The sequence below is a fragment of the Rhizobium glycinendophyticum genome (assembly GCF_006443685.1).
Taxonomy (GTDB): Bacteria; Pseudomonadota; Alphaproteobacteria; order Rhizobiales; family Rhizobiaceae; genus Allorhizobium; species Allorhizobium glycinendophyticum.
The window spans coordinates 2,360,508-2,418,178 of sequence record NZ_VFYP01000001.1; the positions used below are offsets into that span (position 1 = coordinate 2,360,508).

Here is a 57,671-nt window from a genome sequence, read left to right on the forward strand (position 1 = left end):
GCTTTTGCGGAATCGCCAAGGTGGCCCTACCCGGCATACTGCCCGAGGACGCCTATGAAATCGGCTGGCGGCTCGCGACGCGCTTCTGGGGCCAGGGCTATGTGACGGAGGCAGGGCGCGCACTTCTCGATTTCGCCTTTGCCGAGCAAGGCTTGGACGAAGTCTACGCTTTCGCCGTCAACGGCAACACGCGCTCGATTGCCGTGATGCAAAGGCTCGGGATGCAGCAGCTTGAGGGACGGGACTTCGACCACCCTTCAGTGCCGGACAGCCATCCGCATCTGAAAAGCCATGTGCTCTTTTGCGCAAACGCAAATCAAAACGGCAATTTCGGCTAATTGCAGACAAGGCTAATTCAGCAATTTACGCGCCCTTAAAGCGTCTTGCCTAAACTTTCCGGCATGACAAACGTTCTCTCGGCGCATTCTGCTACCACCAAATCCTCGTGGATTGATCGCTTTTGGCGCTTGGGTGAAGCCGGCCAGACGGCAGAGGAAGCGCCGCGCATCCGCGCGATACGCATGTCGATCGTCGGACAGAACACGCCCTGGATGATGGCCGCCAATATCGGCAACGCCGCTCTCGCGGCGCTGGCCTTCTGGGGTAGCCCTTCGTCACTCGCCGTGAACCTGATCTGCGCGATGCTGATCACCATCGCAATCACGACTGTCCTGAAATGGTCTAAGTCGCGGTCACGGGCACCGCGCGAGCAGGCAAGCGAACGCGGCACGCGCAAGGCGGTTTTGCATGCAGCGGTCCTCAGCGGTCTCTGGGCCTCCCTTGCAATCGTCGCCTATGCAGACGCAACGGAAACTCAGCGCATGGTTCTGATCGCGCTTACCGTCGGCATGGCCGGCGGCGGCGGTTTCGCACTGGCGACAGTCCCTCCGGCCTCTGTCGTCTTTTGCGGCATCGTCGGTCTCGGTGCCGGCGTTGCCCTCGGCAGCAACCCGTCCGTGGTCGGCTTCTATCTCTTCTCCCTCTACACCATCTTTGCCGCAATCATTGTCCGCTCCTCGCTTGCGGTCTGCGATAGTCTGACGGAGAAGGCCCGCGCCAAGATGGCTGCCGACGAACAACGAGACGTCATCGGTCTACTGCTCAATGATTTCGAACAGAATACCGCCGACTGGCTCTGGGGCGCTGACGAGCACCTCCGTCTCGAACGCGCATCAAGCCGGTTCTGCGAGAAACTTGCTGCCCCGGACAGCCTCATCGTCGGCAAGCCAATCATTGATGCCATCCCCTTCGCCATGCATTTCATGACGGACATCGAGCAGATTGAGGATCGCGAGAGCTTTCGCCGCAAGCTTGAAGCTCACCAGTCTTTCCGCGACGTCGATGTCTGCGTTGAGCAGGGCGGCGAGCTTGGCATATGGTCGTTGACCGCCAAGGCGATCTATGATGAAAGCGGCCGATTTGTCGGCTACCGCGGAGTGGGCCGGGACGTCACCGCCAACCGTCAGACGCGGCTGCGGATCGAGCACATGGCGCGCCATGATCCGCTGACCGACGTGGGCAACCGTGTTCTGCTCAACGAGGATCTCGCCCGCGCCGTCTCCCGACTGGAACGCTTCGGCGACGGTTTCTCGCTGCTCCTTCTCGATCTTGACCGGTTTAAGCAGGTCAACGACAACCATGGCCATGCGGGTGGCGATGAATTGCTGCGCGAGGTGGCGGGCCTGCTTCAGCAGCTCTGCAGCGAAGGCGACACGCTGGCCCGCCTGGGCGGGGACGAATTCGTCATCGTGCATATGTCCGGCGAAGATCCCAAAAGCGCAGGGCACCTTGCAAACCGCATCATCAAGCGCCTGGGGCAGCCCTTTCACCTCCGCTCGGGCACCGCCCATATCGGCGTCAGCATAGGCCTTGCCTGCGCGCCGGTCGACGGGACTGATCCGGACCAGTTGATCCGCAATGCCGACCTCGCTTTGTATCGAGCCAAGGCCGACGGTCGAAATCGCTTCCGCTATTTCGACTCGTCTCTCGATGCCACGGCGCGTCGCCGCAATCTGATCGAACAGGAACTGGCGCTCGCCGTCAGCTTGGGAACACTTGAGCTGTATTTCCAGCCGCTGATCGATGCGCAGAGCCACCAGGTGGTCTGCGCCGAGGCGCTATTGCGTTGGAACCACACGCGTCTTGGCCCGATAAGCCCCGGCGAGTTCATTCCGATTGCCGAAGAAACCGGCCTCATCACCAGCATCGGCGCCTGGGTGCTACGCGAAGCCTGTCGGGTATCGTCGAGTTGGCCCGATAACATCCGTGTGGCCGTCAACCTCTCATCGCGCCAATTTCTGAGCCCTGGCCTCGTACCCATGGTCGAGAACGCGATGAAGACAAACGCCATGCGCCCGGGTCGCCTGGAGCTCGAGGTGACGGAGAGCCTTCTCATGAACTCGACACCGGCCGTCGAGCAGACCTTGAAGACCCTGAGCAAGCTCGGAATCCGCATCGCCCTCGACGACTTCGGGACCGGCTTCTCGTCGCTGAGCTATCTCCGCCGGTTCCGCTTCGACAAATTGAAGATCGACCAGTCTTTCATCTCCGACATGGACACGAACGAGGACGGGCGCGCAATCGTCGAATGCGTGATCCGCCTGGCGAAGGACCTGCGCATGAGCGTGGCCGCGGAGGGTGTCGAAACCCAAAACCAGCTTACCGCGTTGCGGCAGCTGGGCTGCGGCGAAATACAGGGATATCTGGTCGCACGCCCGATGTCCGCCACCGCCTTCGCCACATTTTTAAACGCCGGCGACGACGGGAGCGAGCGGCGCTACGCTTAAACCTATTCGAGCGGTACGGCCACCAGACGCAGGTTGCCATCCTTGTCGGCGATCATCAGGTAACCGCTGCGACGGCCATCGCTCTTGATCTTCGTGAGTTTCTCGGCCACCTGCTGCGGCGTGCGCATGAACTCCTGCGCCACTTCAACGATGACGTCCCCGGCCTTCAATCCCTTCGCTTCTGCCTTTGAATTCGGCAGCACGCGCGTGATCAACACGCCCTCGACCCCTTCGGCGATACTGAAAGACTTGCGTTGCGCGTCGTCGAGCAGGGTCAATTCCACCCCGATCAGGCCTTCCGTTACGGGTGCCGCCTGCTGCGTCTCACCGGGCACCGTTTGTCCGCCGTCTTCATTCTCGCCTGCATCGGGAGCCTGCTCGGGCTGCTCATCCGCGCCCGGATCCTGGCCTTCCTCGTCCGGTTCGACCGTCTGGTCCGAACTCGACGATTCCTCGCTGGTCGCGTCATCGTCCTCAAGCAGGCCGAGCGTGACCTTTACCGTCTGCTCTTTGCCGTCGCGCAGGATCACGACGTCGAGCGGCTCACCGATCGGGCTCTCGGCCACCATACGCGTCAGATCGCGCGTCTCCGCCACCGGCCGGCCGTTGAAGCTGACGATGATATCGCCGACCATGATCGGCCCTTTGGCGACGGGACCGTCCTCGACGATACCGCTGATCAGCGCGCCGCGCGCACGACCGATCTTGAGACTTTCGGCCACCTCGTCTGACACCGGCTGAATGCGTACGCCAAGCCAGCCGCGCCGCGTCTCGCCGAACTCGATCAACTGGTTCACGATGTTTTCGGCAAGCTCGGTTGGCACGGAAAAGCCGATACCGATCGAGCCGCCACTCGGCGAGATGATAGCCGTGTTGATCCCGATCACTTCGCCGTCCATGTTGAACAGCGGTCCGCCGGAATTGCCCTTATTGATGGCCGCATCCGTCTGGATGAAGTTGTCGTACGGGCCGGCATTGATGTTGCGTCCGCTGGCCGAAACGATGCCGAGCGTCACCGATCCACCGAGCCCGAAGGGGTTGCCGATCGCCATGACCCAATCGCCGATCCGAAGCTTGCGCGAATCGCCAAACTTGACCGCCGTCAGCGGCTGCGGCGGCTCCACCTTCAGCACCGACAGGTCCGTCTTGGTATCGGTCCCGATCAGCTTGGCCTTCAGCTTCGACCCGTCGGAGAAAATCACCTCGATGTCGTCGGCATTCTCGATCACGTGGTTGTTGGTGACGATGAAGCCCTTGGGGTCGATCACGAAGCCGGATCCTAGGGAATTGACCTTGCTGTTATTGTCGCCGCTGTCGCCGTTCTTGTAGAAATCGTCGAACAATTCCTGGAACGGCGAGCCCTCCGGCACCTGGGGTGCCGGTCCCTCGCCCTCTTCCTTGACGCTCTGCGACGTTGAGATGTTGACCACAGCACCCAACAGACCCGATGCCAGATCCGCGACCGAATCGGGACCACGCGCCTCGACAACGGACGGCACGCTTGCAACACCCATCACCAGGGCACTTCCGACCATCAGGGCCGGCAGGATCTTTCGTGACGGGCGGGCGGAATAGGTCATCGGCTTCCTCACTGGGAGTATCAGGGCGACTTCAACATAGGGCGCAACCGGGAAACGGAAAATCACATTTCCCGGAAGCGTCATAGCCACAACATGCGACCAGATCTTGTCGATCCGACAGCTAGCACATGATTCCTCGCCGAAGGGCAACATTGCGCGATGGGTCGTCGAGAAAACTGCGTGAGATAGCGTGTTGCAAAACCAGAAAGGGCCGGCATTCAGGCCGACCCTTTCATATACCGTAACGTCAGGTTCCGGAGAACCTGCCGTAGCGTCAATTGGCCGGTGCCACAGGTGCGGGCACGGCAGGCGTCACAGCCGCACCGGGTGCCGCGACAGTGGCATTGTTGTTGCGACCGACACCGCTGTTGAAGAAGCGGAAGAAGTCCGAGTCCGGCGACAGCACCATGGTCGTGCCCTGGTTGCTCATCGAGGCGACATAGGCCCGCATCGAGCGATAGAACTCGAAAAAGGCCGGATCGCGCTGGAAGGCCTCGGCGAAGATCCGGTTGCGCTCGGCATCACCTTGACCGCGAAGGATTTCCGAATCGCGCTGGGCATCCGCCTGCAGCTCGACGACTTGGCGATCGGCGATCGCCCGACGGCGCTGGCTTTCTTCATTACCGCGGGCGCGGATGAGTTCCGCTTCCGCCAGACGTTCGGCCTTCATGCGCTGGAAGGTCTGCTGCGAGACTTCCTGGGTGAGGTCAGTCCGGCGGATCCGCACGTCCGTTACCTGCAGGCCAAGGCTACCCGCAGCGGCTTGAAGGTCGTTGCGGACATCCGCCATCATCGAGCCACGCTCTTCCGAAAGGGCCGCATCGAAATTGCGCAGACCATAAACGCGACGAAGTGCTGCATCGAGACGGGTGCGCAGACGCGATTCGGCCGCGTCCCGGTCACCCGACACCGTTTCCCGGAAGCGACGGGCATCGTTGATTCGGTAAACGGCAAAGGCGTCGACTTCGTAAAAGGCACCGCCGCGAACCTGAACGCGGATATTGTCGAGGTCGAAGCGCAGTGCACGATCTTCGATATACTGAACGCGATCGGCATCCATGAAGGCGAAGGGCAGTTTCAGGTAAAGACCCGGTTCTGTCTTCACATCTTGGATCTGGCCGAAGCGCAGGACAATGGCCTGTTCGCGCTCATTGACCACGAAAATCGAGGAATAGGCGAAGAACAGGATGACGGCAAAGGCCGCGACGAAATAGGGCAAACGGTTCGACATATCAGTTGCCTCCCGTTGCCGACTGGCCGCCAGGCTGGTTGCCCGCCTGCGTTCCCGGCTGTCGCGTGATTTCGTTGAGCGGCAGATAAGGCACAACGCCCTGCTTCTCGTCGATGATCACCTTGTTCGAATTGCGCAGGACATTCTCCATGGTTTCCAGATAGATGCGCTGGCGGGTCACGTCTGGCGCCTTGGCATATTCGTCATAGATCGAGATGAAGCGCTGGGCCTCACCTTCCGCTTCCTTGACGACCTGATCCTTGTAGGCGGCTGCCTCTTCGCGGATCTGGGCCGACTGACCACGGGCCTGACCAAGCCGCTGGTTGGCGTACTGGTTGGCTTCCTCGACGAAACGGTCTTCGTCCTGCTGGGCGCGCTGGACTTCTTCGAAGGCCTCGGCCACTTCACGCGGCGGTGCCGCATCTTCGATCGGTACGGCATTGATGGCGATGCCGGCACCATAGTTGTCCATGGTCCCCTGGATGATGTCGCGAACCTGGGTTGAGATGTCCTCGCGGTTGTCGCGGAAGACGTCCTGGGCCGGACGGCGACCGACCACTTCACGCATGGCGCTTTCGGCAACCTGCTGTAGCGTCTGCGACGGATCTTCAAGGTTGAACAGATAGGCCTGCGGATCAGACACGGTGAACAGCACCGAGAACTGCACGCTGACGATGTTCTGATCGCCAGAAAGCATCAGGCCGGCACCGGGATTGTTCGAGGTGGCACGGCTGCCGACATTCTGCTGCTGCTCGGTGACCTTGACGATCTCGACCTGCTCGATCGGCCAGAGATGGAAATGAAGGCCTGGCATGGAGACTTCTTCCTTTGGCTTGCCAAAGCGAAGCTCCACGCCGCGTTCATCCGGCTGAACCGTATAGATCGCCTGGATCGCCCAAAATGCGATAAGGACGAGACCGACGATGACGAAGGCGCCGCCGTTGAAGCCACCGGGCACGACATTGCGCAGCCGGTCCTGTCCACGACGGATAAGATCCTCCAGATCGGGGGGCTGGTTGCCGCCACCGCCGCCGCCACGCGGCCGGTTCGGCCCCTGCCCCCAGGGGCCCTGATTGTTACCACCGCCGCCGCCGCCGCCCCAAGGACCGCCGCCGCCGCCGTTCTGATTGCTCCAGGGCATTCATACCTCTTTGCTGTAAATCGCTCCCAAGTCCTTGCGGTCGCGACGGTTGAGGGCCGCATCACGGAAGGTTCCACAGGGTTATAGGTATCGCAGCCCCGCCTTTCAACGCGAAGCGGCCAACTTCTTCCGAAGACAGGGCAAATTTTCCGTTATCGGCCGGTCCTGCGACGGTATATCGCGTAACGCGTCGCGTAATTGTCCTTTTCCCCAGCCGGAATGGACATTTCTTCCACCAACTCGAACATTTCGGGATCGATATCTGGGAAATGCGTATCACCGTCGAGATCGGTCTCGACATGGGTCACGTGCAACTCGTCGGCAAGTGCCAAGGTCTGCCGATAGATCTCACCACCACCAACGACGCAGATCGCATCGACACCCGTTTCCCCGGCAAGTGCGCGCGCTCGTCTCAGCCCCTCCTCGACAGTCGCTGCAGTCTCGACGCCCGGCATATGAAGCGTGGCAGTCCGGCTAACGATGACATGCGGGCGTCCCGGCAGAGGCTTAGAGCCGACCGACTCGAACGTCTTGCGGCCCATGACCAGCGGCTTGCCCATGCTAAGCGCCTTGAACCGCTTGAGATCGGTGGACAGGCGCCACGGCATGTCGCCGTCGCGCCCGATGACCCCGTTGCGCGAGACCGCGACGATGATCAGGGTCTTGATGTCGCTCATGAAGCTTTCGCCGGCAGCTTAGACAGCAATCGGCGCCTTGATGCTGGCATCGGCCTCGTAGCCGACGAGGGTGAAGTCGTCATAGGTGAAGGAGAAGATGTCCCTGATATCGGGATTGAGCTTCATCACCGGCAGCGCCTTCGGCGTCCGAGACAGTTGCAGCTTCGCCTGGTCGAAATGGTTCGCGTAGAGATGCGCATCGCCGAACGTGTGGATGAACTCGCCCGGCTCCAGCCCCGTCACCTGCGCCACCATCAGGGTGAGCAGCGCATAGGAGGCGATGTTGAAGGGCACGCCGAGGAAGATGTCGGCCGAGCGCTGGTAAAGCTGGCAGGAAAGCCGCCCGTCGGCCACGTAAAACTGAAACAGGCAGTGGCACGGCGGCAGCGCCATCTCGTCGACCAGCGCCGGGTTCCAGGCCGAAACGATATGACGGCGCGAATTCGGATTGGTCTTGATGCCCTCGATCAGGCGAGCGATTTGGTCGATATGGCCGCCGTCGTAATCGGGCCAGGACCGCCATTGGGCGCCGTAGACGGGTCCCAGATTGCCATTCTCGTCCGCCCATTCGTCCCAGATCGTCACGCCGTTCTCGCGCAAGTAGCCGATATTGGTCTCGCCCTTCAGGAACCATAGAAGTTCGTGGATGATCGATCGCAGATGCAGCTTCTTCGTCGTGACGACCGGAAAGCCGTCGGCGAGATCGAAGCGCATCTGATATCCGAAGACGGAGCGTGTGCCGGTGCCGGTGCGGTCACCGCGATCGCTGCCGGTCTCCAGCACATGGCGAAGGAGGTCGTGATACTGGTGCATGGGCCCCTGGCGAGTCATGTTAGATGCCACAGTCTAGCGCCTCCGGAGGCGCGAACCAAGCGGTCTGGCCTCCTTTTCCCCGATTGAACGACGAGGACGAGACGGTGGTTGTATGCCATGCATGCCCTCGCACCAGCAGAGATACCGGCAGATTTTGGACTAGCCGAATCCACTTCGCCTCTCCGATGAAGAAAACATGCATTGAAACACAGGGAGACAAAGAGATGAGAACGCCCACCATGGCCGCAATTCTGGTCACCTGGCTGACGCTGTTCTACAGCGTCGCACCGGCAACGGCACAGGCGCCTCAAGACTTTGTGGGGGACTGGACGGTTGAGGGCGGCCCGCTTGGCGCCTGCAGCATCAATCTCTCGGGCCAGGCGATGGGCGGACAATTAAAGGCGACGACCTATACCTGCGTCGGCCCCATGTCCTTCGCCTGGGCCTGGGCGCCGACCGGCAATGGCCTGAACATCCTCGGCACCAACAACTTCCTGATCGCGACCCTCCGCCCCAACCGCGGCGTCCTCGTCGGACAGTTGAACGACGGCAGCCTCGTGACCTTGAAGCCCGCGAGCGGCCAGCGGATCGCAGCCCCAAGGATTGCCCAGCCGCCGGTGGCGGCACCTGGTCAGCGCGACGGCTGCCGACGCCGATACGACAACGACCGTTGTGCCGAGGCGACCGATATCGTGCCGCCCTTCACAGGCAACGGCCCCGTGCGGGTCCAGGCTCTGAACCAGTTGAACATTCGAGCCAAGGAAGACATGAAGAGCCCGATCATCGGCAAGTTCGAGGTCGGCCAGTGCTTCCTGGTCGAATCATGCCGGCAGACGCCGCAATGGGGCCTGCGCTGCCGTGTGCCGGTAGGGGACAGCGGCAAAAAAGGCTACGTCATCAAGTATTTCAGTGACCAGACGGGCGATTATATCGTCTTCCGCAATCAGTGCCGTTGACGGGTGTGGGCTGGGCGCGGAGCGCGATAGTTGCCCATGCCCTCTTTTCATCGCCTGCGGAAACACCTATATCACTCGTGCCGGGGCTTGCTCCGGCTATGGCAATAAACGGTCGGTGTAATAAACCTATTGGACCCGGGGGCGGTACCCGGCGCCTCCACCAAAAACCGGTCGGATCTGATCTCTTTTCAGACCGGCTTTTGATGGGGGCGAAATAGGATCGACAAGGGCGTAAAGATCGAACTTTTGCTCGGCATGATACCGCCGTTATCGGGTCACAAGTGTAGTTGCAAACGACAACAACGCTAAGGGTTATGCTCTCGCTGCCTAATGGCGGTGCGGGAAATCCGAACCAAGTCCTCTAGGTTAGCCCCTTGAGGCGGGGTCCGAAGGCACCTGGCAACAGAAGCCTTCACCTACCCCCCCTTCTCCCAAATTATTCTTCACTCACATGCACTGTCACGTCGCGCCTACCGGAACGCGCTGAAATGATGTATCCTCCGGCGAAGCGCTTTCGCGTGACGGGGCTTTTCGCCACCGAGGCGCCGTGGCATATAGCCGTCCAAACGGCATGAGAAGGAAAGACAGGATCTGATGGGGCACGACCACATTCGCTACGACATTCTGGCCCAGGACGCGCTGAGAAGTGTCATCCGCAAGGTTTTGACCGAAGTCGCTGCCACCGGCCGTCTTCCCGGCGACCATCATTTCTTCATCACCTTCCTGACCGGGGCACCGGGCGTGCGAATCTCGCAGCATCTGAAGGCGAAGTATGCCGAGCAGATGACCATCGTCATCCAGCACCAGTTCTGGGAGCTCAAGGTCACCGACAGCCTGTTTGAGATCGGCCTCTCCTTCTCCGACACGCCGGAAAAGCTGGTCATTCCTTTCAACGCCATCCGCGGCTTCTATGACCCTTCGGTCAATTTCGAACTCGAATTCGACGTGCCGCTGGCCGAAGAAGACGAAGCGGAAGCCGAAATCACGGCCTATCCGCTGGACGTGGTCAGCAAGACCGAAGAATCCGACACAACCGTTTCTGAAGAAAAGAAGGAAGGGTCGGTCGTCTCGCTCGACGCCTTCCGCAAGAAGCAGTAACGCACCCAACGAAGCCGGCCGAAAGGCCGGCTCTCCATCACGGGACGAGAAGAATGGCTGCAGACATCGTCAATCTCCGCCAGTTCCGCAAGACGAAGGCGCGGGCAGAACGCGAGGCGACAGCCGAACAGAACCGCCTGACCCATGGCCGTACCAAGGCTGAGAAGACCCTGACCCGCACCTTAAACGAGAAAGCCGCCAAGCAGTTGGATCAGGGGCGCATTGAAAAACCCACCGAGACCTAGGCTTCGCTCCGTTACCCGCCGCATGACCTCGCCGCACATCGAAGCCCGAAGGCTGCCGCGCCCATGATCCGCAAACGCTCGATTACCTTGCATGGCCACCGGACAAGCTTCTCGGTAGAGGATGATTTTCTAACCGAACTTCGCACCATCGCGGCCGAGCGGTCGATCAGCTTCGCCGCCCTGATTGCCGAAGTCGACGCGCATCGTCCTGCAGGTGCCAATCTCTCCTCTGCTTTGCGTCTCTATGTCCTCGCGCATCTCAAGCAGGCACTGAAGACCGGGGTCCCAGCCTCTGGGTGGGCGAAATAGGTACGCCACACGTACTTATTTAATATATTAGCTTTATTATCGCGGCATCAAGATACCTCGAAACACAGTTTGAACCTCTTGAACTTCGGCGATTTTTCAGTGTCCGCCGATAAGAACTGTTCCGGCCATTTTATCGACAGGACTTTTGACATGACGACAGCCATCACTTCCAGCACCAGTGCGACGCAAACCCTCTCGACCGGCGGATCCAGGGATGCGACTGCGGCAATCAAGGCCCAGATCGCCAGCGTGCAGAAGAGCATCTCCACGCAGGAAGAAGCTCTGTCTTCCGCCGAGACTTCGGACGACGAAGCGGAGATCAATCAGCAGCTGACCGAATTGCGGAATGAACTTGCCAAGCTCCAGGCCCAACTCGCCCGGGCGAAGGCCGCTTCGGGCGAAGACCAGACCCAGCGCCCCGAACCTCCGCCGGAAAGCCGGGCCAACCATCGCATGTCCGGTGAAAGCGACAAGATCGGCACCACCAATGTGCCGGAAGACCCCGAAGACGTTCCGTTCGGCGAGCGCTACGCATACGTCTGATGCCGACGTCCCTGTGCAGGGAGCGTTTCCAAAGTTGTTGTCAAATGCCACACCCGCAGATCCTGCGGGTGTTTTACTGCACGCCTGGCAGGCCATCGAACTTCATGCTTGGAAGCGGCTGACGTACCACGCGTTCCTCTGAAGGCACAGGCAAGAGTGGCGCTTCCGGGACACTCTCCGTCGTCGGCTCCGACGGTTCCGCCGCGCCAGCCTCCGCCGGGGCGGCCTCAAGCGTGTGCTGCTGCTCCTGCAGCAGTCGCTCTGCTTCAGCCCTCTGTCGAGCCTCCTCTTCGACACGGGCCCGGCGCTCGGCGTTCGCCCGGGCCAGCGCCGCCTCCCGCCGCAATCTCTGCTTCTCCAGCACGCTGGACTGCAACGCCTCGACCCGGCGACGTTCTTTCTCGAAAGCGCGCAGCGAGAGGAAATTGGTAAGCTCCGTCACATCCAGCTCCCGCTCCGGTGAAAGGGCATCCGCCTGCAAGAGAAGTCGGAAATTCGGCGCAGCCCCATCCACCGCAAGATCGCCGGGCGTAAGCGCTACGCCGATTTCGCCGTCCACCACCCCCTGCTCCAGATCGAGCCGTGCCGTGCCGTCAAGTTTCGCTGCACCGGTCTCCGCAACGGCATTCTGGACGCGCAAGGTATGATCGGAGAGCGCAAAGGGAAGTTTCAACCCCTGAACCACCGTCTCTCCGCCGGACAGAAGTTCCGTTGTCATCGCCCGAACCTTGTCCTGGTCAAGTGCGGTACCGATCGCGTCGGCCTGCTCGATGAGGCGGGGAAGGATGGCGAGATTCAAGTGCCTGACCTTGAGCTGCTGCAATGTCATCTCACCCGATCCGCTCGCACCTCCAATCAGTTCGGCCGCACTCTTGCCGCCACCCTCACCGACAAACGTGAGGTCGAAGGTACTGGACAGAACATCGGAAGCATCGAGACCATGCTCGATGCGCAGGGCGTTGAGACTGCGCTTGAGGTCGGCACCCTTGAGATCGAGGCGTGACTGCAGGAAGCCATTGCCGTCGCTGTTGGCCAGCGACAGCCGTCCCGCCATCTCCCCGCCGAGCCAGGAACCCTTCACCTCGTCAAGCGTCAACTCTCCCGCCTTGGCAGCAAGCTTTGACGAGACATCCGTCATAGCTTCTCCGATCCCCGGCCAGACCTGCTTTGCCTTGAGATCCAGATCGAGATCGGCCGTAACGACGCTTTTGGCGAGAGGCGCGGTAACGAGAACACCCGAAGCCGGATCGCGCACGGGGCCGAGCATGGTCTCGGCCAGCCATTCGAGGTCGAGGCTGTCCAGCGAGACGGACCCCTTCGCAGTCGGAACGGCCCCGCGCAGATCCAGCGTTCCCGCCACGGTCACCACCTGTCCCGCCACAGTAGACGTCAGCTTGCCGACAGTCATCTCCCCGTCCGCCACACCGAGTGACGCCTGCACGTCGAGTGGGACGCCCGCCTCAATGGCCGGCAGACTTGCGCCGAGCGACATGAAATAGGGGCCGGCATCCTCGCTTTTGACAGAGATATCCCAGTCACCATCAAGGAGGCGCGGACCGTCGACAGCTGTCAGATGTCCAGTCGCAGCCAGTGTCGAGCGGGTGCCGTCAAAACGGATTTCCGCTTCCGCCGTGCGGGCATCCTCGCCTTTCAACGTCAGGCTGAGCCTGCCGCCTTCGCCGACCGGCCAAGGCAGTGGCGCAAGACCCGCCTGCCCCATCAGCACCTGTGCCTCCTCATTTTCCAGGCTCACGTCGATGCTGCGCCCGGCACCGGATCCGAGCGCCGCGATATCCGGTGCCTCAAGCGCGAAGCCGGCCCGGCTGCCATTCGTCCGGCCGCCGCCCTTGATCCGCACACCGTCATCCTTGCTCAGGACGAGATCTGCCGTCATGTCCGTCTCGGCAAACCAGTCCGCACTCTGCGCGAGGCGGGCGAGCACGGGCCGCCCGGTGAAGCGCTCGTTCAGCAGTGCCAGAAACGCTGCCGGGTCTTTCGAGCGAAACGAAATCCGCCCCTCGCCATTGAAGACCCCGGCCTCCAAAGCCATCGACCCGGTAATCCCGATCGACGCACCTGCGACATCGCCGACATTCAGACGCTCGATCGAGAGCCTGTCACCCTGATAGCTGACAATGCTATCCACATCGCGCAGATCAATCCCCGAGGCCGCAAGCCTGTCGATCTTTAGCCGCGCCGCAACACGCTCGGCCAGCAGGTTGCGCTCCGCATCCTCACCGATGATAAGGGCCGCGATGGCGCGCGCCGCATCCAGATCGAGCCCTGCACCGGAAAGCTCCACCGACAGGTTGGGCGCAGCGCCAGACCGCGATTCGCGTTCCAGCCGGCCCTTCAGCGGCTCGTCGCCAACGGCGATCTCCAGCTTCTCGAAGCGCTGCAATTCCGGCGTGAGATCGACCCTCGCTGAAAAGCCCGTCGATCGCAGCTGACGGATTGCGGGGTCGACCTTGCCGGAAATCCAGGTTGCAAGCCCGGACGGTTGCGTGGAGGCGACGAGCAAGTTGCCAACGAATGAAGGACTACCGATCAAAGCCAACCGACCGCTCGCCTCAACCTGCGTGCGGCCCGGAAGCACCGCAACGGCGCGATCGATCGTCCAGCCAGTACCGGCCGGCTGCACATCGAGCTGAATGTCTCGAAAGACGGTGTCACCGGCGAGAATCGCCGGCAATTTCAGGGTGGCGCGGCCAGGCACCTTCGGAACGGGAATTTTTGCCGCCGTCTGCATGAGAAGCGCCAGCCGCTGCTGAAGGGAAACCGAGCCGTTGCGCGCCGTCTTTGCCGCCCGACTGCCATCGGCCGCGAGCCGATTGACGTCCACCTGCTGCCCTTCCGCCGTCAGCAAAAACTCCGGCTTGGCGCCAGTATCGAGCTTGGCCTCGCCGGAGATGACGTAGGGATCGGCCACATCTCCCAGTTCCAGCCGATAGGACGGGACCGTGACGCTTTCATTGGTCAGTTCGAAGGCACCGCGCAGTCTGGGCCCCGGGACGGTTGCCTCCCCATTGGCTGAAGAGGCCTCAGCCTCAGCCACCTTCCACGTCGACAGGAATTGCCCCTTGTAAATCGGCCGCCCCTCCGAGAGCGCAAGCTCTCCCTCCAGCGAGACGTCGAAAGGCCGCTCATCCGGTTCGATCCTTAGCCGGATCGGCAGCGCATTATTGGTACTTTCGGAGCTGGTGAGGGCAAAGCCACCGACCTCTCCATCGAGCGAAGCGCGTCCGGAGACGGACCAGGGGCCAGCAAGGGTACGGGCCGAAACGTCGGCGTCCAGGTCGGACAGGATGCGGTTGCGGCCCGATTGCTCATCGATGAATTCGATACGACCGCCGGTCACCGAAACCTTTTCAAGAATGACTGTTCGCGCCGGGATGGTTGGGCGGCTGCCACGCAACCAGTCCAGTGTGCCGTCGGCCAGAAGCCGTATCCGGGCCTTGGGCTGCTCGATGCGCATGTCGAATATGCGCGCTTCGCCAGACAGGAAGGGGGCAAGCTCGGCATCAAGCGAGAAGCGGGCGACGGTCACCAGCGGCGATCCGTCGACATCGGTGCCGACGGTCACGTCTTCCATCGTCACGGACGGAAACGGCAGGATGCGGGCGCTGACCGTCCCATGCACGACGACTTTCTTGCCCAGCAACTGGCTGGCGCGGTCCTCGAAATCCTGACGGAAATTGGTCCAGTCGACGAAGAACGGCGCGAGCAACGCGGAAAAAAGCGCCACCACCAGAAGACCGCCAAGCGTAACCAGTATGCGTCCGAGCACCAATGCCACTCCCTTGATTTCGGCCGCAGGGTAACCCAATTCGCCGTGGTAGCAAGCCGTAAGGTCTTGTAGTCAGACGCGGAAAATCTTGCCCGGGTTGAACAGGTCGTGCGGATCGAGACTCGCCTTGATCGACCGCATTACGGGAAGCGCAGAGGCCAGTTCCTGTGTCAGATAACTGATCTTGCCCTGCCCGATCCCATGTTCCCCGGTGCAGGTCCCGTTCATGGCCAGCGCCCTCCCGTTCAGCCGCTCCAGAAAGGCCTCGGCCTCCGAGACGCCCTTCGGATCCTTGTCGTCGAACAGCAGAAGGACATGGAAATTCCCGTCGCCGGCATGCCCGACGATCGGTGCCAGGAACCCGTGTTCACGGATATCCGCTTGGGTTTCGGCCACGCATTCCGCGAGCCGCGAGATCGGCACGCACACATCGGTCGAGAGCGCCGCAAGTTCCGGCGCCAACGCACGGCTTGCCCAATAGGCGTTGTGGCGCGCTTTCCAGAGTTGCGCACGCTCCTGCGCATCGACCGTGTACTGGAAGGGATCGGCGCCGAATTCGGCGGCGATTTCGGCAAACTGCTGCGATTGCAGCGCGACCGTTTCATCCGTCCCGTGAAACTCGACGAAGAGCGTCGGCCGCTCGGGATAAGAAAGCTTCGAATAGGCGTTGCAGGCGCGGATCTGCATCTCGTCCAGCAATTCGATGCGAGCAACCGGAACACCCATCTGGATGGTCATGATGACGGCATTGCAGGCCGCTTCCAACGTCGGAAAAGCGCATACGCCGCCACCGATCTTGGCCGGAATGCCCTGCAGCCGGAGCGTGATCGAGGTGATGAGCCCGAGCGTGCCTTCCGAACCGACAAATAGCCGTGTGAGATCATATCCGGCCGATGATTTCCGCGCCCGATGCGCCGTGCGGATTTCCTCGCCATCGGCCGTGACGACCGTCAGCGCCAGCACATTGTCCTTCATCGTCCCATAACGCACGGCGTTGGTGCCCGATGCACGTGTCGCGGTCATGCCACCGAGCGAGGCATTGGCGCCGGGATCGATGGGAAAGAACAGCCCCGTGTCGCGCAGATAGGTGTTCAGGTCCTCCCGCGTCACGCCCGGCTCGACCGTGCAGTCGAGGTCCTCGGCATTGACCTCAAGGATCCGGTTCATCCGGCTGAAGTCGACCGAGACGCCCCCGGACGGCGCATTGACCTGCCCTTCCAGCGAAGATCCCGTTCCGAAGGCAATGATCGGCACGCGATAGTCGGCACAAATCCGCACCACGTCCTGGACATCGGCTGTCTGCTCGACGAACACGACACCATCGGGTAGTTGCGAGGGCAGATAGGTCGTGGTGTGGCTGTGCTGCTCGCGAAAGGATTGCCCGGTCTGAAAGCGATCCCCGAAACGCTGCTTGAGGATCGGCAGGGCGCTGGCGATCCCCTCTTCGTTGCGCGGTCCGTCGATCACATCTTTGCGGGCCATTCCATCGTCTCCCGTATTTGCAAACCCGACGCCCCCTGCGAGGCATCGTCCCTGCTATGGGATAGGAGGATTTCATTGTCCAGCGGCAGAAACGCCACGCCGCTGGAAACGAGATGCCCCGGTTATTCAGCAGCCATCCGTGGTGCTTCCCCCGGATCATTAGCACCCTTCAGATTGGCGTCATCGAGCTCGCGCTTGAGCCGAGCCTCCTCATGGGCATGGGGCTTGGAGAAGCGGGCGAGCAGCAGATAGGCGACGGGCGTGATGTAGAGCGTCACCAATGTCGCAAAGCCTAGCCCGCCGACGATCACCCAGCCGAGCGCGATGCGTGCCTCAGCGCCCGCCCCTTGTGCCAGAAGCAGCGGGAAACCGCCAAGCACGGTCGCGATCATCGTCATCATCACGGGTCGCAGTCGGATTGCGCAGGCATTCTCGATCGCCTCGCGCACGCTCTGCCCGCGGTCACGCAGCTGGTTGGCAAATTCGACGATCAGGATGCCGTTTTTCGCCATGACTCCGACGAGCAGCACGAGACCGATCTGGCTGTAGACGTTGAGCGTCGAGCCGGTGATGACGAGCGCAAAGACGGCGCAAGCAAGCCCAAGCGGCACAGTTGCCATGATGATCAGGCCGGAGATGACACTCTCGAACTGTGCTGCGAGCACCAGAAAGATGATGGCGATCGCAAAGCCGAATGTGAGCGCCATACCATAGGAGTTCTCCTGAAGCGTCGCAGCTTCTGCCAGAGGCACCAAGCGCGACCCCGGCGGCAGGAGCGGTTCGGCGATCGCCTTCACAGCACTCACCGCATCGCCCAGAGCCACACCGTCATTGAGGCCGGCGGAGAACGACACGGAAGCCAGCTGCTGCTCCCTGTTCAGCTGCGGAGCAACCGCCCTCTCCTCAAGCGACGCGATCGTCGACATAGGAACGACGCGGCCATCAGAAGTCGTCAGGAAGATGCTTTCGAGATCGGTCGGATCATTGATGGGCTGTGTGCTCGACACCAGACGCACCGGGATGGAATTGCCGTCGATGAAGACGTCCGTGACCGAACGACCTTCGAGCAGCGCCTGCAGCGAGGTACCGATCGCATTGATGTCGACACCAAGATCCGATGCGCGCTCCCGGTCAATGGTCACCGAGATCTGCGCCTGGGTCGGTTCATTGTCGAGGCGCGGCGTCTGCAGCAAGGGCGAGTTGCGCATTTGGTCGACAATCTGGATTGCCGCTTCCGTCAGCTTCTCATGGCTGCTGCCGACAATCGCCATCTGCAAGCCGCTGCCGGCGCCGCGGATGCGCAAGCTGTTCGACTGGAAGACGTTGCCCCGCAATGCCGGCACTTTGGCCGCCGCCGCGTTGACGTCCTGGACGATCTGGTCCTGTGTGCGTGTGCGCTCGTCCCACGGCGCAAGCGTCATCACCATGAAGGCACTGTTCGACGAGCCCTGGCCGGAAATCGAGAAGATGCTGCGGATCTCGCCACTGTCGACGAGGGACTTGAGGTTTTCCTCCACCCGCTGAACCTGATCGCGGGTATAGGCGAGGCTTGATCCTTGCGGCGTCGAGAGGCGCATCATCACCATCGAGCGGTCCTCGCGCGGCGTCAGCTCGCTTCGGATCGTGGTGAAAGTGGCGTAGGCTGCGGCTGAAAACATCGTGGCGACCACGACCACGATCAGCGGATTACGCAGGCATGCTCCGAGGCTGCGGCGATAACCGGATGAGAACCGCGATCCGAAACGACCCAGGATCCCACGATTTTCGTCCTTCGCCTGCCCCAGCATGCGTGAGGCCATCATTGGACACAGCGTCAGTGCCGTAACGGAAGACAACAGAACCGCGAAAGCGAGCACGAAGCCAAATTCGCGGAACAGGCCGCCCAACTGTCCCGGCAGGAAGGAGAGTGGCACGAAGACGGCAGCGAGCGTCGCAGTGGTCGCAAGGACCGCGAAGAACACCTCCTGGGTGCCCAGCACGGCAGCCGCCCTCGGTCCCATGCCTTCGGCGCGTCGGCGCACGATGTTTTCCAGCACCACGATGGCGTCGTCCACCACAAGACCAGTCGCAAGAACGATGGCCAGCAGCGTGAGGATGTTGATTGAAAAGCCGACCAGATAGATGGCCGCCAGGGTCCCGATCAACGCCACCGGCATGGTGAGTGCCGGAATAAGCGTCGCCCGCCAGTCGCGCAGGAAGAGAAACAGCACCACGAGCACGATGGCAGCCGACAGTGACAGCGCAATTTCGACCTCGTGCAACGCGCCCTGAATGAACACCGCATCGTCACTGCTGATGACGATCCGGGTGCCTTCCGGCAGCACGTCCTTCAGACCGTCAACAGCGGCGTGTACGCCGCTCGAAATGCTCAGCGTATTCGACTGTGCCTGGCGGATGATGCCCAGACCGACGCCGGCAACGCCGTTGGACCTGAGCGCTGTCGTGCCATCATCGGGGCCTAGCGTCACGGTTGCCACATCGCGCAGCCGGACATTACTGCCGATGAGGACATTCTCGAAATCCTCCACCGACGTCAGGCTCGCGGTTGCACGGACGACAATGTCCTGGGTCAGCGATTCGAGCGAACCGGCGGGCACATCGAGTGAAGCGCTCTGCAGCGCCGTCGAAAGATTGGCAACCGTCAGACCCCGACTGGAAAGGGCTGCCTGGTTGACGTCGATACGGAAGACCTTTTCTTGGTCGCCATAGATCTCGACATCCGCGACGCCGTCGACAGCGGCCAGCCGATCGGAAATTTCGTTCTCAACCAGAAGCGTCAGGTCTTCCATCGACAGCGTCGAGGATGTGACGGCAAGCCGCATGATCGGCTGCGAATCGGAATCCGCCTTCACGATGCGCGGTTCATCGACATCATCAGGCAACTGATTGCGCACCCGGCCGAGCGCGTCACGCACGTCGTTGGCGGCAACGGCCAGATCGACGCTGTCGGAGAATTCGAGCGTCGTGCGGCTGGAACCGAACTGCGAACGAGACGAAAGCGATTTGAGACCGCTGACGCGCGCGACGGCGCCTTCGATGACCCGCGTGACCTCCTGGTCCATGGTCTGGGCAGACGCTCCGTCATAATCGGTGCTGACCGTAATGACCGGCTGGTCGACATCAGGCAGTTCGCGCACTTCGATACCGGCCAGTGCGGCAAGACCGGCGACGACGAGAAGTGTATTAAGGACGGCCGCCAGCACCGGCCGGCGCACGAAAAGGGCGGTAAAATTGCGGCCCGACTGTTCGGGAGGCGTCTCGGTCGCGCTCATCGTGTCGCCACCTCCGGCGCCTTGGCTTGATCCGCATTGGCAACCTCGACGGCCCCACCCTCACGCACGCGCTGGAGCCCCTCGATCGCCACCACGTCGCCTTCCTTGAGCGCCGCGTCGATCAACACCTGATCGGAATTGCGCTGGATAATGCGAACACGCGTCTTCACGGACTTGTTCTCGACGATCTGCCAGACGAAAGACCCCTGCCCGTCCCACTGCACAGCCAGAGGGTTCACAGCCGGATACCGATCTCCGGGAAAGGCCATGGTGACGGAGAAGGACATTCCCGCACGCAGCACGTCGTCCGGATTGTCGATCCGCGCCCGCACCCGGATGGTCCGGCTTGCCTGATCGACCCGGTTGTCAACGGCATCGATGGCGCCGCTGAAGCGCTGGCCGGGACGTGCAACCGACGATGCCTCGACCGGCATACCGGGCTTGACCGCGACCGCAAAACGCTCCGGCGCCCAGAAATCCACAAGCAGCTGCGCGCGGTTGTCGAGCGACACGATCGCGCTGCTATTGGTGACATTGTCGCCGACACTGACGGCGATGATGCCGATCACGCCGTCGATCGGCGCCACGATGTCGCGCCGTTTCAGGTTCAGCTCTGCGGTGCGCACCTGCAGTTCCGCCTGCTCTCTGGCGATCTGCGCGTCGAGCACGTCCAGCCGCGAAAAGCTCTTCAGATTGTTGTAGGATTCGGCACGCTCGGTCGCGCTGCGCAAGGCGACGGCCGCCTGATCCCGCAGGATCACCTGTTCGTCGCTGTCCAGCCTTGCGATCACATCGCCCTTCTTCACACGCTGACCGGAGGTTACCAGGATCTGCTCTATCGTGCCCGACGCCTGCGGCATGACGGTCACCGCATCAACCGCTTCACCGTCGCCGATGGCGTTGAGCCGATCATTGACCACGGCTGTTGATACGGGCTGGATTGCAACGAGGATTTTCTGGTCGCCGCGGCCACCGCCACCGCGACGCTGACCCTGCGCTTGCCCCTGCCCCTGACCCTGACCTTGGCCAGCGCCGCGTTCGCTGGCCGGCGCCCCGTCACCGGCGCCGTCCGCTCCGCCAGCAGAAATCATCGCGACCATGCCCTTCGGCACGCCCATCTGGACAAGGCTCTGACCTGCGCCGGGCGAAACATAGACCCAGGCGCAAAGTCCGAGAAACAGCAGCGCAACACTGATGGTGAGTTGCTTCCAAAGCGGCATGCAAGGCTCCAGATGAAAGACTTGAAAATAACGAGAACGGAGTATGGCGCTCAGATTGTGTCTGGCAATGGCCACACGGCAAGCTTACTGATTTGTAACCTCACGCAAATTCACGCCAGCGTGATCGCGTTTACGTTGGACCGTGGCGCAATCACGATCGCTCGTCGGGATATTGACCCCAAACATCCTCCAAAACCGGTGATGAACCGGCAATGTGGGAATAAAACCAGAACGCCGTCACTGGCCTTTCGAACCCGAATCACTACATTGAGCCGCATGAGTAACGGTTTTGACGACATTCCCTTCTTCGACGAGGAGCCAGCGCCGCGCAAGCCGGCTGCGGCGCCCGCAGCACCGACCACCGGCGGACTGGGCATTGCCGCCCGCGCCATGGCCGCCCGTGGTCAGGCGAGCGCTCCCGATTACCTGACGGGCCTCAACCCGGAACAGCGCGAGGCTGTTGAAACCGTGGATGGTCCGGTGCTCGTGCTCGCCGGTGCCGGTACCGGCAAGACACGCGTGCTGACCACCCGCATCGCCCACATCCTTGCGACCAACCGCGCCTATCCCAGCCAGATCCTCGCTGTGACCTTCACCAACAAGGCCGCCCGCGAGATGAAGGAGCGCATCGGCCATCTCGTCGGCGGCGCCGTCGAGGGCATGCCCTGGCTCGGCACCTTCCACTCGATCGGCGTCAAGCTACTTAGGCGACACGCCGAACTTGTCGGTCTTTCCTCCGATTTCACCATCCTCGACACCGACGATGTCGTGCGCCTGATCAAGCAGATCATCCAGGCGGAGGGCCTTGATGACAAGCGCTGGCCGGCCAAGCAGTTCGCCCAGATGATCGACGGCTGGAAGAACAAGGGCCTTGATCCCGCGCAGATTCCGGAGGGGGACGCTCGCGCCTTTGCCAATGGCAAGGGCCGTGAACTCTACGTCGCTTACCAGAACCGCCTGAAGACGCTGAATGCCTGCGACTTCGGCGATCTGCTGTTGCATCCGATCCGCATGTTCAGGGCCAATCCGGATGTGCTGAAAGAATACCACCAGCGCTTCAAATATGTCCTCGTCGACGAGTATCAGGACACCAATACAGCGCAATACATGTGGCTGCGCCTGCTGGCCCAGCGCCCACAGGGGATCCCTCAGAACGTCTGCTGCGTCGGCGACGATGACCAGTCGATCTATGGCTGGCGCGGCGCGGAAGTCGACAACATCCTGCGCTTCGAAAGGGATTTTCCCGGCGCAAAGGTGATCAAGCTGGAGCGCAATTACCGCTCCACCGAACACATCCTCGGTGCTGCCGGCCATCTCATCGCCCATAACGAAGGCCGCCTCGGCAAGACGCTGTTCACCGACCGCGTCGATCCCAATGACGGCAAGGTCGTGGTCCATGCCGCCTGGGATTCGGAAGAGGAAGCCCGCGCCATCGGCGAAGAGATCGAGCAACTCCAACGCCAGCAGCATCCGCTCAACAACATGGCGATCCTGGTGCGCGCCTCCTTCCAGATGCGCGAATTCGAAGACCGCTTCGTTACGCTTGGCCTCAACTACCGCGTCATCGGCGGTCCGCGCTTCTACGAGCGCATGGAAATCCGCGATGCCATGGCTTACTTCCGCCTGATCTGCCAGCCGGCCGACGACCTCGCCTTCGAGCGCATCGTCAACACGCCGAAGCGCGGCCTCGGCGACACCACGATCCGCGCCCTGCACGATTACGCCCGCGCCCGCGACGTGCCTATGCTGGCGGCAGCGGCCGACATCATCGAAACGGACGAGTTGAAGCCGAAGGCACGCAAGGCTCTCTTCGACGTAGTCATGATGTTCCGTCGCTGGAGCGAACTGCTGGAAAACACACCGCATACGGAGCTCGCCGAACAGGTTCTGGAAGAGTCCGGCTATACCGACATGTGGAAGAACGACAAATCGGCCGAAGCGCCGGGTCGTCTCGACAACCTGAAGGAACTGGTCCGCTCGATGGAGGCCTTCGAGAGCCTGCGCGGCTTCCTCGAGCACGTCTCGTTGGTCATGGATGTCGAGCAGAACGAGAATTTGGATGCCGTCTCGATCATGACGCTGCATTCGGCCAAGGGCCTGGAATTCGAAACCGTCTTCCTGCCCGGCTGGGAAGAAGGCCTGTTTCCCCACCAGCGCGCGCTCGACGAAGGTGGACGCTCCGGGCTCGAGGAAGAGCGACGCCTCGCCTATGTCGGGATCACCCGCGCCAAGCGCCGCTGCCACCTGTGGTTCGTCTCCAACCGCCGCATCCACGGCCTCTGGCAGTCGACCATGCCCTCGCGCTTTCTCGATGAACTGCCGCCGGCCCATGTCGAAGTGGCGGAGGCCGAGACCTCCTACGGCGGCTACGGCCGCAACCCCTACGGCCAGTCCCGCTTCGACAAACAGGAGCCTTTCCAGAACAATTATACGACGCCCGGCTGGAAGCGTGCCCAGGCCAACAAGACCGATGCCACCCGCGACAACTGGGGCAACCGCTCCGGGCATTCCGTCGAGCGCATCGGCTATGGCGAAAGCGGCCCCAGAGCGAAGACGATTGACGGTGAACTCGTCGCCAAGTCGACCACGTCGGAACCGTCCCGTTACTCGGTCGGCGACCGCGTCTTCCACATCAAGTTCGGCAACGGCAACATCGCATCCATCGAAGGCAACAAGCTGACGATCGATTTCGACCGCGCGGGCCAGAAGCGGGTGCTGGACGGTTTTGTCGAAAAGGTCTGATCTTCGAGAAGCTGTCTGACTCTCTCGAAGCCGCTGGGCTTCGCGGATTATTCTGCGGCGATACCGCACTCTTCCGCAGAAAATGCCATCTGCCAATGCCGGCGGCAGAGAGGCATGTATGTCTCGTTGCCGCCGATCATCACCTGCGCTCCGTCCTTTAGCGCCCTTCCATCAGCGCCCAGCCGCACGACCATGGTCGCCTTGCGGCCGCAATGGCAGATCGAGCGCGCCTCGGTCAGTTCATCGGCTATGGCGAGCAGTCCCTTTGAGCCGGGAAAAAGCTCTCCGCGGAAATCCGTACGCAGCCCATAGGCCATGACCGGCAGATCGAGCACATCGACGATCCGCGAAAGCTGCCAGACCTGCTCGGAGGTGAGGAACTGCGCCTCATCGACGAAGACGCAGGAGAGCGGCGCCTTTTCGTGATCTGCCTTGATCACGCCGAAAAGATCGTCGTCAGGCCCAAAAGCCTCCGCCTCCGCCTTTAACCCGATCCGCGAGCCGATCCAGCCCTTGCCGACTCTGTTGTCGATCGCGCTGATCAGCGTCGCGACCCGCATGCCGCGTTCCTGATAGTTATAGGCCGCCTGCAGGAGAAGCGTCGATTTGCCGGCATTCATGGTGGCATAGATGAAATGTAGCTTGGCCAAATCGTCGCTGCTTCAAATTTGAGTGTGGCGGGATCAAGGTTGTTGTAGGAAAGCCGAACCGGCAAGGCAAGCAGACGGAAGCGTTGCCAACAGACAAGAATCGCTGACGTCAATCGATCCCGGTCAAACGGAAGAAGGCGCGGATATCATAGCTCTGATGAGCGCCCGGGTTGTATCCATCACCGCACGGATGCGCGGCAGATGCCGCAACCGCTCATGCGTTACCAGCCAGACCTCGGCAGCCGGCGGCACCGGTGGGCGAAAACAAAGGACGAGCTGCGGATCGCGCGACCCGATGAATTCGGAGCACAGACCGACGCCGACACCGTTGCGCACGCTGCTGAACACGGCGGGCACGGAGTTGTGCCGCAGAAGCGTCTGCTCTGCCGGAAAATGCGCCCGCACCCAATCCAGGATCGCCCTACCCCGCACATGACTGTCGATCCCGATCAGAGCATGACCAGCGAGTTCCTCGACGCTACGAGGGCTACCGTGGCGCTGGCTGTAGCTTCGCGAGCAATACAGGCTCCAGTAATCCTCGAAGAGTTTGACCCCGACCAGATCGGGATGTGTCGGGGCCGGCGCTGCCCGAAGTGCGATATCGGCTTCACCCGTTGCAAGATCGCGAAGGATATTGCTGGTATCTACCTCCAGCCGAATCCCTGGATGCGCCTCCTTCAGCCGTTCGATCAAATGCGGCAAGACGACGGATGCGATAACCTCATTCGTCGTGAACCGGACGGTGCCGGTAACCGCGCGGCCAAGGCTGGAAACGGCGGCAGTAAACCCATCGACCGCCTTCGCGACAGCTTCTGCCGGAGCGAGCAACGCGCCGCCAGCCTCCGTCAGGGCGTAGCCCGTTCGCCGCTTGTCGAAAAGCTCCACTTGTATGGACGCTTCCAGCGCGGCAATCCTGCGGGACACCGTGCTCTGGCTGACCCCGAGAATCCGCGAGGCCGCCAGCGTCGATCCGGTCTCTGCGACCGCCAGCAGGTATCGCAGGTCATCGAAATTCATCGGTGCGGTCACGTTATGCAAATCCGGTGAGTGCAGCGGCAAAAACGGTGTTTGAACAAGAAACGCAGTGACCCTACACGGCTTTCCACCGCCCGTGAACAGTCTTCGCGGGCTGAAATTCTCAGGAAACCGAACCCAAGGAGCCCCCCAATGCGCGAGACGCTTGTCCCGGCCGGCACCCGTATTTTGAATGCCTACAACAACGAAACATTCGTCTTCACGCAGCCTTGCGAGGAAACGCCCACCACCCGCTTCGACGTCGTGCTCGGCAAGGGCGGGTCCGGCGGCGGCAATGCCGTGGAACACATCCATCCGCATTCAGACGAGATCTTCACCGTCCATAGCGGCCGCGTAATGGTGATGATCGACGGCAAGAAGCACTTTGCGGAAGAGGGCCAGTCCGTGACCGTCCCGAAGGGCGCGCGCCACTTCTTTCGCAATGATTGGGATGGGGAGACCCACCTGACAGTGGCCTTCCCGACGGCCCAGCAGCATCTACGGTTTTTTCTCAATCTGGCGCGCTGGACGGCCGAAGAACCGGCCTATTTCAAGGCGGATGGTTCGGTGAAACTCCTGGCGATCGCACTGGCGCTCAACGCCTTCCGCGATCACCTCTATATCTCGGGTCCGCCGATCGGCGTGCAGAAACTGCTCTTCGCAGCTCTTGCTCCCGTTGCTCGATTTCTCGGCTACCGCTTGGCGGTGAAGCCGCGCGCGGCACGGACGCCGGCGGCGAAGGACGAGATCCTGTTCGCACAGAACCTTTGACGTCAGCCTTGCGCCGCTTCCTCGCGGTGCAGCCACATCAGCTCGACCTGAACGGCCGCCTGAAAATCCATGATTTCGGCCCGCATCTCGTCTTCCGGGCATCCCAGCGCCAGGAGTTCGTTGCCAAGGCTGCGGCAGGTGGTCTTCCAGAATTCGTTTGCGGCATAGCCATTGAGGCGGTCGAGTTCCATAGCCGATCGGCGGACCAGGTCCCGGCGGTTCGCAAGCGGAAAGAAGGCGATGGTCGGGTTTGTCTGGCCGGTCATGGCTTGGCTACTCATGCGAAACATCCTCACGTTACAGGACGTGTGTAGAATCACATGGTTAATGTTCCGTTTCGGCACTAAGGGGATCCTCGAACCTGCCTTGAAACGGAACACCCCCTGCCTTGCAGCAGAGGGTGTTAGGAGATATTCGGGTGGGTATGCCCGGCCTCAGTCGGGTAGAGTATAGGCGATCACATAATCGCCGGGCTTGGTGCCGACAGACCCGTGACCACCCGCCACCATCACGACATACTGCTTGCCGTTGTCGAGCGCATAGGTCATCGGCGTCGCCTGGCCACCAGCCGGCAGGCGCGCCTGCCACAGCTGTTCGCCGGTCGTGAGATCATAGGCACGCAGATAGTCGTCGACGGCCGCACCTAGGAAGACCACGCCGCCCTTGGTGATCATCGGACCGCCGATACCGGGCACGCCGACTTTGAACGGCAGCGGCAACGGCGTCATATCGTAGACGGTGCCGTTGCGATGCTGGTAGGCGATCTGACCGGTGCGCAGATCGACGCCGGCGACCGTGCCCCATGGCGGCGCCTGGCAAGGGATGCCGAGCGGTGACAGGAACGGTCCCATCACGACGCCATAAGGTGCGCCTTCGTTGCGGTTCAGACCCTGCTCGGAGCCCTTCTCGCCTTCGCCCTTCGGCGGGATATCCGCACGGGGCACAAGCTTCGAGGTGAATGCCAGGTAGGTCGGCATGCCGAACATCACCTGCCGTTCCGGATCGACCGCAACCGAACCCCAGTTGAACGTACCGAAATTGCCGGGATAGACAAGCGTTCCATTGAGCGACGGCGGCGTGTACTGCCCCTCGTAGTTGAGCTTGTGGAACTCGATCCGGCACATCATCTGGTCGATGATCGACAGGCCCCACATGTTACGTTCCTCAAGCGTGGGCGGCCGGAAGGTCAGGTCCGATATCGGCTGCGTCGGCGAGGTGAAGTCTTCCGGAATAGCCCCGCCCGGCGCCGGGATCTCACGAACCGGAATGATCGGCTCGCCGGTCCGCCGGTCCAGAACGTAGATGTCGCCCTGCTTGGTGGGTCCAACCAGAGCCGGCACGACTGCACCCTCCTGATTGTTGATGTCTATCAGCACCGGCTGGGCCGGAACGTCCATGTCCCAGAGATCGTGATGCACGGTCTGGCGGACCCAGCGGTCCTGTCCGGTGTTCACATCGAGCGCGACAATCGACGAAGAATACTTTTCGACGCTTTCGCCACGCCCCATGCCGAGCTGGTCCGGCACCTGGTTGCCGAGCGGGATGTACACGAGGCCCAGCTGTTCATCCACCGAGAAGACGGACCAGCTGTTCGGCGAATTGGTCGTGTAGCTCTGACCTTCCCCGATCGGAGCCGTCTGGGTCGGATTGCCGCTGTCCCAGTTCCAGACCAGCGCACCGGTATTGACGTCGAAGGCGCGAATGACGCCCGACTGCGATTCCGTCGAATAGTTGTCGTTGACGGCCCCGCCGATGATGATCTTGCCTGCGGCGATAACGGGCGGCGAGGTGGAGTAGTAATAGCCTGCCGGGTTGTAGCGCATGCCCTGGCCAAGCTGTAGCGTACCACCATTGGCGAAGTTCTGGCACACGGCACCGGTTGCAGCATCAAGCGCGATAAGCCGGGCATCGGATGTCGGCAGGTAGACACGCGTGGCGCATGCAGTTCCGGCGCTGGCTGCCGGGTCCTGGTAGTAGGTTACGCCTCGGCAGGTCTGGTGCTGACGGTCGGCATTGAGACCGGCATTCGCATCGAACTTCCATTTTTCCTTGCCCGTTGCCGCATAAATGGCAATCGCCCAGTTGTGAGGCGTGCAGACATAGAGCGTGTCACCCACCTTGAGCGGCGTCACCTGGTAGGTGGTCTCTGTGACGTCTTGCGGCTGCTTCACGTCGCCGGTTTGATAGGTCCATGCGACCTCGAGATCTTTGACGTTGTCAGTGTTGATCTGAGTGAGCGGGGAGTAGCGTTGGCCGTAGGGCGTGCGGCCATACTGGTGCCAGTCACCATCCGGCACATCGCCACCGAGCGTGGGTGCGGCTGCGACCTGATCTGCCGGCAGACTGCCTGAACGGTCATAGGGGTCGGAGAAGAGGGAAATAGCCGCTGTGATGACGGCGATCAGCACCGGCACAGCCAGCGGCAGAACGGAAGCAGCGACCCGCCCGCGGCGGTGCTCCGGCCCAAGGCGACGGCGGATCCAGGGAAGCATCAGCCAGAGGCCGAGGACTACCACGAGGCCGCCACGTGTGCCGAGCTGCCACCAGTCGAGCCCCACCTCCCAGAGCGCCCAGATGAGACTGCCCACAATAAAGAGCCCATAGAGCCACAGCGCTTCCGCGCGTCTGAGAAACAAAAGCACGGCGGTCGCCAGAAAGACGATTCCGGCGATCAGATAATACAAGCTGCCACCCAGGGCGGCGAGCTGCGCTCCGCCGACCCCGAGCACGAGCCCTAAAAGGGCGAATATGCCGATGGTGATGGTCAATAACATGCCAAGTCCATTCATGTCTGGAAAGGTACGAGATGGCCCCACGCGTCGAATGGCGCGGGATAAGGGACCTGCGACATCAGTCGAACGGGAGAAACGGAGGATTGTTCCAAACCCGATGGAACAATGTTTTTGGGCCGACTCACGGGCAAAAACTCACCAACTTTCTCTTGATCCCGCACCCGCCCATTGCCATCTTGCGCCGCACAAACACGGGAGCGCGTTCCATGACAAAGGCCTTGTTGCTGATCGATATCCAGAATGGCTTTTGCCCGGGCGGCAATCTGCCGGTCGCCGAGGGCGATGCTGTGGTGCCGGTCGCCAATCGGCTGATGCTATCAGGACGATACGATTTCGTGGTCGCCTCGCAGGACTGGCACCCGGCCAACCACGGAAGCTTTGCCTCGCAGCATCCCGGCAAGAAACCCTTCGAGATGGGCGAGCTCTCCGGCCAGCCTCAGGTGATGTGGCCCGACCACTGCGTCCAGAACACGCGGGACGCAGAATTCCACCCAGATCTCGACAAGAGCCGCATAGATCATGTTCAACGCAAAGGCGAAAACCCTGCCGTCGATAGCTATTCGGCCTTCCGCGACAACGACAGGTCGGCGCTGACCGGTCTGTCCGATTATCTGAGGTCGAAGAATGTCACAGAGCTCGACCTGATGGGCCTTGCGACGGATTATTGCGTGCGCTTCTCGGCCCTTGATGCTGTCGACATGCTGCCGGGTGTCACGGTGCGGCTCATTGCTGATGGCTGTCGGGGGATCGACCCGGCAGGGGTCAAACAGGCACTCGACGCCATGGCCGATGCCGGCGTCGAAATTACAGACAGCAGCCGAATCGAAATCTGAAGACACAACTGCAAATGATTCGTGCGATTGCCTTTTTTGGCGGCACGCGTTAGAGGCGGGCCCAAGAACAAGACAGGGAGGACGCCCGGTCATGGATATCATCACCACGATCGCCGCTTTGCGGGAAAAGCTCGCAGCCCGTCGCAGAAGCGGCCAGTCGATCGGCTTCGTGCCGACAATGGGCTATCTCCACCAGGGGCATCTCAGCCTCGTCTCCCGGTCGAAGGCTGAGAATGACGCGACCGTCGTGTCGATCTTCGTCAATCCGCTGCAGTTCGGCAAGAACGAGGACCTCGAAAAGTATCCGCGCGACCTCGAGCGTGACGCAGCTCTGTTGCGCGATGCGGGCATCGACTTCCTCTTCGCGCCCTCGGTTATGGAGATGTATCCGGAGCCCATGCAGACAGTCGTCGATCTGCCGAAGCTCGGCTCGGAACTCGAAGGCGAGGCACGCCCCGGACACTTCGCAGGCGTAGCCACCGTCGTCACGAAGCTCTTCAACATCGTCCAGCCGGACGCCGCCTATTTCGGCGAGAAGGACTACCAGCAGGTCACGATCATCCAGAAGATGGTCGAGGATCTCGCCCAGCCTGTCAGGATCGTGCCGGTCTCGACCGTGCGTGAGGCAGATGGCCTCGCCTGTTCATCCCGCAATGTCTACCTGTCACCGGCAGAGCGCGCCGCTGCCGTCATCGTGCCGAAAACGCTCGCTGAGGCAGAACGCCTGCTTCTGGCGGGCATCAGAAACGTCGCGACGCTAGAAGCAAAGCTTTTGGATTTCCTGCGCACCGAACCCCTGGCCGAGCCGGAAGTCGTCGCCATCCGCGACCCTCAGACCCTTGCGCGCATCGAGACTGTCAACGGCAGTGCGCTCGTCCTCCTCTACGTTCGCTTCGGCAAGACGAAACTTCTCGACAACCGCATCATCGGCCAAGTGGCCGCCACCGGCATGGAGGCCGCCTGATATGAGCACACCACCCCGCCAGAAGCGCTTTACGCCGGCCGATATCGGTGCACTCAAGGGCGTGCGGCCAATCGTTTCGCTGACCGCCTATACCACCCCTGTTGCCCGGATCATGGACAACCATTGCGACCTGCTTTTGGTCGGCGACAGCCTCGGCATGGTGCTCTACGGCCTCGACACCACGGTCGGCGTCACCATGGAGATGATGATCGCCCATGGCCAAGCCGTGATGCGCGGCGCCAAGCGCGCCTGCGTCATCGTCGACCTGCCCTTCGGCTCCTATCAGGAGAGCAAGGAACAGGCTTTCCGCAATGCTGTGCGTCTGATGAAGGAAACCGGCTGTGACGGCGTCAAGCTGGAGGGCGGTGCGGAAATGGCGGAGACGGTCGAATTTCTCGTGTCCCGCGGCGTACCGGTCTTTGGCCATATCGGCCTGATGCCGCAACAGGTGAACACGTCGGGCGGCTACCGGTCCAAGGGCCACAGCGAAGCCGAGCAGGACAAGATCCGCCGCGATGCGAAAGCCATCGACGAGGCGGGCGCCTTCGCCATGGTGATCGAGGGAACGGTTGAGCCCCTCGCCCGCGAGATCACGACCACGGTCAAGTCCGCAACGATCGGGATTGGCGCATCACCGGCTTGCGACGGCCAGATCCTCGTCTCCGACGACATGCTCGGTCTGTTCAACGAGTTCAAGCCGCGCTTCGTCAAGCATTTCGCCGAACTCGCCAATGTCATCGACAAGGCGGTTTCGGACTACGCGGAAGAGGTGAAGGCTCGAACCTTCCCCGGACCAGAACACACCTTTCAGGTCCGGCCGAAGAAATAGGCCTTCACGCCTCAGGTCTGCGCTCCAGCTGGTCGATTCCATCGTTGACGTCATCGACATGCCGCATCAGCAAGGCCTGCGCGTCGCGAAGCCCGGCGTTGTAGAAATGAGGGCCGGCAAGTCGCAACACAGCGGCCAGCAGGCCTTCTGCCTCGAAACGGCCGATCTCCAGATCGAACTCCTCGCTGAGATACGCCTTCAGCTCCATGGTAATGTGATCTCGCGCCTCTTTGGGAAGTTTGTCGCTGGTCACTGTCTTGCTCCCCCTTGCCCGCCGTCAGTGCGCCTGATCGTCGTTATCGCCGTCAAGTATCAATGGAGATGGTCGTTCCATCAATCCTATTGGTTTGCACGTCGAGAGCCAACAGGCTAGCCAAGGCCCAAAGTCGAGAGAACTGAATGTCCCGTCGCGATCCCGCCCCCCGTTCCGAATTTGCCGAAGGCGCGTTCAAAGCCGTGCCGGTGATCATTTCCGCCGGCCCGTTCGCCATCCTCTTCGGCGCCGTCGCCGTCGCCAACGGCCAGACCGTGGCCGAAGCAACCCTCATGAGCGCGGTCGTCTATGCAGGCGCCAGCCAATTGGTCGGCATCGAACTCTTCGGCCAGCACGTGCCGCTGTGGATCGTCGTCCTGTCGATCCTGGCGGTCAATTTTCGCCATATCCTTTATTCGGCGGCGCTGACCCCGCTGATCGACCACTTCACCCTGCCCCAGAAACTCCTGAGCTTTTTCCTGCTCACCGATCCGCAGTTTGCGGAAACGCTGGCGCGCGGAGAAACCGGCCATACCGTTACTTACCGCTGGTATCTGGGCTTCGGCGCCGTGATCTATTTCCCCTGGGTCGTCATGTCTGCAATCGGTGGCCTGCTCGGCAAGATCATCGGCGATCCTGCCGTCTGGGGCATCGACGTGCTGCTGCCGATCTATTTCATGGGACTGGTGCTCGGTTTCCGCAGACGCAGCAACTTTCTGCTGATCGTCGTAGTCAGCGGCGTTGTTTCCGTCCTCGCCCAACATTTGGTCGGCGCGCCCTGGCACATCAGCATCGGTGCCATCGCCGGCGTGGCGCTCGCCGCCCTGCTGCCACCGAAAACGGAAGCCACGACCGGGGAGCAGGCGCCATGAACACGCTGTTCACGCCCTATATGGTGGTGCTGATCGTCGCTGCCGCCGTCGCCACCTATCTCACGCGGGTCGGTGGCTATGTGCTGGTCAAGCGCCTGAAGACCATGCCGCCGCGTCTGGAGGCCGCATTGAACGCGGTGCCAGCGGCGGTTTTGACCACTCTCGTAGCACCCGCCTTCTTCGCGGGCAGCATCGACATCAAGATCGCCATGGTGGCCGCCCTACTGGTTGGCCTGCGCTTCTCGGCCATCCCGATGCTGATAGCGGGATGGGTTGTCGTCATGGTGCTGCGCCAGATCCTCGTCTGACCTCAGCGCCGGAACGGCGCCGTCGCCTTCTCCAGCCAGCTGCGCTGCGCCGGATCGGAAATCAGCGGCATCAACTCATCGCGCGTCTTCTGGTGATAATCGTCCAGCCAGCGCAACTCTTCCCGCGTCAACAGATCCTCGACAATCAACCTGCGATCAATGGGAACGAAGGTGAGCGTCTCGAAACCGAGCATTGGCTGGTCGCCGCCGTCGATCGCCTCCGCTTCGCGTACATAGATCAGGTTCTCGATGCGGATGCCGAAACTGCCGGGACGATAATAGCCAGGCTCGTTCGACAGGATCATCCCCGGCAGGAGCTCCTGCGTCGACATGCGCGAAATCCGCTGCGGCCCTTCATGCACTGAGAGGTAAGAACCGACACCATGGCCGGTTCCATGGGCAAAATCCGCGCCGGCCTTCCACAGCGCGATGCGCGCCAGCGGATCGAGATCGCAGCCGCGCGTGCCTTTCGGGAAGCGCGCCATGCTGATCGCAATCATGCCCTTGAGCGCCAGCGTGAAGAAGCGCCGCTGCTCGTCCGGCACCGTGCCGACGGCGAGCGTCCGGGTGATATCGGTGGTCCCGTTCACATATTGCGCGCCCGAATCGATCAGGAACATCTCGCCCGAGTGGATCGGCCGATCGCTTTCCGTGGTCACCCGATAATGCATGATAGCGGCATGTTCGCCGGCACCGGAGATTGTCTCGAAGGAGATATCCTTGAGCGGGTTCTGCATGCGCTCGCCGACCCGCGCGCGTGTCGCTTCCAGCGCTTCGGCAGCAGCAATCTCGGTGAGGCTTCCAGGCGGTTGTTCGTCGAACCAGGAGAGAAACTCGACCATGGCAACGCCATCCTGCAGATGCGCGGCAGCGGAGCCGTTGAGCTCGACCATATTCTTCACCGCCCGCCCAAGTTTGGCGGGATCATTTCCCTCCACCACTTCGCCGCCGAAATGACGGATCAGATGGCCGAGCACATGCGGCGCGAGATCCGGATCGACGAGGATACGCGCGCCGCCGGCGGAGAGCCGCTCAAGCCGCTCGGCAAGCAGCTTCGGATCGACCTGCTCGCAGAGTTCCCCCAGATAGGTCTCCACCTCGAGATTGGTCTTGCGCGCATCGAGGAACAGTTCGGCTGTGCCATCCGCCTTGATGAAGGCTCGCGACAGCGGGTGCGGCGTATGCGGAACGTCATTGCCGCGAATGTTGAAGATCCAGGCGACGGAAGACGGATCGGTGATGAAGACGGCGGCGAGCCCCCGTTCGGTCAGATCAGCAGCGATGCGGGCGATCTTGTCTTTGGCCGGAACGCCGGCCTGGTTTTCCGCCTGGATGGCCACCTTGCCCAAAGGCTCGGCTGGACGGTCGGTCCACAGCCGATCGACCGGGTTGAACGGCAAGAGAACGAGCGCTCCGCCGATTTCCGCAAGTGCCTGTTCCAGCCGGCGCACCTCGGCTCCGGTATGCATCCAGGGATCGATACCCAGACGAAAACCTTTGGCCGCATGGTTTGCGATCCACTTGTGCGGCGGCTCGCCAACCAGATCGCCCGGCGTGAACACGGCAGGATCGACCTGTTGCGCAAGCTGCGTCACATAGCGGCCATCGACGAAGACAACGGCCTGGCTGACAGTCACCAGCAACTGGCCTGCAGAACCGGTAAACCCGGTCGCCCACGCAAGGCGTTCGGCAGAGGCTGGGACATATTCGCCCAGATACTCATCCGAGCGCGGCACGAGCAGGCCGTCGATCTTGTTGTCGGCGAACAGCCCGCGCAGGGCCTCGATGCGAGCCTTGCCGTGCTGCGGTGTGGATTTGACGTCGAAGGACTGGAACATGACATGCCTGCGCTGGTGGAGGGATTCTTGCCCGGCCTTATAGCAAGCCCGACCCGCACTGCCCATCGCCAGAATTCACCTTCCGGGGATGACGAAGAAGGCAGCTGCACCACCATTCACTCGTTATGCCTAAATTTAAGGCCGCCCTTATGTTGCTATGCAGCAATTGCACGGCTCCCGTGCCACAAGTCCCCTGCCTCGGGGCACCTGCAATGCCTATATTCACTGCATGACGACGCGCCGATCGCGTCGAACCAAAAGGAACCGAGAAATGGCCAAGTCCTTCCTGCGCACCGCCCTCGACAATCTCGTGGAAGCCCGCCAGCGCCGGGCCGATCTTTATGCCACGGGCGCCCTGCTCACCCTCGACGACGCATCGCTGAAGGCCATGGGCCTGACGCGCGATGAACTGCGCCGCCGTCCGTCGCAGCGTTCGATTATCTGAAATCATAAGATAATACCCGCTTGAGCGCTCCTCCCACGCTCGCGGACCAAGGCGCGGCATGATGCCGATGCCAAGAAGGCGGCTCATTATGGGCCGCCTTTTTTCCAACCCGGATAATGCTGGGTACCTGACTCTGCGACTCAGCCCTTCCCTTGCGTAAAGTGGATGGTCACCCAGCCATTGCGCCAAATGGTGCGCACATGCGACAAGCCCTGGCTGCTATAGGCGGCAATCACCTTCCAACGCTGGCTCGCCAGAATACCCGATAGGATCACCGAGCCATTGGGCGCCAGATGCGTCACCAGTTGCGGCGCCATCTTGATCAACGGACGCGCCAGAATATTGGCAATGATCAGATCGAAGGGGCCGTATTCTCGAAACGCCGTCGAATGAAAACCGGGTGCGGTACGGAAATCGATAGCGTCGACCACCTGGTTGCGCCGCGCATTGTCGCGCGCCACGCGCACCGCAATGGGATCGATGTCGGTGGCGAGCACAGGGATCGGCCTCAGCTTGCGCACCGCAATGGCAAGCACGCCGCTGCCCGTGCCGAGGTCGAGCGCGTTGCGCACCTTGCGAGACCGCACCACCGTTTCAATCACCTCGAGGCAGCCCGCCGTCGTTCCATGATGGCCGGTCCCGAAGGCTTGGCCGGCATCGATTTCGATGGCGATATCATGGGGCTGAACCTTGTCGCGGTCATGCGAGCCATGCACCAGGAAACGCCCCGCCCTGACCGGAGTGAGCCCTTCGAGCGACTTCGCAATCCAGTCGATATCGGGAATGACCTCCCTTTCGATCGCAAGTTCGGCAAACTCTTCGGCGATGGCGGTTTCGAAGCGTGCGCGAACCGCATCCTCGTCTTCCATCATCAGATAGATCGACGCTTCCCAGATATCAGCCTTCTCGTCGACCTCGGTGGTCGCGATGGCGAAATCCTCTTCGCCGAGTTCGAAGCCCAGCAGATCGAGAACGCGGTTGGCATTGACTTCGGTCGTGCTGACAAAAAGGCGGATCTCGCTCACGGCTGTACTTCCTCGGACGTCTGAAGGTCAGGCGTTGCGGTACAACGCAATGGCCGCCAAGGCAACCGCTTGGGCCGAAGCGCCCGTCAGCCCTTCATCAGGTTCTCGAGCTTCTTCACGGCCGTATCAGGATTTTCTCCGTAAGCGATTGTGCCCTTGAAACGACCTTCCGCGTCGAGCAGGAAGACGGAAGCCGTGTGGTCCATGGTGTAATCACCATCGGGCTTGCTCTCGTCGAGCGGCACCTTTTTGGCATAGACCCGGAACCCCTTGATGACTTCGGCAACCTTGGCCGGATCGCCGGCGATCCCGGTGACGCGATCGGTGACGTTGGAGATGTACTGACCGAGAATGGCCGGAGTGTCGCGCTCCGGATCGACCGTGACAAAATAGGCCTGCAGGCCCTTCGCCTCTGGATCGACCTTCTTCAGCCAACCGTCGAGTTCGAACAATGTGGTCGGGCAGACCTCAGGGCAATGGGTAAAGCCGAAGAACAGCGCCGTCGGCTTGCCGCGAAACGCCTGCTCGCTGATCGGCTGACCGTTCTGATCCACAAGCTGGAACGGCACGCCGAACGGTGCCTCCGCGATCTTGTCGCTCGACTGCGTGACACTGTAAGTCAACCAGCCGAGCGCACCGGCCATGATGATGACGGCAGTCCACAAGACGACACGAACGGCTTTCATGAAGGGCAATCCTCGGCATTAAAAGAGAGTTGTTGAGCGGATAGGCCTAAGAACGCCGAAAAGCAATTCAACTCGTCGCAAGAGACTGCACAGCGCCGATTTGTCACGGCGCAACATGCCTTGAGAAAATCAGAAGCAATAGGCGAGACCGGAGTCGACTAGAGCGAGAAAGATCTCGCCGCCGAAGCGCAACCAGCCGAGGAAAATGACGAACGCCATCAGCACCGCAGCAAGCCCAAGGGCAGCCAGGGGAAGATAACGGGGCCGGTGTTGCGAGTACATCATCCGTGAATGATAGCGCATTGCGAGCCGGAAGACACGCCCGATCGCCCCTTGCACGCGAACTTGACGGATATCAAGGAATGGAATCAGATTTTGCTGCCAGATTGATGGAGCGACCGGCGTCTTGGGAGGGACAGATGGACCAGCATATCATCAGAGACGGCTCTTTGCCGAAATTTCGGATCAATCGGCTGACGCTTCAGGATGTCGTCGCCTCCTTTGCCGACGGATGGCGCGATTTCCGCAGCTACCCTGTCTATGGTCTGTTCTTTGGAGCCATCTACGCGCTTGGCGGGCTCTTCATCGCGGTCATGCTGGCCTATTACCATCTGCCCTGGATGATTATCCCGGTTGCCATCGGCTTTCCGCTCGTCGGCCCCTTCGTTGCGGTCGGCATCTATGAAATCAGCCGGCGTCATCAGGCAGGTGAACCGATCGGATGGAAAGCTGTCCTCGCCGAGGTCTTCCGCCAGCGCGAGCGTCAACTGTCGTGGATGGCATTCGTGGTGCTTTTCATCTTCTGGATCTGGATCTATCAGGTTCGCCTGCTGATGGCACTTCTTCTCGGCTTCCGCATTCCAGCCACGCTGGATGCCTTTGCCAATCTCGTGCTCTACACCCCCGAAGGCCTGACCTTCCTCGCCATCGGAACCGTGGTGGGTGCCGTGCTGGCGACTATCCTCTTCACTGCAACTGTCATTTCGATGCCTCTTCTCCTGGATCACGATCCCGATTTCGTCACCGCCATGCTGACGAGCATGAGAACAGTCATGGAGAACCCCCTACCGATGCTCACCTTCGGTTTCGTCATTGCAGTGGCGGCCTTCCTCGCTCTCCTGCCTGTTTTCGCTGGCCTGCTCGTGGTCCTTCCAGTTGCAGGCCACGCGACCTGGCATCTTTATCGCCGCGCCATTTCGATCCCCGCATGACGGACGAACATATCAGCTCTCAAGCCTAGGTTAAATTAGCTTACGTTTAACTATAGTATGCGAGTCTCACTCCGCGTCGTGGTGGGAATACCACGCGGGACATGACTGTCCAACAGGTCCTGCCTGGCTTCGCATGATATTGACGCAGCGCGCATAGGCCGCTGGAGAGCCTGGGGAGACACAGCTTGTTGAACTACATTACGGGTAAGAACCTGTCGGTCAGGCAACGTCTGATGACCTTGGGAGCCGCGGCCGTGCTGGGCATCGGCTCGATGCTGGCGGTCGGCTGGTACCAGAACGCGCAGCTTAACCTTTCGCTGGAGCGCGCCATCGCGGTCAAGGACGAGGTGGAGAAGGTCAACGAGATGCGGCTGGCCAATGCCAACCTTGTTCTGGCGGCCATGGACACGATCATCGACCGGGAAGAAGGCAGCATTCAGCCGGAGCGCCTCGACATCATCAACGCCGCTGCCACGATCCTCACCGAAGGAAGCGCCACACTCAAGGACATCGCCGCTGAAGCGGGTGCGTCCAGCGAGGTGGGAAACTACAACCAGGATCTGCAGACCGTGGTCCAGGCGATCAAGGTTGACCTGAAGCGCATGGTGGAGACGGGCGCCGCGGAAGCAGACTATGCGGCGATCGATGACGCCATCGACGGCGCCGGAGAGCGCGTGGGCACGACGTTGAACAATATCTCGGCGCTTGGCGGCAATGTCGTCGCGGAACGCGTCGCAGAAGCAACGCAGCGCAGCGCAGAGGCTCTGCACGTTCAACTCATTCTCGGATCTATCGCCTTCGTCACCGTGCTTGCTCTTCAGTTCATTCACGGCAACTCCATCGCCAACGGCATCCGCGCCGTCGCCCGCAGCATGCAGCGCATTGTCGACGGCGATTACAACGCTATAATCGAAGGGACCGAGCGCGGCGATGAGATAGGTCGTATGGCCAAGTCGGCCGACGTCTTTCGGCTGGCGGCTATTGAAAAACAGGACCTCGAGGAAAGCACCCGCAGTCAGCGCCTGCAGGACGAGGCGGAACGCGAGCGCCGGATGTCGACGGCTGAAGCCGATACCCGCGCCCTGAAGCTCGCCGTGGAAGCGCTGGGCGAAGGTCTGAAAAATCTGTCTGAAGGAGACCTCTCGGCCGAGATCACCGTGACTTTCCCGGCCGATCTTGAACGGCTGCGGCACGATTTCAACGACGTCTCGACCAGACTTAAAACGGTGATGACGGAAATCGCCAACAACAGCAGCTCCATCCACGCCAACAGCCAGCAGATGCGCAGTGCCGCCGATGACCTCGCCCGCCGCACGGAGCAGCAGGCTGCATCGCTGGAGGAAACCTCCGCCGCGCTGTCCGAGATTACCCAGACCGTCAAGACCTCGACCGAACGCGCCGAGGAAGCAAGCCACATGGTCGACAACGCCAAGGACTATGCGGAGAAGTCCGGCGCCGTGGTCAACGACGCCATGGCGGCCATGAACCGGATCGAGGACGCCACCGGCGAAATCGGCAAGATCATCAATGTGATCGATGAAATCGCCTTCCAGACCAACCTTCTGGCGCTCAATGCCGGCGTCGAGGCCGCCCGTGCCGGTGATGCAGGCAAGGGTTTTGCAGTCGTTGCCCAGGAAGTCCGGGCTCTGGCCGGTCGCGCCGCAGAAGCGGCGCGCGACATCAAGACACTGGTCACCCGATCCAGCGAGGAAGTCCGCAGCGGCGTCGATCTTGTCACGGCAACGGGTGAGGCCCTTCACCGAATTGGAGAAGATGTTTTACGAATTAATGAGCACGTTAAGGCAATCGTTACCAGCGCGCGTGAACAATCAGTTGGACTGAGCGAGATCAATTCGGCCGTCGGGCAGATGGACCAGGTCACGCAGCAGAATGCGGCGATGGTGGAGCAGACCAACGCGGCATCCCATACCCTGGCCAGCGACGCAGAAAACCTGTCGCGCTTGGTCGGCCAGTTCAAGATGAACTTGGACCAGACTGCTCATGCACATGTTTCGGAGCCGGCCGCCGCCGCTGCTCCTGCAAGACCCTCTCCCGCGCGTGCCCTGATCCAAAAGGTAGCCGGGACTTTCAACCGAACGGCCTCGGCATCCGCGAGCGGTGCCGCTGCAAAAGAACACTGGGAAGAGTTCTAAGATGAGCAATGCTATCAAACAGTCGGGTGCGTATCTCGAAATCGTATCCTTCCATCTCGGCGATCAAGAATTCTGCATCGACATCATGGCGATCCGGGAAATCCGCGGCTGGGCGCCTGTGACCCCGATGCCGCACACGCCGCCTTACGTGCTTGGCCTGATCAACCTGCGCGGCGCCGTCATTCCTGTCATCGACATGGCGTGCCGTCTGGGCATGAAAATGACCGAACCGTCCGAACGCGCCGCGATCATCGTGACCGATATCGCCGGTAAGCTGGTCGGGCTTCTGGTCGAACAGGTCTCAGACATGATGACGATCCGTTCCGAAGACCTGCAGCCGGCACCGGAAATCATCCCGGAAGCCCAGCGCGCCTTCTGCCGCGGTATCGTTGCCCTCGAAAAGTCGATGGTCTGCTTCCTCAACCTCGACACCGTGATCGCCGACGAACTGGCTCAGGCTGCCTGAGCCGACTGCTCTTCCCGAGACATCCGCTCCGGTCCCAAGGGCGGATCTGAAAGCTCGCAGCGCGATTGGCCGACAGCCAGTCGCGCTTTCGGCTGTGATTGACGCTCACTATTTGGTTATTTTCACCGGCCGTTTTTTTGATGGAACGGACGGCGCATCGTCACGTTTCTCCATGGCTTCCGACCAAGGGAAGTTTTTACAACGAAAACAAGGAGAAACACCATGAATTCTGCTGTAAAGCTCGCTCTCGCCGGTGCTATGTCCATTGCCCCGGCGACCGGCGCTGCCTTGGCTCAGGCGACCACCCCCATGGTGGATTCGACCACGACCGGCTCGACGACTATGACCGAAGGCCTCACCATCGTGCAGATGAGCTCGCTCAATGACGAGAGCACGCGTGAGAAGTTCACCAAGATCGAGCGGCTTTCGAAGAGCGAGACGGCCATGGCAGAGGCGCAGGCCGAACTCCAGAACGATCCCACCCTGGTTGCCGCCCTCGACGCGAAAAATGTCCAGCTTACCAATGTGGTCCTCGTCGAAACGGCCGCCAACGGTGGCAAGGTCGTCTACATCAAGTAACAGACCGATTGCAGACCAAGCAAAGACGCCCTGGAACTTCTGGTTCCAGGGCGTTCTCCATGAGTGCAGACGGTTTGAGTGCAGACGATCAATCGCCACGTTGACCGACAAGAAGTACCTTAGTTCGGCTTGCCATTCGCCCAGGTGACGTTCTGGTTGAACAAGGGCACGGTAGAAATCGACATCTTGGCCGATCCCTCCACCACCTGGCGGGAATGCGCCAGATAGATCAGCGTGTCATTCGTCTTGTCATAGATGCGATTGACGACCAGAGACTTCCAGATAATCGAGCGCCCCTCGCGAAACACCTCCTCGCCCTCTTCCGACAGATCGATCTTGCCGATCTCGATCGGACCCGTCTGGCGGCATGCGATGGAATTGTTGGACGGGTCCTCGAACCAGTTGCCCTTGCTCAGTCGATCGATGATCGAGCGGTCAAAATAGGTCACGTGGCAGGTGACGCCCTTCACCTCAGGATCCGTGACGGCCTCGACGACGATGTCATTGCCGACCCAGTCGACACCGACCTTTCCGACGACTTCCGCAACAGCGGGGGCTGCGATGCCGGCGGCAAGGGCAGCGATGATGAACAGTCGACGAGACATGACCTCACTCCTTTGTGATCGATAGCCTCTAGATAAGTCGCCGCATCAGCCTTGCAAGGCAACAGCCGTTCGCTTTGGCTTGCGGGCAAACGAGCAGGCATCATAACCGCCGCGATGGATCCGGCCGGGATTGAGCGCGAGACGACTCGCGAGATCGATTAGACCCGTCGCCCCCGCTTCCGCCGCCATGGCCAGACAGGCCTCTGCGCAGATTCGCGCGTCTTCCGCAGCGTTATGGTGCTGGAACGAGAGCCCAAGATGCGCCGCCAGCACGTTTAGTCGGTGTGAACCGAGGTCCGGCCAGTGACGCTGGGCGAGCTTGACGCTGCACAGATAGGAGAATTCCGGATAGGCCATTCCATAGAGATCGAGACTGGCGCGGATCACCGAAAAGTCGAAGGCGGCGTTGTGGGCGACCAGCGTTGCGCCTTCGAAATCATCGAAGAACTCCGCCATCACGTCGGGAAATTCCGGCGCGAAGGCGACGTGTTCGGGCCTGATGCCGTGGATAGCCGTGTTGAACGGCGAAAATCTGTTGCCCGGCGGCCGGATGAGCCGCTCCTCGACCCGCACCACCAAGCCGTTCTCAATAAAGGCGAGGCCGATGGAGCAGGCACTTGCGCGCGCCTCCGTGGCAGTTTCGAAATCGATGGCGATCGCACGCTCGGCGAGAGGTGTCGTGGTGAACATGCAACGGGCATAGACCGACGAGAAGATTCGAGCAACCGCTCCGACCACAACCCTTGACAGGCAGGCGATCTGCCAGCAGCTTTGGCGCATGACGTTTGCACGATCGGCCCTTCTCGTGACCATGCTCACCGTCGTCCTGTTTCAGGGCGCTGGGCGTGTCTTTATGGCCTGATCGGCCGCAAGTCATTCCCCGGCAACCCTGCGAGACAGCCGGGGTTGCAGGACAAACCGGCTCTCTCCACCGATCGAGAAAGAGCCTATGCCTCAACTTCACAGTCTTCCCCCTGTTTCCTCCGCAGTAGCGTGGCCTCAGGGACTGGTCATCAGACCTGCCACGCCCGCAGACGCTCAGCAGATTGCGGATTTTCACAATCTACCCGGCTACCGCGCCGGCACCCTGCGTCTGCCTTATCAATCGGCTGAGGAGGTCCGCAGATTCCTTGAACAGCCGCGCGGTGACGGGATCTTTATGGTCGCGGTGATGGATGAAATGGTGGTCGGGGATATTGGCCTTGTCCGCGCCAATGGACGCCGTAGTCACACGGCCACCGTCGGGATGGGTGTCCACGACGCCTACCAGCGCCGCGGCATCGGCCGCGCCCTGCTCGGCGAAATCGTCGCGATATCCGACGAATGGCTCAACCTGCATCGGTTGGAGCTAACGGTCTTCTGCGACAACCACGCGGCCGTGACCCTTTACCAGTCCTTCGGATTTGAAACGGAAGGTGTACACCGGGCCTATGCCTTTCGCGCCGGCGCCTATGCCGATGTCTTCGGCATGGCGCGGTTGCGCAAGTGAAGCCATTGAGGGCGTCTGGCGTCATTGTGCCGGCGCCTTCACCATCTCCCGCCTTTTCAGCCCGGCCCCCTGTACTTTTGCGGAGGTTCCGGGTAGGAACGGCGCCAACATACCCGCACTCGGCGGGCGCGGCGCCTGTGCCCGCACCATCCATCACTTTCGAAAGACAAATGCATGACGAATTTTGACGCCATCGTCCCGGCGATTGCCGAGGCCTTGCGCAAGCGTGGCTATGAAACCCTGACCCCCGTTCAGGAAGCCATGATCGACCCCGAGCTGCTGGGCCGTGACGCACTCGTGTCCGCCCAGACCGGGTCTGGCAAGACGGTGGCCTTCGGTCTCGCCATGGCACCCACCCTTCTGGAGGGCGAAGCACGCTTCGGCCGCGCCGGAAAGCCGCTGGCCCTCGCAATTGCCCCCACCCGTGAACTGGCCATGCAGGTCCAGCGCGAACTGGAATGGCTTTACGCGGAAACCGGCGCCATCATCGGCTCCTGCGTCGGCGGCATGGACATCCGCAACGAGCGGCGCGCGCTAGAACGCGGTGCCCATATCATCGTCGGCACCCCGGGCCGGCTACGTGACCATATCACCCGCCGCGCACTGGATCTGTCTGAACTGAAGGTCGTCGTGCTCGACGAGGCCGACGAGATGCTCGATCTCGGTTTCCGCGAAGACCTGGAATTCATTCTTGAAGAATCGCCAGACGATCGCCGTACCATGATGTTCTCGGCCACCGTGTCGCGTTCCATCGCCGATCTCGCCAAGAGCTACCAGCGCGATGCCCGCCGCATCGAAACGGTGTCGGAAACGAAGCAGCACGTCGACATTGAATATCGTGCGCTGATGGTCGCCAATCCCGACCGCGAAAACGCCATCATCAATGTTCTGCGCTTCTATGAGGCGCGCAATGCCATCGTGTTCTGCTCGACCCGGGCAGCCGTCAATCACCTCACCGCCCGCCTGCACAATCGCGGCTTCTCGGTCGTGGCACTGTCAGGCGAACTGTCGCAGAACGAGCGCACCCACGCGCTGCAGGCCATGCGCGACGGCCGCGCCCGCGTTTGCATCGCAACCGACGTCGCCGCCCGAGGCATCGACTTGCCAGGCCTCGAACTCGTCATCCACGCAGACCTGCCGACCAATTCGGAAACCCTTCTACACCGCTCTGGCCGCACCGGCCGCGCCGGCAACAAGGGCGTCTCCGCCCTCATCGTGCCGAACAGCGCCCGCCGCAAGGCCGAGCGTCTGCTCGGTGGCGCCAATGTCCGTCCGACCTGGGCACTTCCGCCCTCGGCCGACGAAGTCATGGCCCGCGACGACGAAAGGCTGATGGCTGATCCGTCGCTGACACAGCCGATCGGCGAAGACGAAAGCGCCATGGTCGCGACCCTGCTCGAAACCCATGGAGCCGAACAGGTCGCCGCCGCTTTCCTGCGCCTGCAGCGTGGCAATCGATCGGCCCCGGAAGATCTCATTCCCGTCAACCCCGAAGCCGTGCGCAAGCAGCGCGAGCCGGACTATGCAAACCCGTCCAGCGCCGCCACCAAGCCGCGCAGCGAGTTCGGCCCAAGCGTCTGGTTCTCGGTGTCGGTCGGTCGTCGCCAGAACGCCGAGCCGCGCTGGCTGATCCCGATGCTCTGCCGCAACGGCAACATCACCAAGAACGAAATCGGCGCGATCAAGATGCAGCAGGAGGAGACCTTTATCGAGATCTCCGAAAGCGGCCTCGACACCTTCGTCGCAGCTCTTGGCCCCAATGCCGCGCTTGAGCGCGGCATCACCGTGCAGCGCTTGCCGGGCATGCCGAATTTCAACGCCGCTCCGAAAGAACGTCCCGCCCGCCCGCCACGCGAAGAAGGGGAACGTCATCCCAACGCCGAAAAGAAGCCCTTCGGCGAGAAGAAGGCCTATGGTGATAAGAAGCCATATGGCGACAAAAAGTCCTTTGGCGACAAGAAGCCCTACGGTGACAAGCCGGCCTACGGTGACAAGAAGCCCTATGCCCGCAAGGACGAGGCCCCGGCCCGCGCACCGCGCGACTCGATGGCCGCAACCGACGCTGAAGTCTGGGGCGATGCCCCCGCCAAGCCTGCCTTCAAGAAGCCGAAGGGTGCCTCCAACGCCTGGGAGAAGTCGGCCAAGCCCGATTGGGCTGGCAAGCCGAAGGGTGACAAGCCTGCTTACGCTGGTAAGCCCAAGGGCAAGTTCGATGACCGCGGTGGTACAGGCGGACAGAAGAAGAAGACTTTCAAGCCCAAGGGTTGACCGGTAAGCCGGCAGCATCGCCGGGCAAGAGAAGGCCGGCCCCGAGCCGGCCATCATCTGTCTCGCCGCTGATCTCGACAGTCGGCACAGTTTAGTCAGTCTCTGATGGAACAACATCTTTCCCTCCCGCATTGTCGGCGGGCAGGGCAAGGTGGAACAATGGCTTCGACACAGACACGGCAGACGACACGCACGGACGTCGACGCTTTTCTGAGGGGCATTGCCCGCGGCTTTGCCGGCGCGCTGCTCTTTTCGATTCCGATGTTGATGACGATGGAGATGTGGTTCCTCGGCTTTTACATGTCGCGGGAACGGCTGCTGCTCCTCTTGATCCTCAACATGCCGCTGCTTTTGGTACTCTCTCACCGCATCGGCTTCGAACATACCGCCACCTGGACGCAATCCGCCCGTGACGCGATCGTCGCCTATGGCATGGGCATTATCGCGAGCGCCGCGATCCTCGTCCTGCTCGGGGTCGTCACCATCGACATGCCGCCGGACCAGTGGATCGGCATGGTCGCGGTCCAGGCCGTGCCCGCGAGCATCGGCGCCATGCTCGGCCGCAGCCAGCTCAGCATGTCCGATGACGACGACGAGGATGGCGACAATGAAGACGAGCGGGAGGAAAAGCCCGGCACGAGTTACGCCACCGAACTGTTCATGATGGCCGTCGGCGCGCTGTTTCTCTCCCTGAATCTCGCCCCGACCGAAGAGATGATCCTGCTCGCCTACAAGATGACGCCCTGGCATGCTCTGGCGCTCGCGGTGATTTCCATCCTGCTGATGCACGGTTTCGTCTATGCGCTCGCCTTCCGCGGAAGCCATTCCCTTCAGCAGGACGAGCCGCGTTGGCACGCCTTCATCCGCTTTACCCTGCCCGGCTACGTGGTTGCCCTCGCCGTCAGCCTTTATGCCCTCTGGACTTTCGAGCGGCTCGACGGAATGGCTGCCATCGAGGCCCTGCTGGTCGTGATCGTGCTGGCTTTTCCCGCTGCCGTCGGCGCGGCCGCAGCCCGGCTGATATTGTGAGGTCCCCGTCATGAGTTCAAATCCCAACAATATCGAACAGCTGCGGCCCCACTGGATTGAATGGCTGACCGGCCTTGTCTCGCTCGCCGCCATCTGCGCCGTCATCGGCTGGCTCGCCGTGGATATCTGGACGACGGACGATCGCCAGCCAGAACTGGTCGCGCGCGTCGTCTCGGCGGAAAAGGTCGCGACTGGCTTCCAGGTCGTCTTCGAACTGCGCAACAGGGCAACACTCGCGGCGGCGGGCGTCGAAGTCCGCGCGCAACTGTCGCAACAGGCCCGTCTCGTTGAGGAAGCGGAAGTGACCTTTGACTATGTCGCTGCAGGCTCCACTGCACGCGGCGCAGTCATCTTCGAAAACGACCCCGCTCGCCTCGCGCTCAGCATCCGGGCCGTCGGTTTCACCGAGCCATAGAGGTAACAGACCGAAATTGGCAACAACGCAATCTTAAGTTACACCTTCATGGAAACTTAATTTTTGAAGGGTTACAAATACTACACGCTTGAAGTGCATCAAGGCGCACACAGCGACAGTAAGGTAGAATAAAGCTTCGCCCGCTGACAGACACTGCATGCGAATGTCGCCCTCGAACGTCGGCAGACTTCTTTCAGCATGAACTCAATCTGACGCGAACACTTTAAGAGAACTGGGCAGAATCCGATGCTGAAGCAACAGATTGAATCCTGGGTCATCCGCGACATCGGCTTGACGGAGTTCGACAATTGGGCGCCGGTCATCCGGTTCGGCACACGGCTCTCCATCCGCACCTCGATCATCGCCTGCCTCATGGTCGCAGGCCTGTTGATCGTCCTATGGTCGCTCGGCATCCTGCGCAATCCGCTGATCCATGATCTGATCATCGGCTGCGGCATTTCCATCATCGTCGCCTATAGCCTGACCATGCTCTCGTCCATGTATATGGGTTATGCGGTCATTCACCTCGCCCGCACGCGGCGCGAATTCCAGCACCAGAGCCGTCACGACATGCTCTCGGGCCTCCTCAACCGCCGCGCCTTCATTGCTGACATTTCGAAAGTGGAGCACGGACATCTGCTCATCCTCGATATCGACCGCTTCAAGCAGGTCAACGATCGCTACGGCCATCTGGCGGGTGATGATGTCATCGTCGCGGTCGCACACACGCTGCGCGAACACATCAAGGAGCCGCATCTTGCAGCCCGCGTCGGAGGCGAGGAATTTGCAGTGCTGTTTTGCGATCTCGACCACGGCGAGATGATGCAGACCGCCGAAAAGCTGCGCCGCGCCGTCGCCGCCCGTCCGATCGACAGCATACAGCAGACGATCTCGGTCACCGTCTCCGGCGGCATTGCCGATTTCTCGCCGACCCGCGACTTCTCGGCCGTCTACGCCGCCGCCGACCACGCCCTGTATCTCGCCAAGAGCGCCGGCCGAAACCGCCTCTATCACGAACGCGACGCCACCCGCAGCATGCCCTCCGACCAGCCGATCTACGGCGCCATTCTCGACCACGCCGACGCAACGTTTACTGCTGCGTGAGCGATCATCCCCCGATCAGCGCCAGCCACTCGTCTTCCGTCATCACGGCGACAGCCAGTTCCCGTGCTTTATCGAGTTTGGAACCGGCACCTGGACCAGCGACCACGTAATCCGTCTTTTTTGAAACCGAGCCAGCGACCTTGGCGCCAAGCCCCTCCGCGCGTGCCTTGGCTTCGTCGCGGGTAAAGCGTTCGAGCGAGCCGGTAAAGACGACGGTCTTGCCCGCAACTGGACTGTCGCTGGCGACCGGGGCCTCCGCATCGAGCGGCCGCACTTCGGCCAGCAGGCGCTGAACCACCTCCAGATTGCGCGGTTCTTTGAAGAACTCGACGATGGAGGCCGCCACCACTTCACCGATCCCCTCGATAGCATTCAACTCGTTCCAGGCATCCCCGAATTTCGGTGCGGCCGCTTCCATGCCTTCGGCAAAGACGCGGTACGAGCCATAGGAGCGGGACAGCAGTTTGGCAGTCGTCTCGCCGACATGGCGGATGCCGAGCGCGAAGATGAAACGATGGAGCGCAATCTCCCGTCGTGCATCAATTGCTTCGAACAGTTTTCGGACGCTGACACGGCCAAAGCCTTCGATATTCTCAAGCTTCGTCAGCGACCTTTCCTGCCGTTCCTTCAGCGTGAAGATGTCAGGGGCGGTCCGGATCATCAGCGCCGGGTCATCGCTTTCAAAGAAGAAGTCGACCTGCTTCGTGCCGAGACCTTCTATATCGAAGGCGTTGCGCGAGACGAAATGTTTGATGTGTTCGACCGCCTGCGCCCGGCACACGAAGCCACCTGTGCAGCGGGTGACGGAATCGAGTTTGCCCGTCTTCTCGTTCTTCTCGCGCACGGCATGGCTTCCACAGACCGGGCACTGCGTCGGGAAGATATACTTCGACGTTTTTTCCGGTCGCTTCTCCATGACCACGTCGAGAACCTGCGGAATAACGTCGCCGGCGCGCTGCACGATGACCGTGTCACCGATCCGGATGTCGTGTCCTTCCTCGCGAATACGTTGGCCGGCATTGCCGATGCCCTCGATGTAATCGGCATTGTGCAGCGTGGCATTAGTGACCACCACACCGCCGACGGTCACGGGCGTCAGCCGCGCGACAGGCGTCAGTGCCCCAGTACGGCCGACCTGAATGTCGATCGCTTCGACCGTGGTGAAAGCCTGTTCGGCGGGAAACTTGTGTGCCGTCGCCCAGCGCGGCGAGCGCGAGCGGAAACCGAGCCTGGCCTGAAGATCTAGCCGGTCAACCTTATAGACGACACCATCGATGTCGTAGTCGAGGTCGGCGCGCTTGAGACCAATATCGCGGTAATGGCCAATGATCTCCTCAACCGACGTTAGACGCCGCGTCAATGGATTGACCGGGAAGCCCCAGCGCTGAAACACCTCGACCATGCCTGACTGCGTCTCGGCCGGCATCGTGCTCATCTCGCCCCAGGCATAGGCAAAGAAGCGCAGCTTGCGGCTCGCCGTCACCTTCGCATCGAGCTGGCGCAGAGAACCGGAAGCCGTGTTGCGCGGGTTCACGTAGGGCTGTTTGCCCTCCGCCTCCATCTGCGCATTGAGCGCCAGGAAATCCGACTTCGCCATGTAGACTTCGCCGCGCACCTCCACCACATCGGGTGCATCCGCGGGCAGTTCCTCCGGAATTTCCTTGATCGTGCGGATATTGGCCGTGACGTTTTCACCGGTCGTGCCATCGCCGCGCGTGGCGGCCGTCACCAGCTTGCGGTTCTCGTAGCGCAGCGACATCGACAAGCCGTCGATCTTCGGCTCTGCGGTGAAAGCAATGGAGCCGTCGGGGATCTGCCCGAGGAAGCGATAGACTGACCCGACGAAATCCTGGACATCCTCGTCGGAAAAGGCGTTGTCGAGCGAGAGCATCGGCCGGGCGTGCACGACCTGGGCAAAGATGCCGGCGGGTGCAGCACCGACACGCTGCGACGGGCTGTCGGTTCTGACCAGTTGCGGAAACTGCGCCTCGATCGCGTCGTTGCGCCGCTTCAGCGCATCGTAGTCCGCGTCAGATATCTCCGGCTGATCCTTGCCATGATAGAGCGCATCGTGATGAGCGATTTCGGCCGACAGCCGTTGCAGCTCGGCCCTGGCCTGGTCTTCCGTCAGGTCCTCGACTGCTACTGCGCCCGCGGCCAAATCCGTGCCCAAATTCGTGCTCATGCCGTTCTCCGAATGCGTTTCCCGACGGTCTTAATCGAAATTCCCGGAATGAAAAGCCGTCTCAACCACTCTCTCCTCAATCCTTCAGGCTCTTCAAATCCACCCGTGCGGTGAGCGGCAGATGATCAGACGCCATCCGCGCCAGGGGCGTGTCATGCACGGTGATATCGGTGATCAGTCCCGTGCGATTGGCCAAGATACGGTCGAGAGACAGGACGGGCAACCGAGCGGGGAAGCTGGGGATCGGCGGCGGTAGCGGCCCGAACACCGGCTCCAGCCGGGTGAGTGCCGAACCCGGCCCCAGCCGCCATTCGTTGAAGTCCCCCATCAGCAGCGTCGGCCGCTCGCTGCGAGACTGCAGGATGTCGAGAATGAAATCCGCCTGCTGCCGTCTGGCCCAGCGCATCAGGCCGAGATGGGCCGCTATCACCCTCAGGCCCGATCGGCCTTCCCGCCCCTGCAATTCGATTTCCGCTACCAGCGCCCCACGTGGCTCAAGCCCCGGCAGCGACACCTGGTGCACGTCTTCGACTATCCCCTCGCGAAACAAGAGCACATTGCCACACCATCCATGCGACTTTGCCCCGCTCATCACCGGAACCGGCAGCAAGCCCGTCTCCAGCCGCAACCGGTTGAGATCGAGCAGGCCCGACCGCTCGCCAAAGCGCTGGTCAGCTTCTTGCAGCGCGATCACGTCTGGCCGCATTTCCTGGATCACATCGATGATCCGCCCCGGGTCGAAACGCCCGTCGGTGCCGACACATTTATGCACGTTGTAGGAAGCGACCGTCATGACCCCGTCGCCGGGTTGGCCCGTGGCAGCACCCTCCGGACGTTGGCGCCGGTTGCGCAAGGAGGTCATCATCGTACGCGCCAGGCTCGGTCTGCTCGTCTTCATGGAACCTCGTCAGTTGCGCGTCGTCAGACGCAAGGCTTGAAGTCTCACGCAGCCGCCCGAAAGCGGCGCTTCTTCAGAGATAGGGCGATCCCAGCCAGAATAAACGATCGATCAGCCGCAACCAGAATGGACGCGCCCTCAGCATGTCGCTGGTCAGTTCTTGAGCCGTCGTCAACGTCGCATCGATACGCGCACCGATCTGGGCGGCGAGATCAGGATCGTAGACCTCCAAGTCGATTTCGAAATTCAGCCGAAGCGACCGCGAATCGAGATTGGACGAGCCGACGAAGCACCACTGCTCGTCGACCACCATCAGCTTGGAGTGATCGAATGGCCCCTCTGCCATGTAGACCCGGCATCCCTCCCGAAGGACCTGGTCGAACTGCGCCATCATCGCACGCGCGACGATGGCCAGATTGTTCTTCGCCGGCACCACGATCTCGACCTGAACGCCCCGGCGGGCCGCAGTGTTGAGCGCGGCGATGAAGGTCGTATCCGGCAAGAAATAGGGCGAGACGATCCGGATAGTTCGCTCGGCGACGGAAAAAGCGCCCATCAGCAGCCGGTGATTGGTCTCCAGATGCGCGTCCGGCCCCGAGACCACAGCCCGCACTGCGGTCCCCTCGCCCGGCATCGCACCTTCAAGCCGAATGCTCCAGGCTGGCGACAGAAGAACCTCCTTCGTCTCGAAATGCCAATCCTCGGCCGCAACCGCAAGAATGTCCGCCACCACCGGCCCGGTGATCCGGAAATGCGTGTCCCGCGCCGCCTCGGGTCCGGTAAAGCCGGCCCGGATGTTCATGCCCCCGACAAAGGCGACGGCGCCGTCAACGACGAGGATCTTCCTGTGTGTGCGCAGGTTCGCATAAGGCAGCCGCAGCCCCATGATGACCTGCCCATTGAAGCTCGCGACAGGCACGCCATTGTCTTCCAGATAACCGATGATGCTCGGGACGCTGTATCGCGCCCCCACGGCATCCACCAGCACGCGCACACTCACCCCGCGGCGGTGCGCTGCGATCAGGCAATCGGCCACGCGCCGTCCCACAGCATCACGGTCGAAGATATACGTCTCCAGAATGATGCTGCACGCAGCGGCGTCGATCGCCGCGCACATGGCATCAAATGTCTGTTCGCCGGACGACAGAAGTACAATGCTGTTGCCGGACGACAGGGGATGCCGGGTAACCCGATCCCCAAGCAGCTTCATCTGGCCGAATCGCACACCGAAGGTCGCGATCACCTGTTCCCGGCTGATGGCGAACTGCGACAGGCTGCGCCAGATCTCGTCCAGCGCCAGCGCCCGTCGAGACATCAGCGATTTGCGTCGGATGCGGTTGATGCCGGCCACAGCATAGATGAGAGCGCCGACCAGCGGCGATAGAATGATCACCCCCACCCAGCCGAGCGCCGAGCGGACTTCGCGCTTGGTCATGGCCGCATGGATCGCCGCGACCGTGCCGAGCACGACGGAGAGCACGGCAAGGGTCTCGGCCCAATAGGTTTCGATCACGGCAAACATGAGGGTCCAGCGAAACGGGTTTTACTCAGGACTGCAACGAAACACGGGGAGATCGGTTCGATTACGTCTCGCCGGCAAGGAGCTTGGCGGCCGCCGCACGCGCTTCCTCGGTTACCGACGCGCCGGCGAGCATGCGGGCGATTTCCTCGCGCCTATGCTCCGGCTCCATCACGGCCACCCGCGTCGCGATCTTGTCGCCGGCATCGCCAGCCGGTCCTTTGGATATCAGGAAATGCGTCGAGGCGCGTGCTGCCACCTGCGGCGCATGTGTGACTGACAACACCTGCACCCGATCGGAAAGCCGCTTCAGTCGCTGACCGATGGCGTCTGCAACCGCGCCACCCACACCGGTATCGATTTCGTCGAAGACCAGCGTCGGCGCGGAGCCGCGGTCGGCAAGCGCCACCTTGAGTGCGAGCAAGAAGCGCGACAACTCGCCGCCGGACGCGACCTTCATGATCGGCCCCGGCCGCGTACCCGGATTCGTCTGTACATGGAATTCGACGGTGTCGATTCCCTCGGCAGATGCCCCCTCGGCATCCGTGGAAACCTCGACCATGAAACACGCCCTTTCGAGCTTCAGCGCCGGGAGTTCGGCCATGACAGCATCGCCGAGCGCGGACGCCGCATGACGGCGCTTGTCCGATAGCTGAAGAGCAAGATGATCGTAATGCGCCCGTGTTTCGCGAACGGCCGCCTCCAGTTGGCCGAGCCGCTCCTCGCCCGCATCGAGATCGGCGAGATCGGTCACCATCTTTTCGGCAAGCGCCGGAAGATCCGCGACAGCCACCGCGTATTTGCGGCCCGCCGCACGGAGAGCAAACAATCGCTCTTCCACCCGCTCCAACTCGCGCGGGTCGAACTCGGTGCGCCGCAGGGCCACCTCGACCTCCATCTGAGCGGCAGACAGCGTGTCCAGGGCCGATCCCAGGAGCTGTACGGTCTCTTCCAGCAGTCCGGGGGCCTCATGGCTCTTGCGCTCCAACCTGCGCATCAGCGAGGCGATATGGGGCACCGGCGAGGCGTTGCCGTTGAGGAAATCGGAAGCTTCGGAAATATCGCCGGCGATTCGCTCGGACTTCTGCATACGCGACCGGCGCTCGGCCAGATCGTCCTCTTCGCCGTCCTGCGGCGAGAGCGTTTCCAGTTCCTCGACGGAGGACCGGAGATAGTCGGCTTCCCGTGCTGCGGCCTCAACTTTGGCCTTGTGCGTCTTGAAGCCACGCTCGGCCTCGCGCCAACGGCGATAGCTCTCCCCCAGCGTCACGACTTCGTCCGTCAGGCCGGCAAAGGCATCGAGCAACATGCGGTGGGCATCGGTATCCGTCAGCGCCCGGTCGTCGTGCTGGCCATGGATTTCGACCAGCAACTGACCGACCTGTCGCATTAGCTGGACGCTGACCGGCTGGTCGTTGATATAGGCGCGGGTACGGCCATCAGCAGATTGAACTCGCCGGAAGATCAGGTCGCCGTCGTCATCGACGCCATTGCCCTTCAGAAGGGCTCTTGCCGCATGACCGCCGGAAACATCGAAGACGGCCGTCACCTGCCCTTTGTCCTCGCCGTGACGAACCAGTGAGCCATCACCCCGCCCACCAAGGGCGAGGGACAGGCTGTCAAGCAGGATGGATTTACCCGCCCCCGTTTCACCCGTCAGCACGGACAGACCGGCTTCGAAGACGAGATCCAGGCGTTCGATCAGGACGATATCGCGGATCGATAACTGGACCAGCATGGGCTCACGATCTCACTTGAGTAGAAACCGGCTCAGGTTCCCAGCAACTGACGTCCGGCGCGCGAGATCCATGAACCGGAATTCTCACGCGGCTCCAGGCCGCCCTGCTGCAGCAGCTTGTAGGAATCGGCATACCACTGGCTGTCGGGGTAGTTGTGTCCGAGCACAGCAGCCGCTGTCTGCGCTTCCTGAACGACGCCCATGGCATAATAGGCCTCGACGAGACGCGCCAGTGCCTCTTCGATTTGGTTGGTGTTCGGATATTGCTCGACGACATTGCGGAAACGCTGGATGGAGGCCAGGTACTCCTTGCGCTCGAGGTAGTAGCGGCCAACCTGCATTTCCTTACCGGCGAGCTGGTCGCGGGCGAATCGGATCTTCGCCTGCGCATCGTCGACATATTCCGAATCCGGGAAATCGTTGACCACACGCTGCATCGCCTCGATCGTCTTGACCGAATTCTTCTGGTCCTGCGTGACGCTGGAGATCTGCTTCCAGTAGGAAAGGCCGACGAGATACTGAGCATAGGCCGCATCTTCGGACTTCGGATAGAGGTTCATGTAGCGGTTGCCGGTCGTGATCGCCTCCGCATAACGGCCCAGGCGATACTTGGTGAAGGTACTCATCACCAGCGACTTGCGCGACCATTCGGAGAAGGGATGCTGTGCATCGACCGCGTCGAACTTGCGCGCCGCTTCGCTCATATTGCCGGCCTTGATGTTGGCGAGGCCCTGATTGTAGAGCACCTCCGGCGGATCGGTTTCGGCTGCGAGCTTGGTGATGTCGATATCCGGGTCCGACTGGCAACCGGCAACGATGCCCGCGACCGACATCAAGACGCAGAGACCAGCAACACGCGCGGCTTTCTTCACAACGACCGACCCTACATGACTCATTCGAAAGATCCCGATTGCAGCGCCGCCCGTGAGCCGTCGCTTTCAGATGGCGTTTCTAGCCGCAAAAGCGGCATGAGGGCAACGCAGTGATGATGATTTAACGCATTTTTGTGGCGCGGACGGGAGAAAGTCACCAAGGCACCAGACTTGGACGAAGATCCTGCGGCAGAAACGACGACGCCGGCTCTTGGGAAAAGCCGGCGCGGATAGGATCGGGACAGGTTCGGGCGCCCGTTCACGCTGTCCAGGGCGCAAATTCCGGCACATGAACCGGCACGAACTCACGGGCACGAACCTTGTGGTTGCGGCTCGGCGCTTCAACGACTTCATAGGCCGTCGGGTCGCTCAAAAGAGCCTTCAGCGCGTTGGCGTTCAGCTTGTGGCCGCCACGATAGGAACGATAGCAGCCGATGAACTGGGCACCGGCAAGCGCAAGATCTCCGACGGCATCAAGCGTCTTGTGACGGACGAACTCGTCCTTCTCGTAGCGCAGGCCTTCGACATTGATGACGCTGTCGTCATCCGAGATGACGACAGAGTTTTCAAGCGACGACCCGAGTGCGAAACCAGCAGCCCAAAGACGCTCCACATCGCGCATGAAGCCGAAGGTGCGGGCCCGGGACAACTCCGTCTTGAAGGTTTCGGCATTCAGTTCACCCGCCCACATCTGGCGACCGATCAGCTTGCTGTCGAAGTCGATTTCGACTTCAAACCGTGTGCCATCATAGGGACGAAACTCCGCCCAGGAGGCCCCAGCTTCGATACGGACCGGCTTGGTCACCCGAATGTAACGACGCTTCACGCCCAGATTGGTAATGCCCACCTGTTCAATCGCGTCAATGAAGACTTCCGAGCTGCCGTCCATGATCGGCATTTCAGCACCGTCGACCTCGATGACGAGGTTGTCCAGGCCAAGCGCATAGATCGCCGCCATCACATGTTCGATGGTCGCAATGGAATGCGCAGGATTGGTGCCGAGCACCGTGCAGAGATCGGTATTGCCGACATGCGCTGATACCGCACGATATTCGCTGGTCGTACCGTCGTCATGCTGCCGAACGAAGGTGATGCCACTGCCGGCTTCCGCCGGAAGGAAGGTGATCGTCACCTCTCGGCCCGAATGAACCCCGATCCCTGTCAGCGAAAGCGGCGCTGCGATCGTGGTCTGAAATCCGAGCAAGGCAATTGCCATTCCTGTCGTCCTGATCTGCGAGGCACAGGAACGGTCATACGTTCATGTGCTGTAGGTTATCCGAGAAGGACCGAGTCTGGTCCTGTTTCGATTTCATACATACGAGCCATCACCGTCTTTACCAAATCACTGTTTCTTTCGCATTGTAACGAAGTCAAGCAATTGAAAAAGATCAAGAATTTTAGCCGCATTGCGGTGGCCTGAAACGAGAAAACCCGGGCCTGAGGCCCGGGTTCGAAAGGCTGCGGCCAACCGTAACTCAGTTGGTCTGGCGGCGGAGGAATGCCGGGATTTCCAGCTGATCGTCTTCGCTCGTGGCGCGAGCCGGCGTTGCACGACCGAGGTCGTCCAACTGGCCACGACGCGGTGCGTAGAGGCTGGCTTCCGCCGAGAGCGGACGGCGCTGCTGCTGAGGTGCTGCCGGAGCTGAAGCCGTCATGTCACCCATGACAGGCTCTTCTTCCGACTGACGGCCGAGCGAATTGGTGATTCGCTTGAGCAGACCCATCGGGCCGCGATCTTCCTGAGCAGCAGGGACTGCCGGATGGGCGCGGTGATCGATCTCGGCGCGCAGCACCGGCGGGAAGTCTTCCACCTTCGGCATGCGGACTGGTTCGGCTGCCATGCGGGGTTCGGCCATGACCGGTGCCGGTGCAACGGGCGCCTGCATGACCGGTGCCGGCTGTTGCATGACAGGAGCCGGCTGGCTCATGACCGGCGCGGGAGCGATCGGCTGCATCATCTGCGGGGCCGGAGCGACTT

At 61.5% G+C, this 57,671-nt stretch carries 50 protein-coding genes and 1 other RNA gene (2 of these 51 cut by a window edge); 25 read left to right on the forward strand and 26 right to left on the reverse strand.

Features of this window, described 5'->3' with window-relative positions; genetic code table 11:
* Positions 1–338 carry the 3' portion of a GNAT family N-acetyltransferase gene (locus FJQ55_RS11565; protein WP_140828066.1) on the forward strand. The gene continues 226 nt to the left of window position 1, outside the view, so only the last 338 of its 564 coding nucleotides appear in the window; its start codon lies off the left edge, out of view; it ends in the stop codon at positions 336–338.
* A gap of 63 nt (positions 339–401) precedes the next feature.
* Positions 402–2,786 carry a putative bifunctional diguanylate cyclase/phosphodiesterase gene (locus FJQ55_RS11570; RefSeq protein WP_140828067.1) on the forward strand — a complete coding sequence of 795 codons (2,385 nt, stop codon included), beginning with the start codon at positions 402–404 and terminating at the stop codon, positions 2,784–2,786.
* A 2-nt stretch (positions 2,787–2,788) separates the two neighbouring features.
* On the opposite strand, the gene FJQ55_RS11575 is transcribed toward FJQ55_RS11570, so the two are convergent.
* The 5 genes from FJQ55_RS11575 to FJQ55_RS11595 all read right to left on the reverse strand — a co-directional run bounded on the left by FJQ55_RS11575 (position 2,789) and on the right by FJQ55_RS11595 (position 8,228).
* Complete coding sequence (locus tag FJQ55_RS11575) at positions 2,789–4,366, reverse strand: Do family serine endopeptidase (RefSeq protein ID WP_140828070.1); 1,578 nt, start codon at positions 4,364–4,366, stop codon at positions 2,789–2,791.
* Positions 4,367–4,640: 274 nt separating this feature from the next.
* Positions 4,641–5,597: a protease modulator HflC gene (gene hflC, locus FJQ55_RS11580; protein ID WP_140828072.1), complete on the reverse strand. Its 957-nt coding sequence runs from the start codon at positions 5,595–5,597 to the stop codon at positions 4,641–4,643.
* A 1-nt stretch (position 5,598) separates the two neighbouring features.
* On the reverse strand, positions 5,599–6,738 hold the full coding sequence (gene hflK / locus FJQ55_RS11585; protein ID WP_140828073.1) for an FtsH protease activity modulator HflK: 1,140 nt from the start codon (positions 6,736–6,738) through the stop codon (positions 5,599–5,601).
* 152 nt (positions 6,739–6,890) lie between these two features.
* Positions 6,891–7,415: a dihydrofolate reductase gene (locus tag FJQ55_RS11590; protein WP_140828075.1), complete on the reverse strand. Its 525-nt coding sequence runs from the start codon at positions 7,413–7,415 to the stop codon at positions 6,891–6,893.
* An 18-nt stretch (positions 7,416–7,433) separates the two neighbouring features.
* A complete protein-coding gene (locus FJQ55_RS11595; protein ID WP_140829252.1) occupies positions 7,434–8,228 on the reverse strand; it encodes a thymidylate synthase in 795 nt (264 codons plus the stop codon).
* A 224-nt stretch (positions 8,229–8,452) separates the two neighbouring features.
* On the opposite strand from FJQ55_RS11595, the gene FJQ55_RS11600 reads away from it, so the two are divergent.
* The 6 genes from FJQ55_RS11600 to FJQ55_RS11625 all read left to right on the forward strand — a co-directional run bounded on the left by FJQ55_RS11600 (position 8,453) and on the right by FJQ55_RS11625 (position 11,379).
* A complete protein-coding gene (locus tag FJQ55_RS11600; RefSeq protein WP_161596976.1) occupies positions 8,453–9,184 on the forward strand; it encodes an AprI/Inh family metalloprotease inhibitor in 732 nt (243 codons plus the stop codon).
* Between the two features lie 40 nt (positions 9,185–9,224).
* Positions 9,225–9,601: a transfer-messenger RNA gene (gene ssrA / locus FJQ55_RS11605) on the forward strand.
* 177 nt (positions 9,602–9,778) lie between these two features.
* Complete coding sequence (locus tag FJQ55_RS11610; protein WP_140828079.1) at positions 9,779–10,282, forward strand: SspB family protein; 504 nt, start codon at positions 9,779–9,781, stop codon at positions 10,280–10,282.
* A 53-nt stretch (positions 10,283–10,335) separates the two neighbouring features.
* Positions 10,336–10,527: a DUF4169 family protein gene (locus FJQ55_RS11615; protein WP_062278906.1), complete on the forward strand. Its 192-nt coding sequence runs from the start codon at positions 10,336–10,338 to the stop codon at positions 10,525–10,527.
* A gap of 63 nt (positions 10,528–10,590) precedes the next feature.
* Entirely contained in the window at positions 10,591–10,836 is a 246-nt protein-coding gene (locus FJQ55_RS11620; RefSeq protein ID WP_140828081.1) for a ribbon-helix-helix domain-containing protein, read from the forward strand.
* 150 nt (positions 10,837–10,986) lie between these two features.
* Complete coding sequence (locus FJQ55_RS11625) at positions 10,987–11,379, forward strand: FlxA-like family protein (protein WP_140828083.1); 393 nt, start codon at positions 10,987–10,989, stop codon at positions 11,377–11,379.
* Positions 11,380–11,452: 73 nt separating this feature from the next.
* Here the strand turns inward: FJQ55_RS11625 and FJQ55_RS11630 are convergent, their stop codons facing one another.
* The 4 genes from FJQ55_RS11630 to FJQ55_RS11645 all read right to left on the reverse strand — a co-directional run bounded on the left by FJQ55_RS11630 (position 11,453) and on the right by FJQ55_RS11645 (position 21,140).
* Positions 11,453–15,166: an AsmA family protein gene (locus tag FJQ55_RS11630; RefSeq protein WP_140828085.1), complete on the reverse strand. Its 3,714-nt coding sequence runs from the start codon at positions 15,164–15,166 to the stop codon at positions 11,453–11,455.
* A gap of 72 nt (positions 15,167–15,238) precedes the next feature.
* Positions 15,239–16,648: an FAD-binding oxidoreductase gene (locus FJQ55_RS11635; protein ID WP_140828087.1), complete on the reverse strand. Its 1,410-nt coding sequence runs from the start codon at positions 16,646–16,648 to the stop codon at positions 15,239–15,241.
* Positions 16,649–16,770: 122 nt separating this feature from the next.
* The gene (locus tag FJQ55_RS11640; RefSeq protein ID WP_140828089.1) at positions 16,771–19,920 is read right to left on the reverse strand and encodes an efflux RND transporter permease subunit; all 3,150 of its coding nucleotides are present in this window, start codon (positions 19,918–19,920) and stop codon (positions 16,771–16,773) included.
* Positions 19,917–21,140, reverse strand: a complete 1,224-nt coding sequence (locus FJQ55_RS11645) for an efflux RND transporter periplasmic adaptor subunit (RefSeq protein ID WP_140828090.1) — start codon at positions 21,138–21,140, stop codon at positions 19,917–19,919. The genes FJQ55_RS11640 and FJQ55_RS11645 overlap by 4 nt, the downstream gene beginning before the upstream one ends.
* A 276-nt stretch (positions 21,141–21,416) precedes the next feature.
* On the opposite strand from FJQ55_RS11645, the gene FJQ55_RS11650 reads away from it, so the two are divergent.
* Positions 21,417–23,882 carry an ATP-dependent helicase gene (locus tag FJQ55_RS11650; protein ID WP_140828091.1) on the forward strand — a complete coding sequence of 822 codons (2,466 nt, stop codon included), beginning with the start codon at positions 21,417–21,419 and terminating at the stop codon, positions 23,880–23,882.
* 47 nt (positions 23,883–23,929) lie between these two features.
* On the opposite strand, the gene FJQ55_RS11655 is transcribed toward FJQ55_RS11650, so the two are convergent.
* Both FJQ55_RS11655 and FJQ55_RS11660 read right to left on the reverse strand, forming a co-directional pair.
* Positions 23,930–24,532 (reverse strand): thymidine kinase, encoded by a 603-nt coding sequence (locus tag FJQ55_RS11655; RefSeq protein WP_140828092.1) that lies wholly within the window; start codon positions 24,530–24,532, stop codon positions 23,930–23,932.
* Positions 24,533–24,655: 123 nt separating this feature from the next.
* A complete protein-coding gene (locus FJQ55_RS11660; protein ID WP_161596977.1) occupies positions 24,656–25,561 on the reverse strand; it encodes a LysR family transcriptional regulator in 906 nt (301 codons plus the stop codon).
* Positions 25,562–25,699: 138 nt separating this feature from the next.
* Between FJQ55_RS11660 and FJQ55_RS11665 the strand changes: the two genes are divergently transcribed.
* Positions 25,700–26,317: a cupin domain-containing protein gene (locus tag FJQ55_RS11665; protein ID WP_140828096.1), complete on the forward strand. Its 618-nt coding sequence runs from the start codon at positions 25,700–25,702 to the stop codon at positions 26,315–26,317.
* Between the two features lie 2 nt (positions 26,318–26,319).
* Here the strand turns inward: FJQ55_RS11665 and FJQ55_RS11670 are convergent, their stop codons facing one another.
* Both FJQ55_RS11670 and FJQ55_RS11675 read right to left on the reverse strand, forming a co-directional pair.
* A complete protein-coding gene (locus tag FJQ55_RS11670) occupies positions 26,320–26,598 on the reverse strand; it encodes a DUF6074 family protein (RefSeq protein ID WP_140828098.1) in 279 nt (92 codons plus the stop codon).
* A gap of 153 nt (positions 26,599–26,751) precedes the next feature.
* The gene (locus FJQ55_RS11675) at positions 26,752–29,091 is read right to left on the reverse strand and encodes a glucose/quinate/shikimate family membrane-bound PQQ-dependent dehydrogenase (protein WP_140828100.1); all 2,340 of its coding nucleotides are present in this window, start codon (positions 29,089–29,091) and stop codon (positions 26,752–26,754) included.
* Between the two features lie 224 nt (positions 29,092–29,315).
* On the opposite strand from FJQ55_RS11675, the gene pncA reads away from it, so the two are divergent.
* From pncA to panB, 3 genes are all read left to right on the forward strand, one after another.
* Positions 29,316–29,942 (forward strand): bifunctional nicotinamidase/pyrazinamidase, encoded by a 627-nt coding sequence (gene pncA / locus FJQ55_RS11680; RefSeq protein WP_140828103.1) that lies wholly within the window; start codon positions 29,316–29,318, stop codon positions 29,940–29,942.
* A 91-nt stretch (positions 29,943–30,033) separates the two neighbouring features.
* A complete protein-coding gene (gene panC, locus FJQ55_RS11685; RefSeq protein WP_140828105.1) occupies positions 30,034–30,906 on the forward strand; it encodes a pantoate--beta-alanine ligase in 873 nt (290 codons plus the stop codon).
* Position 30,907: 1 nt separating this feature from the next.
* A complete protein-coding gene (gene panB, locus FJQ55_RS11690) occupies positions 30,908–31,735 on the forward strand; it encodes a 3-methyl-2-oxobutanoate hydroxymethyltransferase (RefSeq protein WP_140828107.1) in 828 nt (275 codons plus the stop codon).
* Between the two features lie 4 nt (positions 31,736–31,739).
* Here the strand turns inward: panB and FJQ55_RS11695 are convergent, their stop codons facing one another.
* Positions 31,740–31,988, reverse strand: coding sequence for a DUF2164 domain-containing protein (locus FJQ55_RS11695; protein ID WP_246085084.1), 249 nt, complete (start codon positions 31,986–31,988; stop codon positions 31,740–31,742).
* Between the two features lie 146 nt (positions 31,989–32,134).
* Here FJQ55_RS11695 and FJQ55_RS11700 point away from each other — a divergent pair, with 146 nt between their 5' ends.
* Together FJQ55_RS11700 and FJQ55_RS11705 are read left to right on the forward strand one after the other, a co-directional pair.
* The gene (locus FJQ55_RS11700; protein WP_140828109.1) at positions 32,135–32,860 is read left to right on the forward strand and encodes an AzlC family ABC transporter permease; all 726 of its coding nucleotides are present in this window, start codon (positions 32,135–32,137) and stop codon (positions 32,858–32,860) included.
* A complete protein-coding gene (locus FJQ55_RS11705; protein WP_140828111.1) occupies positions 32,857–33,168 on the forward strand; it encodes an AzlD family protein in 312 nt (103 codons plus the stop codon). The genes FJQ55_RS11700 and FJQ55_RS11705 overlap by 4 nt, the downstream gene beginning before the upstream one ends.
* 2 nt (positions 33,169–33,170) lie before the next feature.
* Here the strand turns inward: FJQ55_RS11705 and FJQ55_RS11710 are convergent, their stop codons facing one another.
* Positions 33,171–35,006: an aminopeptidase P family protein gene (locus tag FJQ55_RS11710; protein WP_140828113.1), complete on the reverse strand. Its 1,836-nt coding sequence runs from the start codon at positions 35,004–35,006 to the stop codon at positions 33,171–33,173.
* A gap of 271 nt (positions 35,007–35,277) precedes the next feature.
* Here FJQ55_RS11710 and FJQ55_RS23430 point away from each other — a divergent pair, with 271 nt between their 5' ends.
* Positions 35,278–35,451 (forward strand): hypothetical protein, encoded by a 174-nt coding sequence (locus FJQ55_RS23430; protein WP_167507702.1) that lies wholly within the window; start codon positions 35,278–35,280, stop codon positions 35,449–35,451.
* Positions 35,452–35,591: 140 nt separating this feature from the next.
* Here FJQ55_RS23430 and FJQ55_RS11715 read toward each other — a convergent pair whose 3' ends face one another.
* Positions 35,592–36,476 (reverse strand): 50S ribosomal protein L11 methyltransferase, encoded by an 885-nt coding sequence (locus tag FJQ55_RS11715; protein ID WP_140828114.1) that lies wholly within the window; start codon positions 36,474–36,476, stop codon positions 35,592–35,594.
* Between the two features lie 86 nt (positions 36,477–36,562).
* On the reverse strand, positions 36,563–37,162 hold the full coding sequence (locus FJQ55_RS11720; protein WP_140828115.1) for an SCO family protein: 600 nt from the start codon (positions 37,160–37,162) through the stop codon (positions 36,563–36,565).
* Positions 37,163–37,581: 419 nt separating this feature from the next.
* Between FJQ55_RS11720 and FJQ55_RS11725 the strand changes: the two genes are divergently transcribed.
* The 4 genes from FJQ55_RS11725 to FJQ55_RS11740 all read left to right on the forward strand — a co-directional run bounded on the left by FJQ55_RS11725 (position 37,582) and on the right by FJQ55_RS11740 (position 41,571).
* Positions 37,582–38,373, forward strand: coding sequence for a DUF2189 domain-containing protein (locus FJQ55_RS11725; protein ID WP_140828116.1), 792 nt, complete (start codon positions 37,582–37,584; stop codon positions 38,371–38,373).
* Positions 38,374–38,558: 185 nt separating this feature from the next.
* On the forward strand, positions 38,559–40,526 hold the full coding sequence (locus FJQ55_RS11730) for a methyl-accepting chemotaxis protein (RefSeq protein WP_246085085.1): 1,968 nt from the start codon (positions 38,559–38,561) through the stop codon (positions 40,524–40,526).
* 1 nt (position 40,527) lies between these two features.
* Complete coding sequence (locus FJQ55_RS11735; RefSeq protein WP_062278961.1) at positions 40,528–40,992, forward strand: chemotaxis protein CheW; 465 nt, start codon at positions 40,528–40,530, stop codon at positions 40,990–40,992.
* A gap of 222 nt (positions 40,993–41,214) precedes the next feature.
* Positions 41,215–41,571 carry a hypothetical protein gene (locus FJQ55_RS11740; protein WP_140828117.1) on the forward strand — a complete coding sequence of 119 codons (357 nt, stop codon included), beginning with the start codon at positions 41,215–41,217 and terminating at the stop codon, positions 41,569–41,571.
* Positions 41,572–41,690: 119 nt separating this feature from the next.
* On the opposite strand, the gene FJQ55_RS11745 is transcribed toward FJQ55_RS11740, so the two are convergent.
* Both FJQ55_RS11745 and FJQ55_RS11750 read right to left on the reverse strand, forming a co-directional pair.
* Positions 41,691–42,176 carry a CreA family protein gene (locus FJQ55_RS11745; protein WP_140828119.1) on the reverse strand — a complete coding sequence of 162 codons (486 nt, stop codon included), beginning with the start codon at positions 42,174–42,176 and terminating at the stop codon, positions 41,691–41,693.
* Between the two features lie 45 nt (positions 42,177–42,221).
* Positions 42,222–42,866, reverse strand: coding sequence for a 3'-5' exonuclease (locus FJQ55_RS11750; protein ID WP_140829256.1), 645 nt, complete (start codon positions 42,864–42,866; stop codon positions 42,222–42,224).
* 259 nt (positions 42,867–43,125) lie between these two features.
* On the opposite strand from FJQ55_RS11750, the gene FJQ55_RS11755 reads away from it, so the two are divergent.
* The 5 genes from FJQ55_RS11755 (at position 43,126) to FJQ55_RS11775 (ending at position 48,481) form a co-directional block, all read left to right on the forward strand.
* Positions 43,126–43,665: a GNAT family N-acetyltransferase gene (locus tag FJQ55_RS11755; RefSeq protein ID WP_140828120.1), complete on the forward strand. Its 540-nt coding sequence runs from the start codon at positions 43,126–43,128 to the stop codon at positions 43,663–43,665.
* 174 nt (positions 43,666–43,839) lie between these two features.
* Entirely contained in the window at positions 43,840–45,933 is a 2,094-nt protein-coding gene (locus FJQ55_RS11760) for a DEAD/DEAH box helicase (protein ID WP_140828121.1), read from the forward strand.
* 159 nt (positions 45,934–46,092) lie between these two features.
* Complete coding sequence (locus FJQ55_RS11765) at positions 46,093–46,962, forward strand: TIGR02587 family membrane protein (protein WP_140828122.1); 870 nt, start codon at positions 46,093–46,095, stop codon at positions 46,960–46,962.
* Positions 46,963–46,972: 10 nt separating this feature from the next.
* On the forward strand, positions 46,973–47,377 hold the full coding sequence (locus FJQ55_RS11770) for a TIGR02588 family protein (RefSeq protein ID WP_140828123.1): 405 nt from the start codon (positions 46,973–46,975) through the stop codon (positions 47,375–47,377).
* A 246-nt stretch (positions 47,378–47,623) separates the two neighbouring features.
* On the forward strand, positions 47,624–48,481 hold the full coding sequence (locus FJQ55_RS11775) for a GGDEF domain-containing protein (RefSeq protein ID WP_140828125.1): 858 nt from the start codon (positions 47,624–47,626) through the stop codon (positions 48,479–48,481).
* Positions 48,482–48,485: 4 nt separating this feature from the next.
* Here FJQ55_RS11775 and ligA read toward each other — a convergent pair whose 3' ends face one another.
* The 7 genes from ligA to ftsZ all read right to left on the reverse strand — a co-directional run.
* Positions 48,486–50,666 (reverse strand): NAD-dependent DNA ligase LigA, encoded by a 2,181-nt coding sequence (ligA, locus tag FJQ55_RS11780; RefSeq protein ID WP_425467516.1) that lies wholly within the window; start codon positions 50,664–50,666, stop codon positions 48,486–48,488.
* Between the two features lie 76 nt (positions 50,667–50,742).
* On the reverse strand, positions 50,743–51,564 hold the full coding sequence (locus FJQ55_RS11785; protein WP_140828127.1) for an endonuclease/exonuclease/phosphatase family protein: 822 nt from the start codon (positions 51,562–51,564) through the stop codon (positions 50,743–50,745).
* Positions 51,565–51,637: 73 nt separating this feature from the next.
* Entirely contained in the window at positions 51,638–53,086 is a 1,449-nt protein-coding gene (gene cls / locus FJQ55_RS11790) for a cardiolipin synthase (RefSeq protein ID WP_140828130.1), read from the reverse strand.
* A 61-nt stretch (positions 53,087–53,147) separates the two neighbouring features.
* A complete protein-coding gene (gene recN, locus FJQ55_RS11795) occupies positions 53,148–54,821 on the reverse strand; it encodes a DNA repair protein RecN (RefSeq protein ID WP_140828132.1) in 1,674 nt (557 codons plus the stop codon).
* A 32-nt stretch (positions 54,822–54,853) separates the two neighbouring features.
* The gene (locus FJQ55_RS11800; protein WP_062278987.1) at positions 54,854–55,717 is read right to left on the reverse strand and encodes an outer membrane protein assembly factor BamD; all 864 of its coding nucleotides are present in this window, start codon (positions 55,715–55,717) and stop codon (positions 54,854–54,856) included.
* Positions 55,718–55,952: 235 nt separating this feature from the next.
* Entirely contained in the window at positions 55,953–56,909 is a 957-nt protein-coding gene (gene lpxC / locus FJQ55_RS11805) for a UDP-3-O-acyl-N-acetylglucosamine deacetylase (RefSeq protein ID WP_140828135.1), read from the reverse strand.
* Between the two features lie 259 nt (positions 56,910–57,168).
* A protein-coding gene (gene ftsZ / locus FJQ55_RS11810) for a cell division protein FtsZ (protein ID WP_140828138.1) crosses the window boundary here: on the reverse strand, positions 57,169–57,671 show its 3' portion. It continues 1,249 nt past the right edge of the window; 503 of the gene's 1,752 nt are visible here — the last part of the coding sequence; the start codon falls outside the window, past its right edge; it ends in the stop codon at positions 57,169–57,171.

Bases quoted from the DNA above. Each gene is read 5' to 3' on its own strand.
- FJQ55_RS11670 (WP_140828098.1), bottom strand. From the start codon at position 26,598: ATGAGTAGCCAAGCCATGACCGGCCAGACAAACCCGACCATCGCCTTC.
- FJQ55_RS11710 (WP_140828113.1), bottom strand. From the start codon at position 35,006: ATGTTCCAGTCCTTCGACGTCAAATCCACACCGCAGCACGGCAAGGCT.
- FJQ55_RS11705 (WP_140828111.1), top strand. From the start codon at position 32,857: ATGAACACGCTGTTCACGCCCTATATGGTGGTGCTGATCGTCGCTGCC.
- FJQ55_RS11665 (WP_140828096.1), top strand. From the start codon at position 25,700: ATGCGCGAGACGCTTGTCCCGGCCGGCACCCGTATTTTGAATGCCTAC.
- FJQ55_RS11650 (WP_140828091.1), top strand. From the start codon at position 21,417: ATGAGTAACGGTTTTGACGACATTCCCTTCTTCGACGAGGAGCCAGCG.
- FJQ55_RS11635 (WP_140828087.1), bottom strand. From the start codon at position 16,648: ATGGCCCGCAAAGATGTGATCGACGGACCGCGCAACGAAGAGGGGATC.
- cls (WP_140828130.1), bottom strand. From the start codon at position 53,086: ATGTTTGCCGTGATCGAAACCTATTGGGCCGAGACCCTTGCCGTGCTC.
- FJQ55_RS11625 (WP_140828083.1), top strand. From the start codon at position 10,987: ATGACGACAGCCATCACTTCCAGCACCAGTGCGACGCAAACCCTCTCG.
- FJQ55_RS11700 (WP_140828109.1), top strand. From the start codon at position 32,135: ATGTCCCGTCGCGATCCCGCCCCCCGTTCCGAATTTGCCGAAGGCGCG.
- hflK (WP_140828073.1), bottom strand. From the start codon at position 6,738: ATGCCCTGGAGCAATCAGAACGGCGGCGGCGGCGGTCCTTGGGGCGGC.
- FJQ55_RS11720 (WP_140828115.1), bottom strand. From the start codon at position 37,162: ATGAAAGCCGTTCGTGTCGTCTTGTGGACTGCCGTCATCATCATGGCC.
- FJQ55_RS11570 (WP_140828067.1), top strand. From the start codon at position 402: ATGACAAACGTTCTCTCGGCGCATTCTGCTACCACCAAATCCTCGTGG.
- pncA (WP_140828103.1), top strand. From the start codon at position 29,316: ATGACAAAGGCCTTGTTGCTGATCGATATCCAGAATGGCTTTTGCCCG.
- ligA (WP_425467516.1), bottom strand. From the start codon at position 50,666: ATGAGCACGAATTTGGGCACGGATTTGGCCGCGGGCGCAGTAGCAGTC.
- recN (WP_140828132.1), bottom strand. From the start codon at position 54,821: ATGCTGGTCCAGTTATCGATCCGCGATATCGTCCTGATCGAACGCCTG.
- FJQ55_RS11775 (WP_140828125.1), top strand. From the start codon at position 47,624: ATGCTGAAGCAACAGATTGAATCCTGGGTCATCCGCGACATCGGCTTG.
- FJQ55_RS11645 (WP_140828090.1), bottom strand. From the start codon at position 21,140: ATGCCGCTTTGGAAGCAACTCACCATCAGTGTTGCGCTGCTGTTTCTC.
- FJQ55_RS11640 (WP_140828089.1), bottom strand. From the start codon at position 19,920: ATGAGCGCGACCGAGACGCCTCCCGAACAGTCGGGCCGCAATTTTACC.
- FJQ55_RS11740 (WP_140828117.1), top strand. From the start codon at position 41,215: ATGAATTCTGCTGTAAAGCTCGCTCTCGCCGGTGCTATGTCCATTGCC.
- FJQ55_RS11595 (WP_140829252.1), bottom strand. From the start codon at position 8,228: ATGCACCAGTATCACGACCTCCTTCGCCATGTGCTGGAGACCGGCAGC.
- FJQ55_RS11620 (WP_140828081.1), top strand. From the start codon at position 10,591: ATGATCCGCAAACGCTCGATTACCTTGCATGGCCACCGGACAAGCTTC.
- FJQ55_RS11675 (WP_140828100.1), bottom strand. From the start codon at position 29,091: ATGTTATTGACCATCACCATCGGCATATTCGCCCTTTTAGGGCTCGTG.
- FJQ55_RS23430 (WP_167507702.1), top strand. From the start codon at position 35,278: ATGGCCAAGTCCTTCCTGCGCACCGCCCTCGACAATCTCGTGGAAGCC.
- FJQ55_RS11600 (WP_161596976.1), top strand. From the start codon at position 8,453: ATGAGAACGCCCACCATGGCCGCAATTCTGGTCACCTGGCTGACGCTG.
- FJQ55_RS11575 (WP_140828070.1), bottom strand. From the start codon at position 4,366: ATGACCTATTCCGCCCGCCCGTCACGAAAGATCCTGCCGGCCCTGATG.
- panC (WP_140828105.1), top strand. From the start codon at position 30,034: ATGGATATCATCACCACGATCGCCGCTTTGCGGGAAAAGCTCGCAGCC.
- FJQ55_RS11770 (WP_140828123.1), top strand. From the start codon at position 46,973: ATGAGTTCAAATCCCAACAATATCGAACAGCTGCGGCCCCACTGGATT.
- hflC (WP_140828072.1), bottom strand. From the start codon at position 5,597: ATGTCGAACCGTTTGCCCTATTTCGTCGCGGCCTTTGCCGTCATCCTG.
- FJQ55_RS11755 (WP_140828120.1), top strand. From the start codon at position 43,126: ATGCCTCAACTTCACAGTCTTCCCCCTGTTTCCTCCGCAGTAGCGTGG.
- FJQ55_RS11745 (WP_140828119.1), bottom strand. From the start codon at position 42,176: ATGTCTCGTCGACTGTTCATCATCGCTGCCCTTGCCGCCGGCATCGCA.
- lpxC (WP_140828135.1), bottom strand. From the start codon at position 56,909: ATGGCAATTGCCTTGCTCGGATTTCAGACCACGATCGCAGCGCCGCTT.
- FJQ55_RS11750 (WP_140829256.1), bottom strand. From the start codon at position 42,866: ATGTTCACCACGACACCTCTCGCCGAGCGTGCGATCGCCATCGATTTC.
- FJQ55_RS11725 (WP_140828116.1), top strand. From the start codon at position 37,582: ATGGACCAGCATATCATCAGAGACGGCTCTTTGCCGAAATTTCGGATC.
- panB (WP_140828107.1), top strand. From the start codon at position 30,908: ATGAGCACACCACCCCGCCAGAAGCGCTTTACGCCGGCCGATATCGGT.
- FJQ55_RS11610 (WP_140828079.1), top strand. From the start codon at position 9,779: ATGGGGCACGACCACATTCGCTACGACATTCTGGCCCAGGACGCGCTG.
- FJQ55_RS11785 (WP_140828127.1), bottom strand. From the start codon at position 51,564: ATGAAGACGAGCAGACCGAGCCTGGCGCGTACGATGATGACCTCCTTG.
- FJQ55_RS11590 (WP_140828075.1), bottom strand. From the start codon at position 7,415: ATGAGCGACATCAAGACCCTGATCATCGTCGCGGTCTCGCGCAACGGG.
- FJQ55_RS11760 (WP_140828121.1), top strand. From the start codon at position 43,840: ATGACGAATTTTGACGCCATCGTCCCGGCGATTGCCGAGGCCTTGCGC.
- FJQ55_RS11765 (WP_140828122.1), top strand. From the start codon at position 46,093: ATGGCTTCGACACAGACACGGCAGACGACACGCACGGACGTCGACGCT.
- FJQ55_RS11800 (WP_062278987.1), bottom strand. From the start codon at position 55,717: ATGAGTCATGTAGGGTCGGTCGTTGTGAAGAAAGCCGCGCGTGTTGCT.
- FJQ55_RS11615 (WP_062278906.1), top strand. From the start codon at position 10,336: ATGGCTGCAGACATCGTCAATCTCCGCCAGTTCCGCAAGACGAAGGCG.
- FJQ55_RS11735 (WP_062278961.1), top strand. From the start codon at position 40,528: ATGAGCAATGCTATCAAACAGTCGGGTGCGTATCTCGAAATCGTATCC.